Annotated in this window: 39 protein-coding genes, 1 pseudogene and 1 riboswitch (1 of these 41 only partly in view); of the genes and pseudogenes, 25 read left to right on the top strand and 15 right to left on the bottom strand. The window is 59.9% G+C overall.

Translation table 11 applies throughout. From position 1 onward, the window contains the following. Nucleotides 1-258: 258 nt before the first annotated feature. Nucleotides 259-528 (top strand): antitoxin, encoded by a 270-nt coding sequence (locus tag FHT92_RS27485; protein WP_183831168.1) that lies wholly within the window; start codon nucleotides 259-261, stop codon nucleotides 526-528. Beyond that, nucleotides 525-928, top strand: a pseudogene (locus tag FHT92_RS27480) (type II toxin-antitoxin system VapC family toxin). Before FHT92_RS27485 ends, FHT92_RS27480 begins: the two are co-directional and overlap by 4 nt. A gap of 294 nt (nucleotides 929-1,222) precedes the next feature. Here FHT92_RS27480 and FHT92_RS27475 read toward each other — a convergent pair. The 5 genes from FHT92_RS27475 to FHT92_RS27455 are packed head-to-tail and all read right to left on the bottom strand — an operon-like array spanning nucleotide 1,223 to nucleotide 7,548. After that, a complete protein-coding gene (locus FHT92_RS27475; RefSeq protein ID WP_183743168.1) occupies nucleotides 1,223-2,452 on the bottom strand; it encodes an amidohydrolase family protein in 1,230 nt (409 codons plus the stop codon). Between the two features lie 9 nt (nucleotides 2,453-2,461). Then, entirely contained in the window at nucleotides 2,462-3,811 is a 1,350-nt protein-coding gene (locus tag FHT92_RS27470) for an 8-oxoguanine deaminase (protein ID WP_183831166.1), read from the bottom strand. A 37-nt stretch (nucleotides 3,812-3,848) separates the two neighbouring features. Beyond that, nucleotides 3,849-5,045 carry an amidohydrolase gene (locus FHT92_RS27465; protein WP_183831164.1) on the bottom strand — a complete coding sequence of 399 codons (1,197 nt, stop codon included), beginning with the start codon at nucleotides 5,043-5,045 and terminating at the stop codon, nucleotides 3,849-3,851. A gap of 17 nt (nucleotides 5,046-5,062) precedes the next feature. Continuing rightward, entirely contained in the window at nucleotides 5,063-6,100 is a 1,038-nt protein-coding gene (locus FHT92_RS27460; RefSeq protein WP_183831162.1) for a questin oxidase family protein, read from the bottom strand. Beyond that, nucleotides 6,097-7,548 (bottom strand): NAD(P)/FAD-dependent oxidoreductase, encoded by a 1,452-nt coding sequence (locus FHT92_RS27455; protein WP_183831160.1) that lies wholly within the window; start codon nucleotides 7,546-7,548, stop codon nucleotides 6,097-6,099. The genes FHT92_RS27460 and FHT92_RS27455 overlap by 4 nt, the downstream gene beginning before the upstream one ends. Nucleotides 7,549-7,768: 220 nt before the next feature. Here FHT92_RS27455 and FHT92_RS27450 point away from each other — a divergent pair, with 220 nt between their 5' ends. The 3 genes from FHT92_RS27450 to FHT92_RS27440 all read left to right on the top strand — a co-directional run bounded on the left by FHT92_RS27450 (nucleotide 7,769) and on the right by FHT92_RS27440 (nucleotide 11,079). Further along, the gene (locus tag FHT92_RS27450; protein ID WP_183831158.1) at nucleotides 7,769-9,055 is read left to right on the top strand and encodes a sugar ABC transporter substrate-binding protein; all 1,287 of its coding nucleotides are present in this window, start codon (nucleotides 7,769-7,771) and stop codon (nucleotides 9,053-9,055) included. A gap of 267 nt (nucleotides 9,056-9,322) precedes the next feature. After that, nucleotides 9,323-10,264 (top strand): sugar ABC transporter permease, encoded by a 942-nt coding sequence (locus tag FHT92_RS27445; RefSeq protein WP_312858795.1) that lies wholly within the window; start codon nucleotides 9,323-9,325, stop codon nucleotides 10,262-10,264. Then, nucleotides 10,261-11,079 (top strand): carbohydrate ABC transporter permease, encoded by an 819-nt coding sequence (locus tag FHT92_RS27440; protein ID WP_183831156.1) that lies wholly within the window; start codon nucleotides 10,261-10,263, stop codon nucleotides 11,077-11,079. The genes FHT92_RS27445 and FHT92_RS27440 overlap by 4 nt, the downstream gene beginning before the upstream one ends. 13 nt (nucleotides 11,080-11,092) lie before the next feature. Here FHT92_RS27440 and FHT92_RS27435 read toward each other — a convergent pair whose 3' ends face one another. Further along, the gene (locus FHT92_RS27435; protein WP_183831154.1) at nucleotides 11,093-12,241 is read right to left on the bottom strand and encodes an ABC transporter ATP-binding protein; all 1,149 of its coding nucleotides are present in this window, start codon (nucleotides 12,239-12,241) and stop codon (nucleotides 11,093-11,095) included. Between the two features lie 44 nt (nucleotides 12,242-12,285). Further along, nucleotides 12,286-13,071, bottom strand: coding sequence for an SDR family NAD(P)-dependent oxidoreductase (locus FHT92_RS27430; protein ID WP_183831152.1), 786 nt, complete (start codon nucleotides 13,069-13,071; stop codon nucleotides 12,286-12,288). A 160-nt stretch (nucleotides 13,072-13,231) separates the two neighbouring features. On the opposite strand from FHT92_RS27430, the gene FHT92_RS27425 reads away from it, so the two are divergent. From FHT92_RS27425 to atzF, 13 genes are all read left to right on the top strand, one after another. After that, on the top strand, nucleotides 13,232-14,083 hold the full coding sequence (locus tag FHT92_RS27425) for a DeoR/GlpR family DNA-binding transcription regulator (protein WP_183743151.1): 852 nt from the start codon (nucleotides 13,232-13,234) through the stop codon (nucleotides 14,081-14,083). 69 nt (nucleotides 14,084-14,152) lie between these two features. Then, nucleotides 14,153-14,953, top strand: coding sequence for a BtpA/SgcQ family protein (locus FHT92_RS27420; RefSeq protein WP_183831150.1), 801 nt, complete (start codon nucleotides 14,153-14,155; stop codon nucleotides 14,951-14,953). Nucleotides 14,954-14,968: 15 nt separating this feature from the next. Next, nucleotides 14,969-16,465 (top strand): FGGY-family carbohydrate kinase, encoded by a 1,497-nt coding sequence (locus FHT92_RS27415; RefSeq protein ID WP_183831148.1) that lies wholly within the window; start codon nucleotides 14,969-14,971, stop codon nucleotides 16,463-16,465. 56 nt (nucleotides 16,466-16,521) lie between these two features. Next, nucleotides 16,522-18,087 carry a gamma-glutamyltransferase family protein gene (locus FHT92_RS27410; RefSeq protein ID WP_183831184.1) on the top strand — a complete coding sequence of 522 codons (1,566 nt, stop codon included), beginning with the start codon at nucleotides 16,522-16,524 and terminating at the stop codon, nucleotides 18,085-18,087. Between the two features lie 193 nt (nucleotides 18,088-18,280). Continuing rightward, a complete protein-coding gene (locus FHT92_RS27405; RefSeq protein WP_183743144.1) occupies nucleotides 18,281-18,685 on the top strand; it encodes a GFA family protein in 405 nt (134 codons plus the stop codon). A gap of 245 nt (nucleotides 18,686-18,930) precedes the next feature. Then, nucleotides 18,931-19,248, top strand: coding sequence for a hypothetical protein (locus tag FHT92_RS27400; RefSeq protein WP_183831146.1), 318 nt, complete (start codon nucleotides 18,931-18,933; stop codon nucleotides 19,246-19,248). A 281-nt stretch (nucleotides 19,249-19,529) separates the two neighbouring features. Next, nucleotides 19,530-19,641, top strand: a riboswitch (guanidine-I (ykkC/yxkD leader). Nucleotides 19,642-19,715: 74 nt separating this feature from the next. Further along, complete coding sequence (locus tag FHT92_RS27395) at nucleotides 19,716-20,789, top strand: putative urea ABC transporter substrate-binding protein (protein WP_183831144.1); 1,074 nt, start codon at nucleotides 19,716-19,718, stop codon at nucleotides 20,787-20,789. 58 nt (nucleotides 20,790-20,847) lie between these two features. After that, on the top strand, nucleotides 20,848-21,666 hold the full coding sequence (locus FHT92_RS27390) for an ABC transporter permease (RefSeq protein ID WP_183831142.1): 819 nt from the start codon (nucleotides 20,848-20,850) through the stop codon (nucleotides 21,664-21,666). Further along, nucleotides 21,663-22,487, top strand: coding sequence for an ABC transporter ATP-binding protein (locus FHT92_RS27385; RefSeq protein WP_183831140.1), 825 nt, complete (start codon nucleotides 21,663-21,665; stop codon nucleotides 22,485-22,487). The genes FHT92_RS27390 and FHT92_RS27385 overlap by 4 nt, the downstream gene beginning before the upstream one ends. Then, nucleotides 22,484-23,305 (top strand): urea amidolyase associated protein UAAP1, encoded by an 822-nt coding sequence (locus tag FHT92_RS27380; RefSeq protein WP_183831138.1) that lies wholly within the window; start codon nucleotides 22,484-22,486, stop codon nucleotides 23,303-23,305. Before FHT92_RS27385 ends, FHT92_RS27380 begins: the two co-directional genes overlap by 4 nt. Nucleotides 23,306-23,315: 10 nt before the next feature. Beyond that, entirely contained in the window at nucleotides 23,316-23,966 is a 651-nt protein-coding gene (locus FHT92_RS27375; RefSeq protein WP_183831136.1) for an urea amidolyase associated protein UAAP2, read from the top strand. Nucleotides 23,967-23,968: 2 nt separating this feature from the next. Further along, nucleotides 23,969-27,508, top strand: coding sequence for an urea carboxylase (gene uca, locus FHT92_RS27370; protein WP_183831134.1), 3,540 nt, complete (start codon nucleotides 23,969-23,971; stop codon nucleotides 27,506-27,508). 3 nt (nucleotides 27,509-27,511) lie between these two features. Beyond that, on the top strand, nucleotides 27,512-29,317 hold the full coding sequence (gene atzF, locus FHT92_RS27365; protein ID WP_183831132.1) for an allophanate hydrolase: 1,806 nt from the start codon (nucleotides 27,512-27,514) through the stop codon (nucleotides 29,315-29,317). Between the two features lie 157 nt (nucleotides 29,318-29,474). Here the strand turns inward: atzF and FHT92_RS27360 are convergent, their stop codons facing one another. Beyond that, entirely contained in the window at nucleotides 29,475-30,650 is a 1,176-nt protein-coding gene (locus FHT92_RS27360; protein ID WP_183743126.1) for an adenylate/guanylate cyclase domain-containing protein, read from the bottom strand. Nucleotides 30,651-30,881: 231 nt separating this feature from the next. Between FHT92_RS27360 and FHT92_RS27355 the strand changes: the two genes are divergently transcribed. Next, nucleotides 30,882-31,079 (top strand): hypothetical protein, encoded by a 198-nt coding sequence (locus FHT92_RS27355; RefSeq protein ID WP_112545346.1) that lies wholly within the window; start codon nucleotides 30,882-30,884, stop codon nucleotides 31,077-31,079. Nucleotides 31,080-31,147: 68 nt separating this feature from the next. Here the strand turns inward: FHT92_RS27355 and FHT92_RS27350 are convergent, their stop codons facing one another. From FHT92_RS27350 to FHT92_RS27320, 7 genes are all read right to left on the bottom strand, one after another. Then, nucleotides 31,148-32,983 carry an ABC transporter ATP-binding protein gene (locus FHT92_RS27350; RefSeq protein WP_183831130.1) on the bottom strand — a complete coding sequence of 612 codons (1,836 nt, stop codon included), beginning with the start codon at nucleotides 32,981-32,983 and terminating at the stop codon, nucleotides 31,148-31,150. A gap of 33 nt (nucleotides 32,984-33,016) precedes the next feature. Beyond that, entirely contained in the window at nucleotides 33,017-34,213 is a 1,197-nt protein-coding gene (locus tag FHT92_RS27345) for an aminotransferase class V-fold PLP-dependent enzyme (RefSeq protein ID WP_183831128.1), read from the bottom strand. A gap of 51 nt (nucleotides 34,214-34,264) precedes the next feature. Then, nucleotides 34,265-34,798 (bottom strand): RidA family protein, encoded by a 534-nt coding sequence (locus FHT92_RS27340; RefSeq protein WP_183831126.1) that lies wholly within the window; start codon nucleotides 34,796-34,798, stop codon nucleotides 34,265-34,267. A 22-nt stretch (nucleotides 34,799-34,820) separates the two neighbouring features. After that, on the bottom strand, nucleotides 34,821-36,029 hold the full coding sequence (locus tag FHT92_RS27335; RefSeq protein ID WP_183831124.1) for an amidohydrolase/deacetylase family metallohydrolase: 1,209 nt from the start codon (nucleotides 36,027-36,029) through the stop codon (nucleotides 34,821-34,823). Beyond that, nucleotides 36,030-36,899 carry an ABC transporter permease gene (locus FHT92_RS27330; protein WP_183743116.1) on the bottom strand — a complete coding sequence of 290 codons (870 nt, stop codon included), beginning with the start codon at nucleotides 36,897-36,899 and terminating at the stop codon, nucleotides 36,030-36,032. Then, a complete protein-coding gene (locus FHT92_RS27325) occupies nucleotides 36,899-37,840 on the bottom strand; it encodes an ABC transporter permease (protein WP_183743114.1) in 942 nt (313 codons plus the stop codon). The genes FHT92_RS27330 and FHT92_RS27325 overlap by 1 nt, the downstream gene beginning before the upstream one ends. 78 nt (nucleotides 37,841-37,918) lie before the next feature. Further along, nucleotides 37,919-39,445, bottom strand: coding sequence for an ABC transporter substrate-binding protein (locus FHT92_RS27320; RefSeq protein WP_183831122.1), 1,527 nt, complete (start codon nucleotides 39,443-39,445; stop codon nucleotides 37,919-37,921). Nucleotides 39,446-40,119: 674 nt separating this feature from the next. On the opposite strand from FHT92_RS27320, the gene FHT92_RS27315 reads away from it, so the two are divergent. The 6 genes in view from FHT92_RS27315 to FHT92_RS27290 are tightly spaced (at most 39 nt apart) and all read left to right on the top strand, a layout consistent with a single transcriptional unit that may run on beyond the window. Further along, on the top strand, nucleotides 40,120-41,109 hold the full coding sequence (locus tag FHT92_RS27315) for an NAD-dependent epimerase/dehydratase family protein (protein WP_183831120.1): 990 nt from the start codon (nucleotides 40,120-40,122) through the stop codon (nucleotides 41,107-41,109). A 39-nt stretch (nucleotides 41,110-41,148) separates the two neighbouring features. Next, complete coding sequence (locus tag FHT92_RS27310) at nucleotides 41,149-42,327, top strand: glycosyltransferase family 2 protein (protein WP_183831118.1); 1,179 nt, start codon at nucleotides 41,149-41,151, stop codon at nucleotides 42,325-42,327. Further along, nucleotides 42,321-45,332, top strand: coding sequence for a trifunctional glycosyltransferase/class I SAM-dependent methyltransferase/polysaccharide deacetylase (locus FHT92_RS27305; RefSeq protein WP_183831182.1), 3,012 nt, complete (start codon nucleotides 42,321-42,323; stop codon nucleotides 45,330-45,332). The genes FHT92_RS27310 and FHT92_RS27305 overlap by 7 nt, the downstream gene beginning before the upstream one ends. 6 nt (nucleotides 45,333-45,338) lie before the next feature. Beyond that, nucleotides 45,339-46,424, top strand: coding sequence for a glycosyltransferase family 2 protein (locus FHT92_RS27300; protein ID WP_183831116.1), 1,086 nt, complete (start codon nucleotides 45,339-45,341; stop codon nucleotides 46,422-46,424). Then, on the top strand, nucleotides 46,421-48,163 hold the full coding sequence (locus tag FHT92_RS27295) for an ABC transporter ATP-binding protein (RefSeq protein ID WP_183831114.1): 1,743 nt from the start codon (nucleotides 46,421-46,423) through the stop codon (nucleotides 48,161-48,163). The genes FHT92_RS27300 and FHT92_RS27295 overlap by 4 nt, the downstream gene beginning before the upstream one ends. A gap of 10 nt (nucleotides 48,164-48,173) precedes the next feature. After that, on the top strand, nucleotides 48,174-49,280 hold the 5' portion of the coding sequence (locus tag FHT92_RS27290; RefSeq protein ID WP_183831112.1) for a glycosyltransferase family 2 protein. It continues 42 nt past the right edge of the window; 1,107 of the gene's 1,149 nt are visible here — the first part of the coding sequence; its start codon is at nucleotides 48,174-48,176; its stop codon lies beyond the right edge, outside the window.

Genomic DNA, 49,280 nt, shown 5'->3' with positions numbered 1-49,280 from the left:
CTTGCTCCCAACGTTGACGTTGACTAGCGCGTCGAGAGGCGAGAGTGTCGCATCTCTAACTGGCCCAACTGTCGCATTACTAAATAGCCCCTACACAACTTTGCGGCATAAGATAGGTTATGGAACATTTGGGCGGTTTTGCTGCTGTTGGTTCATTTACCGCGAATGCTTCCAATGCACCCCCACCTTATGCCGTAGTAAACGATAAGCCGCTGGACTTGAAAGAGCAGGCCACGGCATATACAAAGGAGGTTTACTATGCCTGTTTCAATGCCCTCAAGACCCAAAGAAGTGAAGCTGTTCCGCAACAATCGTAGCCAGGCGGTGCGCATCCCTGCGGAATTTGAGTTGCCAGGGGATCGGGTGTTGATTCACCGCGAAGGCGATAAGCTCATCATCGAGCCCGTTACCAAGCCGTCCAACATCGTCGAGCTCATCGCCGCATGGAAAACGGAATCCCCGCTCGGGCTGAAAGACGAATTCCCGGAGATCGAGGATATGCCTGCTAAGCCGGAGAACATTTTTTGAACGGGTACTTGCTTGATACGAACATTATTAGTGACATCATACGCAATCCCTTCGGACCGGTGGCACGCCGTATCGAAGATATAGGTCCCAAAGAGATTTGCACTAGCATCATCGTCGCATCGGAGTTGCGATACGGCTGCGAAAAAAAAGATCGGCCAAGCTGCTGGCTAAGGTCGAGAGCATACTTAGAACGCTTCCCATACTGCCGCTGGATGTCCCCGCCGATATAAAGTACTGTGACATTCGTGCGGAGTTAGAAGCTGCCGGCCAGACGATTGGCCTCAACGATCTGCTCATTGCCGCGCATGCTCGTGCGCTGGATCTGACACTGGTGACGGACAATATACGCGAGTTCCGGCGCATTCGTGGCCTCAACCTCCAGAACTGGCTTGAGAGATAGCAAAGGACATCATGGGCGCCGGTACCCTACCCCTTTGAGAAGTTCGCCGACACCAGCGGCATCCAACTCTCTGCGTAGCTTGCTCATATGGACGTCTACGGTCCGATCGACCGCGTCGCCCTCGGGAGGGCATCAACACTTTCGCTCCTTTCGAAAGCCCGGTTCGGGAATACCGGTCCACTGCCTCCCCACTCACTGCAACTGGTAGCCAGTTCGAAATTAAACTTGCTCGACCGATGTAGCTGTCGAAGGGACAACGGTTTGCGATAGGCCCAGGCGACACCATGCTCCCCTTTACACCAAGAAAAGCTGCGGCTGGGGTCGGAAGAAGCTTCGGCGGCCTTTTTTCCAGCCGATGAACGCGGGCGCGATGGTCGCAACGGCGTCGGCGGCCGACGGAGCGTCGAGGACGACGACATCTGCAGCGTTTCCGATCGCGATGCCGTAGCTGCTCTCTATTCCGAGGAGGATGGCCGCTTGCGTCGTGATCATGGCGAAGATCTCGTCAAGGCCATTGGGGGTGCCGATCTGGGAGATATTGGCGTAGAGATTGGCCATGCGCATCAGGTTAACGTCGCCGAAAGGGGTGAACGGGTTCAGAACGTTGTTGGTCGAGATGGTTGTGATGACGCCGAGTGTTGCCAGGCGGTGAGCGGGTGTAACGCCGCGCGGAACGAGATGGGTGGAATTGCGGCCGGTCAGAAACAGATCGGTGGCAGGCAGGACGGTCAACGCCACGCCAGCCTCGGCGAGTGCGCGGCCGATTGGCTCCAGCTCTTCCGGGCGCAAAGCCGAGAGCTTGGTCACATGGCCGACCGACACGCGCCCTTGATAGCGGCGAGCGACGGTCTCGGCCATAACGGCCGGAAGATCAGAGCCCGAGGGGTCGAGGTCGAAATCGAGATGAAAATCGACGGCGACGTCATGGCGCATGGCGAGGTCGAAGATCCGGCGGATGTGTTCGGCCGGTTCGGGATCGGTATAGGGGCACCCCCCCACCAGATCGGCCCCCGCTTTCAACGCCTGTTCCAGCATCTCCTCCGTGCCGGGATCGTTCGTCAGGCCCTCCTGTGCAAAGGCGCAGATTTCGATATCGATGAGATCGCGATAATCGGCTTTCAGATGCCGGATCGCCTCAAATGAGCGGAAGCCGGCGCGCGGATCGATCTCGACGAAGGTGCGCAGGCGGCTGGTGCCGTTGAGGATCGCCTTTTCGACGACCGCGGCGGCACGTGCATAAACATCTTCCTCGGTGAAGGCGGCCTTGGCCCGGGAGGTTTCGCTGACAGCCTCCGCGAGTGTCCCGGTGCAGAGGTTGCAACGGCTGATGATACCAGCCTTGTCGAGATGGATATGGGTCTCGATGAGACCGCCGCAGGCGAATTTCCCTCTGGCATCATAATGCGGAGCATCGCAGACGATGCGAGGCGCGATTGCCGCGATGCGATTGGCCTCGAAGGCAATATCGGTCGGTTCGGTCAAACCTGCCAGCCGGGCGTTGCGGATGACGAAGTCGATCGCCATGGGACCTCCTCAGACCGACAAAAGAAAATTGCGGGCGGCGCGGTTGTGATCGGCGATCAGTGCCTCGATGTCGACACCCGTAGGCATACCGTCGGTGACGCGCCATTCGCCTGCGATCATGACGCGGTCGGCCGTTGTGGCGCCGCAGAGAACCAGGGCGGCCAGCGGATCACCGGCGCCGGAGAAACGCAGTTCGTCAAGCTTGTAAAAGGCGAGATCGGCCTGGCGGCCCGGCGTGATGGCGCCGATGTCATCGCGGCCGAGCAGTTTTGCCGAGCCGGCGGTTCCCCAGCGCAGCGCGTCGAAATGGGTGACGGCCTCCGCACCGTAGGTCAGCCGGTTCAGCATCAGCGCATGGCGCACGGCTTCCATCAAATTGGAATTGTCGTTAGAAGCCGAGCCATCGACGCCGAGCCCGACTGGCACGCCTGCGGCTTCCAGCTCGCTGGTGCGGCACATACCAGATGCAAGCACCATGTTCGAGGTCGGGCAATGACAGACGCCGACGCCGTGTCGGCTAAGCTCGGCGATTTCGGCATCATCGAAATGGATGCCGTGGGCAAGCCAGGTGCGCGAATTCAGCCAGTTGCAGCGGTCGAGATATTCCACCGGCGTGCAGGCAAATTTGCTGCGGCAAAATTCCGCTTCCGCGCGTGTCTCGACCAGATGGGTATGGAGCCGGCAATCATAGCGCCCCGCCAGTTCCGCGGTTTTTTGCATCAGGTCCAACGTGACGTCGAAAGGTGCACAGGGCGCGAGCGCCACCTGCGTCATCGCCCCCTCCGAGCGGTCGTGATAGCGCCATAGCACACGCTCGCTATCGGCAAGGATCACGTCATCGTCCTGTACAACATTGCCGGGCGAAATGACTCCCTGCTGATCCTTGATGTTAAGGCTGCCGCGCGTCAGCGTGATGCGCATGCCGAGGCTGGCCGCCTCCTCGGCCTCGACATCCATCGCGTCTTCGAGGCCGGCGGCATAGAGATAGTGGTGGTCGGAGGTCGTGGTGCACCCGGAAAGCAGGAGTTCCGTCAGGCCGAGACGGACGGCAAGACGGAAGGCTTCAGGGGTCATATGCTTTGCCCAGATAGGGTAGAGCGCGCGGATCCACGGCCAGAGCGACTTGTTGATCGCGGCCGGATGAGCGCGCGTCAGGGTCTGGAACATATGATGATGGGCGTTGACGAGGCCGGGAATGACGACGTGCCGGCCGGCATCAAAGCGGTCATCGACGGGCAGCGTCGGCCGCCGTCCAGCTGCGACCAGCTCGACGATACGACCATTTTCGATGACGACGCCACCCCCAGCGCCCTCGGCCATGATGGCAAGTGGCGATTGTATCCAGAGCCGGCCCTTCATCAGCGATGCTCCTATGCGCTGCGCATTGACGGAAAATTCAGGCGACCAACCGGCCGCCACGGGCGATGATGACACCACGGCGGAAGACGGTTCGATCAAGAGGACGAACGGCGACGGCCTCTGCCAACGACGCGGCAGGCAGGATGACAAAATCGGCAGGCGAGCCGGCTTGGAGCGGGCCGACGAGGCGGCCGAGGATTTCGGCCGGCGCCTGCGTCGCCAAACGAAAGGCCGCAACCAAGTCCGCATCCGAACGGAAATCCTGGCGATCACAGAGGATGCCGACGCGCTCCAGCATGTCGCCATTGCCGAAAGGCGACCAGGCATCGCGGATGTTGTCATTGGCACAGAAGAGGCGAACGCCGGCGGCAGCGAGCCGCTTGACGGGCGGCATGGGGACGGGTCCCGGCGCGCTGGTCATGATCGCCACACCCGATCTGGCGAGTGCCGCAGCCGTGTGGCCGAAATCGACATCTTCTAACGCGCCAAGGCAGAACGCATGGCTGACGACCACCTTGCCTTCGAGGCCGAGGGCTGCCGTGCGGTCGGCAATCTGCCGAAGCTCAAACGCGCCGAGCGCGCCGCCGTCATGCAGGTGGATATCCAGCCCGACACCGTATTTACCGGCGACGGCGAAGATCGCGTCGAGATGCCCGGTCACATCGTTGTCGATGCCGGCGGGATCGAGGCCACCGACGAGGTCGGCGCCTGCGGCGATGGCCGCGTCGAGCAGCGCCGCGGTGCCGGGATTGCGCAGCACACCGGATTGCGGAAAGGCGACGGTCTGGATATCGACGAGATGACCATGGCTCTGCTTCAGCGAGAGCACGGCCTCGAGGCCTTTCAAGCCGACGTCGGTATCGATATCGACGTGGCTGCGAACGGAGAGCGTGCCGTAGGCTGCGAGCCTCTCCAGCAGGGCGCCGCCGCGGGCTTCGACCGGCAGAGCCACCGTGCGCAGCAGAGATTTTTCCGCCTCGATACGCTTGGCGACCGTATCGCCCGGGATATGGGGAATGAAAGGTAAGCCAATCAGTGTCTTATCTAGGTGAACGTGACCGTCGACGAAGGGAGGGCAGAGCAGGCCGCCTGCCGCATCGAAACGCGGCACTGCGGGACCGATGCCGGCCGTTACATTCTGGCCGATCGCGGCGATCCGGTCATTGTCGAGAACGAGCGAGACGATCTCGCCGGCTTCGGTTCTGGCGTTTTCGATTACGAGGCTCGGCGTCATCTACTTTCCATCATCCGCTATGCAATCAGCCCAACCCTGCGCGCCGCCACGACGCGATAGAGCGGATCCTTCCAAACCTCCTCCTCCTGCAAGGCGGAGAAGACCAGGCTGATATCGTGTTCGTCATCCGAAGCAATCGCGGCTTGTTTGATCTCCTGCCAGACGGGCGCTTGCCGATCGCGCATGTCTTCCAGCGCCTCGGCGGTAGGGAGTGCTGGAAAACCGATCTTCGGTACCAGCGCGGCGATCACCTGCCAAAAAGCTCGGTAGAAAGGCTCGGCGTCTTGGAGGTGCGGGGAAACGAGGCGCAGCCAGTGCAAGCCGGTGACGGAATGGAGTGCGGAGAAATCCATAGTTCCGGCGAAGAGTGCGAGCGAGGTCGCGGCCATGCGGCGTGGCGTATCGGCCTTGAAAGCAAGGCGGTCGATAACAGGACGGAAGCCCGGAAGTGCGGCGACGGCGCGGATGTTATGCCAAAGCAGATCCGTTTCAGGCTCGTAGCTGCGAATACCTTCGATATTGCCGACGTCGGCAAGGACGCGTCCTGGATCATCCGTATCGGAAGCACGGCCGGTCGCGGGCGGCAGCGGCAGATAACAGGCCGCCCAATAACCGAGCGCGGTGCCGACCTCGTCGTCATCCTTCTTGAGGACACCGTAGGCAAGGCGCATCAGCGGATGCGTGGCGCTGCCGGCAAGGCCGTTCACCATCGCAGGGAGATAGGTGCGGATAACGGCATTGATGCCGAGCCTGCGGGTTTCGGCGATGAAGAAGGCGCGATAATCCGCCTCGCGCGTGCGATCGCCAAGCGCGTCGATCCAGGCTGCCCGGGCAATTGGAGCAACCGGTGGCGGCATAGGCGGAAGGCCATTGCTCGCGCGATACTGCTCGTACCATTGCTCCAGCCGTTCCGGCGAGGCGCCGAGGCGATCGAGCGCGATCAGCACCATCGGCGCGTGGTTGGCGAGGAGATAGGGAAATTCGACGCTGTCTTCGCGTGCCCGCGAAAGGACGGTCTCCAATCCCGAAACTTGAACGGCGGCAGCCTGCCTCATGTCAAAACCTCCCTTGGTGTCGTGACGGTCTCGTCTATGCCAGGATCGAAATGTGGTTCACCATAGGCGGCCAATGATTCAAGATACCGGTTGGAGTCTTCGATGAACAGCGCTTTCACCAGGGCGCCGACGATGCGCGGCACGCCGTATTTGAGGCCGGTGACGCCGTTGCTGATCGGCCCGAGACTGACCAGAGCGCCGGCATTGAACATGTGGATGCGCGAGACCCAGCCGGCTTCGGCCTGCCTTGGAATGAGCTCGAAACCAGGACCAAGATAGGGATGGCACGCGAGCAGAGCGCTTTCCTCTCCCTGCGGCGGTTGAAAGCGATGCTTCCAGAAAGCAGCGGAATCAACGAGGCCGGCAAGCTCGGGCCTGAGCGCGAAATCAATCTCGTAGCCGGTGCCCAGCAGAAGGTGATCTGCCCGGAAGATGCCGCCCGTGGTCGTCAGCCGGATGCTGCCGCCGTCCATCGAGAGTTCGCGGACATCGCAGCCGAGGCGCAGGGTGAAACCGGGGTGGCTGCAGGCCCGGTCATATTGCTCCTGTGTCGGCGGTACCTTGAAATTGAAGTAGAGATTAGCGAACCGCCAACGTTCAAGATCCGGCAGGTCGGCGAAATGGCCGAGAAAACCGGGGAAGTTGGTCCAGGCGAGAACCTCCGTGCGCGGCAGATCGGCGCTTCGCGCAAACATCGTGACCTCTCGGGCTCCGGCCTCCAAGGCCGCCACCGCCCAGTCGAAGCTCGACGTGCCGCCGCCAAGGATTGCGACATCCTTGCCCTCGAGAAAATCGATGGGTATCGGCTCGCTGCTATGCGTCCATGCGGATTTCGGAAGCGTCTTGACCATCGCGGGTATGCGTGGGCCGCCGCAGCCATCGATACCGGTGGCCATCACCAAATGGCGACAGGTGAGCGTGCGGCTGGTGCCGTCGCTTTTTGCCAGAGCGAGAGCAAGTCCGCCCTCAGCCGGATCTATCGAAGAAAGAGTTGTCCCGTTTTCTACGTCGATGCCGACAGTCCTGCGGAACCAGGTGAGATATGCCATCCAATCCTGGCGGCTAACCTTGTCGAGCGCTTCCCAGGCGTCGTTGCCATGCATCGCCTCGTACCAGGAGCGCAGCGTCAGGCTCGGAATGCCAAGGTCTGGGCCTGACAGATATTTCGGTGAACGCAGGGTCCGCATGCGGGCGCACGTCATCCAGGGGCCTTCCCTGCCCTCTTCGCTCTGATCTATCACATGGACCGACCTGATGCCGCGCCGCTTCAAGGCGAAGGCGATCGACAGGCCGGAGAGGCCGGCACCGCAGATGACGACGGAATGGAAGTTGTCGCGGTCTTCATCGCCGAGCTTCGGCCAGTCGGCGCAGAACGCCTCTATGCGCGCCATCTCATCATCGGCGCGACGTTCCAGCTCTTTAAGGCGCTCGTCCGGCGTGGTCTTCATGGATGTACAGCTCGTGAGCGTTGGACGGGATAGTATAGACGCGCAGAAAACGGTCAGTTCACTTCTATTTTTTATGCAACGCGCACAAAATATGGACATTTATGCGCGAATATGTTCTAATTTGTGATTTTTAATGTTTAGTGTTTTTTGTCAAGTGCGCTTGAGTGCGATTTTGTTTGATGTATATTGCCTCTGGTCAACCAAAAAAAGGGGAGCAAACATGACATCGCTCAGCAGTATTGCAGGGAAATTTGCGATCGCAGGCCTCGTCTCGGTCGCATTCGTGGGCTCCGCCATCGGCGCCGACAGGAAATACGAAGGTATCGCTCTGACGCTTGCCTCGCAAAACGACCAGTTCGCAGCTGTTCTGGCTGCCATCGCGCCGAAATTCACCGAGGAGACAGGCGCCACCGTCAAGGTCGACATTCTCGACTACGGCTCGCTTCTGACGAAGACGACGACCGATTTCGTCGGCGGCACCGGCGGCTACGACCTGGTGACGATGGATATCGTCTGGGCCGGCCAGTATGCCGAAAACAAATACACTGTCGACCTCACCGAATGGATGAAACGCGACGCCGCCGAATTGAAGCTCGATGACATTTATCCGACGCTTCTCAATGCGCTTGGCCATTGGGGCGACAAACAGGTTGCCTTCCCCTTTGCAGGTTATGCCAACGTGCTTGCTTATCGCAAGGATCTGTTCGATGCCGCCGGACTGAAGGCGCCGGCGACGATGGAAGAAATGATTGCGGCAGCCTACAAGCTGACCGATCCCGGCAAGAAGATTTACGGATTCGTTGCCAACGGCCAGAAAGGCCCTGCGGTCGCCCAGGACTGGATGCAGTATAATACCGAGATGGGCGGTTCGATCCTCGGCTCAGATGGCAAGCCGGCACTCAATTCCGAAGCCAATATCAAGAGCCTGACCGTCTATAAGGACCTCTTCATGAAGGCCGCTCCTCCCGGGGCCGTTAACTATGACTGGGGCGGGCGCGAGGAAAGCTTCCGCCAGGGCATCGCCGCGACCATGCAGACATGGTCGGTCGGCGCTCCCGGCTACTACGATCCTGCAATTTCCAAGATCGTCGACAAGGTAGCGATCACGACCGCCCCGCGCGGCGCCGGCCTGCCGAAGCTTTACGGGATCGGCGGCTGGGGCATGGCGATCAACGCCGGCATCAAGGACACGCAGAAGGAAGCGGCCTGGGCCTTCATCAAATGGCTGGTCAGCCCGTCGGTGCACAAGGAATTCAACATGATGGGCGCCGGCAGCTTCCTGCGCAAGAGCGAGATGACCGATCCCGATCTGCTGAAGAAGTTCCCCTTCCTGCCGGTGATCGCCGAGACATTCGAGCATGGTGACGGCGAATATCGTCCGCGCATCCCGCAATATCCGGAGATTCAGGACCTGCTCGGCACCGCCGTCAACGACGTACTCGTCGGCAACGCCGATCCAAAGAAGGCACTTGATGCCGCCCAGGAAGCGGCTGCGAAGCTCTTTTGACGACGGTTGACGCTGCACAGTTCCCTCCCCTGGGCCGCGCCTGAAGCACTCTGCCGAAAACAGAAGTGGTTTTCGGCAGAAGCTCTTCCTCTTCGATTTGGATGCAGCTTCGGATCTTGGTCAACGCGACCGAAGTCATCCGGATCCTGGGCGCGCTTCCCACTGTTTCCAGCCCATTGATCCAACGCGCCACAGGCTTCATGATCGGTTGAACTCCGGGCTCGATCCCCATGCCGCGCATCGGACCAGGAACCTGATGGATGTAACGTGACCCTATCTCTCGTTTTCGCGCTGAAGCCCTCTCCCGCCTTGAGCGTTTCTTATCTCGAGCGCAGGCGCCTGTTCTTCATCCTGATGACCCTGCCGGCCATCATTTACGTGCTTGTCATCGGTGTCTGGCCGCTGGCGCAGGGCATCTGGTTCAGTCTCTACGAATACAATCTGTTGAAACCGGCGCGGACGCATTTCGTCGGGCTCGGCAATTATGTCGATCTTCTTTCGGATACCGTGACGCGCGGTGCGTTCGTCAACACCGTCATTTTCACCGTCGGTGCCGTGAGCGTCGAATTGCTGCTCGGTTTTGCCATTGCGCTGGCGCTCTGGCGCGACGACCGCTTCAACCGGATCTGCCTGGCGCTGATCCTAATTCCAGTCACGATCACGCCGCTCGTCGTCGGGCTGATCTTCAGGGCGCTGCTGCTCGCCGACTACGGTCTCATCGGCTATTATCTCGCCGAGTTGGGGATTTCCGACCCGCGCGGGCTTTTCGCCAATCCGAACTCGGCGTTGGCGACCCTTATCTTCGTCGACATCTGGGAATGGACGCCGCTGGTGGCACTGATCCTGCTTGCGGGCCTGAAAGCGCTGCCGGGCGATATTCTCGAGGCCTCTGAAGTGGATGGAGCAACAGCGCTGCAGCGGCTGAGGATCATCGTCATCCCCTTGATGCTGCCTTCGATCTTGCTGGCGTTGACGCTGCGCACCATCGATGCCTTCCGGGTTTTCGACAGCGTCTATGTGACGACTGGCGGCGGGCCGGGCAACGCGACCAACACATTGATGCTGCATGCGGTAAAGCAGGGGCTGGAATTCTTCAATATCGGCCGCGCCTCGGCGATCGCCAACCTGACGCTGATTTGCATTGCCGTGATCGCGGCAGGCTTCATTCTGTTGATCCGCAAGGCGGACAGAAAGGCAAACGGGCGATGAGCAAACGCAGTCTCAGCCGCATCGGCGAGCGCGGCTTCATTCTGGTCATGCTAGCCTTTTTCCTGCTGCCTTTCCTGTGGCTGGCCTCGACCGCCTACAAGCCGTCGCGTGACATCTTTTCGATCCCCCCGAAACTGACCTTCATGCCGACCTTCGAGCAATTTGCGACGGTCTTCCGTCTCTTCGACGTGTGGAGCCTGCTATCATCGAGCCTCCTGATCGCCGGCGGCTCCGTCATCCTCTCATTGGTGCTCGGCGTACCGGCCGGTTATGCGCTGGCGCGCTCGACGAGCCGCTATGCCGTTGCCGTTGCCTATTTCTTCATGGCGATCCGCATGGTGCCGGCCGTCGCTGCGCTGATCCCCTTCTATCTTATGATGCGCAATATCGGGCTGCTCGGCAGCTGGATCGCCGTCGTCCTCATCAACGCGATGCTGAACTCGGCCTTCGTCTCCTGGATGATGTTTTCCTATTTCCGCAGTCTGCCGAAGGAACTGGAGGAAGCTGCGCTGACGGATGGATGCACGCTGTTCGGCTCCTTCCGGCGCGTGGCTCTGCCAGCGGTGCGCTCGGGCGTCGTTGCCTCTGCGCTCTTCTGTCTGATGTTCTCCTGGAACGACTTCCTCTACCCGATGTTCCTGACCCGGCTGGATTCCAAACCAATCTCGGTCGCGCTGCTTTCAGCGTACGGGACGAAAGACATCACCTGGGGCACGCTCGGCGCGCTGGCGCATTTCTCGACGATCCCAATCGTGCTGATCGTGCTCTTCCTCAACCGCTATTTCGTGCAGGGCTTAACGAAGGGTATTCACTAAAAAGGCGACGCGCTCAGGCGCGGATCGCCGCCTCAGTCGCGGCATCAAAGACATGGATGCGGGCGGGATCGGCGGCAAGCGACAGGCGCTCGCCGATTTCCACACGGCTGGTCCCGTCAATGATGACACGCAGGCGTGGAGCCGATAGCGGCACGTCATCCTCTTCGGCCGAGAGCGATTTGAGCCGGTCGGCGGCTTCGACCTCGACATGGACGAGAAGACTGGCGCCGAGATCCTCAACGAACGTGACGGTTCCGGCCAGACCGCCTGCGTCGACCGGCTGAAACGCTTCCGGGCGGATGCCAAGCACGACGGGGCGGCCGGCAGCAGCGGCGATGGCCGGCCGTTCCGCAAGCGCCTCGCCGGAAAACAGGATGGAAGCCCTGCCGAAGCGGGCTTCAGGCCCGTCATCCGTCGTAAAGAGATCGACGGCCAACAGATTTATCGCCGGCGAGCCCATGAAGCTTGCGACAAAGAGATTGGCCGGTTGATCATAAAGACTGCGCGGCGTGCCAAGCTGCTGCAGCACACCACTCTTCATGACGGCGACGCGGTCGCCCATGGTCATGGCCTCGACCTGGTCATGGGTGACATAGACCGTCGTGATGCCCGATATTTTCTGCATGCGGGCAATTTCGGCACGCATCTGGCCGCGTAGGCGAGCATCGAGATTGGAAAGCGGCTCATCCATCAGGAAGGCCTGGGGGCTGCGGGCGAGCGCCCGACCCATGGCGACGCGCTGGCGCTGGCCGCCGGAGAGTTGAGCAGGTTTGCGGGCGAGATAGTCCTCGAGCTCCAGAAGCTTCGCTGTCTCCTGCACCTTGCGGGCGATTTCGGCCTTGTCGAGGCCGCGCACGCGAAGGCCGAAGCCGATATTGTCGGCCACGGTCAGATGTGGGTAGAGTGCATAGGACTGGAAGACCATAGCGATATCGCGGTCGCGCGGGGCAAGGTCGTTGACGACGGCGCCGTTGATCGTCAGGCGGCCATCGGTAATCTCTTCGAGGCCGGCGATCATGCGCAACGCCGTCGACTTGCCGCAGCCGGAGGGGCCGACCAGGACCAGGAATTCGCCGTTGCGGATGGTCATGTTGAGGTTGCGGATTGCCGCATAACCATCGCCGTAGCTCTTGCCGACCTGGTCGAAGACGATTTCAGCCATGCTCTTTCCCTGATGAACGAAGGCCTGTTGGGATCCTGGAAGGCTCAGGTCGTATAGACGCCGCCGGTGACATTTATGCCCTGCCCGGTCATGAAGCGAGCCGAATTCGAGCAGAGGAAAACGACGACATCGGCCACATCCTCCGGCGTTTCCAGCCGGCCAAGCGGCGTCTGCGCGATATAATCCGCAACGACGCGTTCGGGCGTGACGCCGCGCAGGCTCGCCTCCCAGGCGATCTCGCGCTCCTGCATGCCCGTCTTGACGAAACCGGGACAGACGGCGTTGACGCGGATGCCCGAAGCCGCAAGCTCACGGGCGAGCGCCTGCGTCCAGCCGAGCACGGCAAATTTGCTGGCAGAATAATGGGCCAGCAGCGGAGCGCCGATCTTTGCGGCAAGCGAGGCCGTATTGACGATGACGCCAATGCCGGTACGCGTGAAACGGCGGGCGGCAATCTGGTTGGTCAGGAAGATGCCGCGAATGTTGACGTCGAAATTATAGTCCCACTCCTCGTCCGTCAGTTCCAGCGCATGCTGCATCGTGGAGACGCCGGCATTGGCGCAGAGGATATCGTAACCACCCACCTTCTCGACCACTTCGGAAAAAGTCGCCTCGACGGAGGCGCGCTTACGAACGTCGATCGCATGCGCGGTCGCGCCGTTGCCGATCTCGGCCGCCGTCTGTTCGGCGGCAGCCAGATTGATGTCGCAGATTGCGACCTGGATTGCCTGGCGGGATAGGGCAGTCGCGATCGCGCGCCCTATCCCCGTCGCTCCGCCGGTGACGATGGCACGCTTGCCGGAGAGTTCTGGATAGCTCGGAGACTGCATGCCGCCCTCGTGGAATGGAAACATCGTCGATCATATATCAACAAAATCGTACACGACAAGAGAAATTTGTGTTTGAATTTGTTCGAATTATTCGGTACACAGGAGGCAACAATCAGACAGGTGCAGCCGCGAACTGCGGCGGGAGGATGAGAAGCGTATCATGGACGCGGAACAGCAGATGGTCGCCGCAGCGGAGAAGCCTAAGGTTCTGGCCCATGTGCGGCATGCGCGCATCCTGGAGACGCTGGCACGCAAAGGCGCGGTCTCCGTCAGTGATATCGCCTCGCAGCTTGCCGTTTCCGAAATGACCGTGCGCCGTGACCTGATTGAACTCGAAAAAGATGGGAGGCTGGTGCGCACGCATGGCGGCGCGGTGCGCAGCGGCAAGGCCTTTGAGCCAGTTGCCGGTGAAGTTGTCGATCGCGAGGAGCCGACCTTCGAATCCCGGCTGACACGCAATGCCGCCGCCAAGCGGGCTATCGCGATGGCGGCGGCAGGCATTGCTGCCGGCGCGCGCACGCTGGCGCTTGACGTCGGCACCACGACCTATCTGTTGTCCGGTCTGCTGCTCAACCAGCCGCATATGAAGATATTCACCAACAGCGTGCGCAACGCCATGCAGCTCGGCACGGGCATCGGCGAGGTCTACTTGCCCGGTGGACGCATGCGCGGCGAAGAAATGGCGATCAGCAGCCAATCGGCCGTCGCGCAATTCGAGGAGCTTTGGTTCGACATTGCCTTCGTCGGCGTATCCGGAATCACGGCGCAGGGAATTTATGACTATTCCTTCGAGGACACCGATATGAAGCGGGTCTATCTGCGTCGCGCGACGCAGAAGGTGGTGCTTTGCGATTCCACCAAGTTCAAGCGCATGTCGCTGGTGCATATTGCGCCACTGCAGCAATTCGACGTGCTGATCACCGATGCCATGCCGCCGGCCGAACTTGCCGATGCGCTCGCTGCTGCCGGCGTCCAGGTGCGCATCGCGCCCGAGGAGCAGCCGCTGCTTTGATGTGCCCTCTCCCGCATCCGTCCCCCCGCGGATGCCCGTCCATCCGATTGCGCTTCAAGGAGTTCTCGCATGATCTTTGATTTTTTTGGCGTCAAGAAGAAAGCGGTCATCGCGATGGCGCATATCGGCGCCTTGCCCGGCTCGCCGGCCTATGACGCTGCCGGTGGGCTGAACAGGCTCGTCGACGACGTGCTTTCCGATGTCGAGAAACTGCAGGCGGGCGGTGTCGACGCCATCATGTTCGGGAACGAGAACGACAGGCCCTACGTCTTCCAGGCGCCGCCCGAGGGATTGGCGGCGATGACCTCTATCGTCGAGCGGGTGAAGCCGCATCTGGCCGTGCCATTCGGCGTGAACTATCTCTGGGATCCTTCGGCAAGCGTTGCGATCGGCGCGGTAACCGGCGCGAGCTTCGTTCGCGAGATATTCACTGGGGTGTTCGCCTCTGACATGGGTGTCTGGCAGCCCGATTGCGCCAAGGCAGCGCGGCTGCGGCACAGTCTCGGCCGCGCAAATATGAAGATGCTCTTCAACATCAACGCCGAATTTGCCCACTCGTTGGACCAGCGCCCGATTGAGCTCAGGGCAAAAAGCGCCGTATTCTCGTCGCTCGCCGATGCCATCCTGGTTTCAGGACCGCTGACAGGGCAGGCCGTCGATCAATCGGACCTGAGGCGCGTCTGCGAGACGGTCCGGGACGTTCCGGTCTTCGCTAATACGGGCGTCAACAAAGACAATGTGCGCGACATATTGAGCGTTGCCAGCGGCGTCGTCATCGGCACCCATTTCAAGGTGGACGGCAATACATGGAACCCCGTCGACGGCGACCGGGTGAGGCGTTTCATGGAGATCGTCGAAAAGCTGCGCTAAACGACCGGAACCTTTATGTCCATTACGCTTGGCCTCGATATCGGCACCACCTCCACCATCGGCATCTTGATCGAACTGCCAAACCGCGTGCTGGGGCTTGCCTCGCGGCCTTCGACGCTTCATTCGCCGCAGCACGGCTGGGCCGAGGAAGACCCGGCGGAATGGTGGGCGAATATCTGCGAAATTACCAGGGAATTGATCGCGACGAGCGGGATCGAGGCACGGCAAATAGCGGCCGTCGGTGTGACCGGCATGTTGCCGGCCGTTGTGCTCCTTGATGACGCCGGCAGGGTGCTGAGGCCCAGCATCCAGCAGAGCGACGGGCGCTGCGCCGAGGAGGTCGAGGAGCTCAGGGCCGAATGGAATGAGGTGGATTTTCTCCGCAGAGCTGGAAACGGCATCAACCAGCAGCTGGTGACGGCTAAGCTGCGCTGGATCGCCCGGCATGAGTCCGAGGTCTTCGCGCGCATTGCAACCGTTATGGGTTCCTATGATTTCGTCAATTGGAGGCTGACTGGCGAGAAGGCAATCGAGCAGAACTGGGCATTGGAAGCAGGTTTCATCGATATCAGTACCGGCAGGCTCGACGACGAATTGATCGCCTTTGCCAGAATTCGACGGGATGCCATTCCTCGGAAGATCTTATCGCACGAAGTGCTTGGCCATGTCAGCCGCGAGGCCGCCAGGGCGACGGGACTTTCACCTGGAACGCCTGTTATCGGCGGGGCAGCCGACATGATCGCCTCGGCCTTCGGCGCGGGGATCAATAAGGCGGGCGACGTGCTGCTGAAATTCGGCGGCGCGGTGGATATCCTGACAGCGACGGATGTCGCCCGGCCCGATCCGCGCATGTTCCTCGATTATCATCTGGTGCCGGGACTCTATATGCCGAACGGCTGCATGTCGACCGGCGGCGCGGGACTTAACTGGTTCGTCCGCACCTTCGCCGGACGCGAGGAGATCGCGGCAAAGGCGGAGGGAATATCGGTACACCGCTATCTCGACCGGCTGGCCGCGGAATGCGCGGCCGGCGCGGACGGGCTGACGATCCTGCCCTACTTCCTCGGCGAGAAGACGCCGATCCACGATGCCAGCGCGCGCGGCTTGATTGACGGGCTGACGCTCTCGCACCATATCGGCCATCTCTGGCGGGCGCTGCTGGAGGCCTATGCATATGCGCTACGCCATCATATCGACGTCTTGAACGATATCGGTCATCCGACGACGCGTTTCACCGTCTCGGACGGGGGATCGCAGAGCCCTATCTGGATGCAGATTGTGTCCGACGTGCTGCAGCAGCCACTGCAGGGTCTCACCGGCCATCCCGGCTCCTGTCTCGGCGTCGCCTGGGCAGCAGCGATCGGCGCGGGGCTCACCGAGGATTGGTCCGGCGTGACCGCGTTTGTCGGCCAGGGCAAATGGATCACCCCCAATCCCGACAATGCTGCCGTTTATGATCGGGGCTACCGGACCTATCGCGCGCTTTACAGACCTGGATCCAACGGGATTTGAACATGGCGATACCGGCAGGCCGGGACTTCGGAAAACAGGCGGCCGGACGCAGCGGCATGGTGACGTCTCCGCATGCGCTGGCGAGCGAGGCAGGTGCGGCGATCCTGCAGGCTGGCGGCAACGCGCTGGAGGCAGCGATCGCCATCGGCAGCACGATTGCCGTTGTCTATCCGCATTTCTGCGGGCTTGGCGGCGATTCCGTCTGGATCGTTGCTGATCGCAGCGGACGGAGGACATGTTTTCTCGGCATCGGCCAGGCGGCGCGGGAACTGCCGAATTTCGACGGCAGCATTCCACTGCGGGGACCGCTTTCTGCGCTGACTTCGGCCTGCGCCGTCGACGCCTGGCGCCACGCGTACGACTATTCCACGCGGCACTGGCGCGGAAAGATCGGTTTCCCCGTCTTGCTTGCCGATGCGATCCGCCACGCCGAAGAGGGATTTCCGGTCACGCGCTCGCAAAGCTTCTGGCTCACATTCCGACAGGCGGAAGTGGCCGGCTGGTCGGGTTTTTCAACGCTCTTCATGCCGGATGGCGCAGCACCTGAAACCGGCAGTCTGTTTCGGCAGAGGAATTTGGCGCACTCGCTTTCGCTGATCGCTCGCGACGGGCCGCGCTCCTTCTACGAGGGCGAACTCGGCGCGAGGATCGCGGCAGGGCTTCAGGCGGCGGGCTCCCCCTTAACCGCCGCCGATCTCATGGCGACCGGAACGCGCGAAGTAGCGCCACTCAGCCTCCCCTACCGCGGCTTCGAGCTGCTTGCTCCGCCGCCGCCGACACAGGGTCTGTCGACGCTGGCGATCATGGGCATTCTCGCCCATTTCGATCTCGCCGCCCAAAAAGCCGGCAGCGCCGACCATCTGCACCTCTGTATCGAAGCCGTCAAACGCGCCTTTCTCGACCGTGGCGGCATTGCCGATCCCGATGCCGCACCGCAGCCGGTGGGGGACTGGCTGAGCACGCAACATCTCGCGCAGGCGGCAGCTTCGATCGATCCCCTAAGAGCCCTCGAATGGCCAGCCCCCTTTCGTAGCGGCGATACCGTGTTCTTCGCCGCAACCGATGCAGCGGGGGGCAGCGTCAGCGTTTTGCAGAGCACCTATTTCGATTGGGGCAGCGGCGTGGTCGTCGGCGATACCGGAATTCTCTGGCAGAACCGCGGTGCCGCTTTCTCGCCCGATCCCAAACATGTAAATGGTATCGCTCCAGGCAAACGGCCATTCTACACCTTGAATCCCGGCCTCGGCCTGCGAAACGGCAGACCCGCTCTGCTCTACGGCACGCAGGGTGCCGATGGCCAGCCACAGACGCTGGCGATGCTGCTGACGCGGCTGATCGACTTCGAGGAGGAACCGGCAGCCGCACTGGCCGGTCCGCGCTTTCTGCTCGGCAAAACCTTTTCCGACAGCCGCGACAGCCTGAAGCTGGAAAGCGATGCCGGTGAAGCGGTGCTTGCCGAACTGCTGACACGAGGCCACGCGCTATCACCGATCGAGGCGCAGAGCCCGCTTGCAGGACAGGCAGGCGTGATTGCCATCGACGCGGAAGGCTTGGCACTTGGCGCCCATGATCCACGTGGCGACGGACTGGCGATTGGGATCTCTTCCGACGGCAGGAGTTAAGTGGCCACGCGTCCGCGAGACGCCTTCAAAGCGCCGAGGCGGGCAAAACCAAAATTTGACTGCGTATGTTCGTAACCGCCGGACGATCTGCAAGCTGGAGACCTGGCTTGTCACGGGTCGCGAGCCGCACGTTGACGCCGGGCAGCGAGCCGCTACCTTCAGCCATGTTCGTGCGGTGAGAGGAGCAGCCTTCATGAATATCGACGGGCAATGTCATTGCGGCTTCGTTACCTATGAGGCCGACATCGATCCCGACGCGATCTCCATCTGCCATTGCACGGATTGCCAGCGGCTAACCGGCTCACCCTATCGCGTCACCGCAAGTGTGCCGCGCGAGGCCGTGCGCCTGACCGGCAATCCACCGAAGCTCTATACCAAGACCGCCGATAACGGCCGCAAACGCCTGCAATACTTTTGCCCGGAATGTGGCTCGCCGCTCTTCACCACGGGCGTCGACGAGGACGCCCGCAGCTGGGGCATCCGCTGGGGCAGCATCAACCAGCGTGTCACGCTGAAGCCGAAGAGCCAGATCTGGTGCAGTTCCGCACTCGACTGGTTCGGCGAAACGGCAGCACTTCCCGGCGTGCCGGGAGATTGAAAACGGCGGTTCTTTCAGATCTTAAGAAGCGGATCAGCGGCATCGAACTCATCGCCGACTGCTGGCACGGCTTTGCGGCACAGGCACGAACCTGAACCCAGGGAGGCATCTCCCATCGATCATGAGCGTGATCGTTCACCATTCCCTGAAAAGTCAAAGCTGGTCGGCGCGCCATCGGATGATCTGGCAGGCAATTTCAGATAATAGCAGCGGCATCGATAGCTGAATTGTCTGGGAGTACCGTCGTGAAATCTCGATTGCCGCTCAAACTTTTACTGTCAGCATTTGCCCTGCTCGTTAGTTCGGCGCTTGTTTCCGCCGCCGGCTGGCAAACCGATACGCAAGGCACGTCTAATTGGCATGTGTCGCCGCCGATCGGGCAATGCAACGTCAGCCGGGCGAAGAACAGAGCGATACGCGCCGGTATTTACCGAAGCGAGATCGTCTATCGCGACGAGAACGTGCTGATCTTCAGGGGACTGACACTTGACGGAGATCGCAAGGAGATCACTTTCGGAAACGAGGAAAGCTGCCCGGAACTGGAGTCGAGAGACATTCCGTAGATCGTCAGACCGCAGTTGGGCGCGCACTACGCTTCCAGCGGGCAATCTGAATTTCTAGCAGTGCAGGCACCAAGAACCATTTTCTTGGCGCGAATATACGGCCCTCTGGTTCAGTCGCGGAGGCGCGCCAATTTTATGCACTCCGCTTACGCATAGCCATGTTTTGCCTGTAAATTAAGCATCAGTATGCACTTTTATCTGCTAAATGGAGCGGTGCATCTGCCGATCTTTGAAAATCAAGGACATTTATAAACTGGCACAGTGCTTGCTTCGATAAAAGTAGAGTTGGTGGCTAGGGTTCCGGCGTTTTCAAAAAGCGCGGCTGGTCCGAGAGCTACTACCGGCGGGGGAGAAATCCTGTCGGGTGCACGGCGGGACAAAAGCCCGGGAGACCTCGTAAGCCAAGGGATTGGCGGCACGATGGTCATTGCCGATCCCTTTTGAAGAAAAGCAAAAGGGGAATTTCAATGCAGACTTTTTCGAAGATCCTTTCCATCACCGCGCTTTCCGCTTCGCTGGCAATGGGCTTCAGCTCCTTCGCCAAGGCCGAACAGAAGACCGAATTCAAGGTCGCTTGGTCCATCTATGTCGGTTGGATGCCCTGGGGCTATGCGGCTGACCACGGCATCGTCAAGAAATGGGCCGACAAATACGGCATCAAGATCGATGTCACCCAGTTCAACGACTACGTGGAATCGATGAACCAGTACACGGCAGGCGCCTTCGACGCAGTAACGCTGACCAACATGGATGGCTTGTCGATTCCGGCTGCCGGCGGCGTCGACACGACGGCTGTGATCGTGGGTGACTTCTCGAACGGCAATGACGCCGTCATGCTGAAGGACAAGGCGAGCCTTGCCGATATCAAGGGCCAGAACGTCAATCTCGTCGAATTCTCCGTCTCGCACTATCTGCTGGCCCGCGCGCTCGAAAGCATCAAACTGGCCGAGCGTGACGTGAAGGTAGTCAACACGTCGGACGCCGATATGGTTGCGGCCTACAAGACATCAGATGTCACCGCCGTCGTCACCTGGAACCCGCTGGTCTCCACCATCCTCGAAGATCCCACGGCAAAGAAAGTTTTCGACAGTTCGCAGGTGCCGGGCGAAATCATCGACCTGATGGTCGCCAATAGCGGCGTACTCAAGGACAATCCGAACTTCGGCAAGGCGCTGGCCGGCATCTGGTACGAGACAGCCGCTCTTCTGCGTGCCGATACTGCCGAGGGTAAGGCAGCCCGCGAAGCAATGGGGTCGGCCTCCGGTACCGATCTCGCCGGTTTCGAAGCCCAGCTTGCCGCCACAAAGCTCTTCGACAAGCCGGCCGATGCCGTTGCCTTCACCGCGTCGCCGAACCTGCTGAAGACCATGGATCTGGTCCGTAACTTCCTCTTCGAGAAGGGCCTGCTCGGCAATGGTGCACCGTCTGCCGATGTCATCGGTATCGAAATGCCTGACGGCAAGGTGCTGGGCGATACCGGCAATGTGAAGCTGCGTTTCACCGAGACCTACATGAAGGCAGCCGCAGACGGTTCGCTCTGATCGCAACGGAGGCGCAGCCTACCCGCGCCTCCCCTTCTTCACCAGCGGAGCATTTCCCATGCGTTGGATCAACACGAGGCCGAGCCGGGGCGCACAGTTCGCCTTGATGATGCTGCCCTTCGTGCTGCTCGCCCTTGCCTATGCCTTCGGCTCGGCTGCGCGACTGGCTGAGAACGCCAATGACAAGCTTCTGCCGAGCCTTGCGGGATTTGCCGATGCGATTAACCGTTTGGCCTTCGTCGCCGATCAGCGTACAGGCGAATTCCTGCTCTGGTCGGATACGGGTGCGAGCCTGATCCGCCTGCTCTCAGGACTCGGCATCTCCACGGCAATCGCACTCATCGTCGGCATGCTGATCGGCATGCTGCCCTATCTCAGGGCGCTGCTCGCTCCTTTCGTCGCCGTGATCTCCATGGTGCCGCCGCTGGCGCTGCTGCCGATCCTTTTCATCGTCATGGGGCTTGGCGAAACCTCGAAGATCGCCCTCATCGTCATCGGCGTGGCGCCGACGATGATCCGTGATCTGGCACTGAAGGCGCTGGAACTGCCGCGTGAGCAGATCGTCAAGGCCGAAACGCTCGGCGGCTCCTCCTGGCAGATCGGCCTGCGGGTCGTGCTGCCGCAGATCCTGCCGCGTCTGATCACCTGCCTCAGACTGCAGCTCGGCCCGGCCTGGCTGTTCCTGATAGCCGCCGAGGCAATCTCCTCGGATTCCGGCCTCGGCTACCGCATCTTCCTTGTCCGCCGCTATCTTTCGATGGATATCATCTTCCCCTACGTCGTCTGGATTACCCTGCTTGCCGTGGTCATGAACGCCCTGCTCGACCGCCTGCGCATCGCCCTCTTCCCCTGGTCGGAACTGGAGAAGCAGGCATGAGCGAGTTGAAGATCGAAAAGGTCTGGAAGGAATATGGCGACCAGATCGTACTCGAGGACGTGTCGCTGACCGTCGCCTCCCGCGCCTTCGTCGCCCTCGTCGGCCCGTCCGGCTGCGGCAAGACCACCTTTCTGCGCATGCTGCTCGGCCAGGAGCAGCCGACGAAAGGCAAGATCCTGCTCGGCGGCGAGCCGCTGCCGCCGGAACCGGGACCGGATCGCGGTGTCGTCTTTCAGCGCTATTCCGTCTTTCCGCACCTGACGGTGCTCGGCAATGTGCTGCTCGGCAAGGAATTGTCTGCGGCGCGCTACAAGGCCAAGCTCTTCGGCGCAGCTCGCCGCAACGCCATCGAGGAAGCACGCCAGCTCATCGCCGAGGTCGGGCTTGCCGGTTCGGAGAGCAAATATCCAGCACAGCTTTCCGGCGGCATGCAGCAGCGCCTGGCACTCGCCCAAGCACTCATCATGAAGCCGAAGGTGCTGCTGCTCGACGAACCTTTCGGTGCACTCGACCCCGGCATCCGCGCCGAAATCCACACGTTGATGAAGCGGCTCTGGCATGAAACGCAGATGACCGTCGTCATGGTCACGCATGACATGCGCGAGGCCTTCACGCTCGCAAGCCGCGTCGTCGCCTTCGAGCGTCGCCGTGACCGGCCCGAAGAAAAGGAGCGCTACGGCGCCACCATCACCAAGGATATTTCCATCTGGCCGCCGCGCCTTGCCGGCCAGTCATCGATTTTCAGCCCCGACCGGGACGGCCCGGTCGCTTCCCTGGGGCATGGCCGGGACGACCTGGCACCATCAGGAGAGATGCTATGATGCATGTGAGACGCTCGCCCGAAGAGATCGCCGCCAATCGCGCGCGCTACGAAGAGCATCAGAAGAAGGGTCTGGAATTCGCGCCCAAGGCCTTGCCCGGCCCAAGCGCGCTGCCGGCGCCGGCGATCGAAGCCGCCGCGGTCATCCATCAGGAAACCATTCCCGGCGGCTGGTACTGGTCCACCAAACTTCAGCGCGGCGAGGCGATCCGGGTCGATCAGGCCGAGGGCAATTCAACGGTGGCGCTCGTCGCCTGGAATGCCACCGATACGAGCGAGCGGATCAACCTTGTCGATACGGCCAAGGTTCAGTGGACGACGGCGCTCGGCAAGGGACGTGTGATTTTTTCCGACATGGGCCGCGTTATGTTCTCGATGATTGAGGATAGTTCCGGCGCACACGACTGCCTGACGGGAGGCTCGACGGCAGCCTCGAACGCGGCGAAATATCCCGACGAAAAGACCCGCAACACCCGGGGCAACCTTATCCTCGTTGCCGTCAAGCTCGGCCTCGACCGTCGCGATATTCCTGCTATCCTCAACCTCTTTGCGCCGGTGCGCCTTGCCGAGGCCGGCGGTTTCGCCTGGCAGGGGAAACGTTCCAATAGTGGCGATTATGTGGAACTGCGCGCCGAGATGGACATGCTGGTCGGCTTCTCCAATTGCCCGCATCCGCTCGATCCTGATCCCGCCTACCAGCCCAAGCCCGTTGTCATCACCCGCTACAAGGCGGCGGCTCCGACCAAGGATGATCTTTGCCGCACGGCAACCGCCGAAGCTGTGCGCGGTTTCGAAAACAACGCCCTGATGCAGGCCTGAGGAGAGACCGATGTCCGATTTCATCCAGACCTCCCCTGCTCGCAGCCTGCAGAATGCCGCCCAGGATCATCTCATTGCAGCAGAAGCCCCGTGGTCCGGCATCGTGCGCAAGGGCCAGACGATCCGCATCGAGGACAGCTATGGCCAGCAGGCGATCGACACGCTGTTTTACCGTGCCGATGACTTCTCCGAGCGCTATTCCAATCAGGATACAATGCGCATGCAGGGCGCCGCCTATATCGGCATCGGCACGAAGATTATGTCGAACGAGGGCAATGTCATGCTGACCATGACGGCCGACAGCTGCGGCCGCCATGATACGTCCGCCGGCGCCTGCTCCTGCGAGAGCAATACTGTGCGCTTCGGTCATGGCACCAAATATCTCCACGCCTGCCGCGACAATTTCGTGCTCGAAGTCAGCAAGCACGGCATGAGCAAGCGCGATATCGTGCCGAACATCAACTTCTTCATGAACGTGCCGATCAAGCCGAATGGCGAGATGACCATCGTGGACGGCATTTCCGCACCGGGCGACTATGTCGAACTTGTCGCTGAGATGGACGTCCTCTGCGTCATCTCCAACTGCCCGCAGATCAACAACCCTTGTAATGGCTTCGACCCGACGCCGATCCGGGTGCTGATCTGGGATGGCGAGGCCTGATCATGTTCAAGAAAGTCCTGATTGCCAACCGGGGCGAAATCGCCATTCGGGTCATCAAGACACTGCGACGAATGGGGATTGCGTCCGTCGCCGTCTATTCCGACGCCGACCGTTTCTCCAAACCCGCCCTGATGGCCGATGAAGCCGTCCGTCTTGGGCCGGCGCCGGCGAGCGAAAGCTATCTCAATGCCGAGGCCGTCATCGCCGCCTGCAAGGCGACTGGAGCCGAGGCGGTTCATCCCGGCTACGGCTTCCTGTCGGAAAATATCGGTTTTGCCGAACGGCTTGCCGCCGAAGGCATCGCCTTCATCGGCCCTCGGCCCGAACACCTCTCGGCCTTCGGCCTGAAACATACGGCGCGCGAATTGGCCAAAGCGAGTGGCGTGCCATTGCTCCCCGGCACCACCTTACTTTCAAGCGCCGATGAAGCGCTCGCTGCCGCCGAAACGATCGGCTATCCTGTCATGCTTAAAAGCACAGCCGGCGGTGGCGGCATCGGCATGCAGCTCTGCGCCGACGCCGAAAGCCTGAAGGCATCGTTCGAAAGCGTGCAGCGGACCGCGCGGGCAAGCTTTGGCGATGCGCGCGTCTATATCGAGCGTTTCGTAGCTGAAGCCCGCCATGTCGAAGTGCAGATCTTCGGCAATGGCAAAGGCAAGGTGATCGCGCTCGGCGAGCGCGATTGCTCTCTGCAGCGGCGGAACCAGAAGGTCGTCGAGGAAACCCCTGCCCCCGGTCTTTCGGCTGCAACCCGCGCCCGCCTGCACAAGGCGGCCTCGGATCTAGGCTCGGCCGTTTCCTACGAATCCGCCGGTACCGTCGAATTCATCTATGATCCCGGACGTGAGGAATTCTATTTCCTTGAGGTGAACACCCGCCTGCAGGTCGAACATCCTGTTACGGAAGCCGTGTTCGGCATCGACCTGGTCGAATGGATGATCCGCCAGGCCGCCGGCGAGGACGTGCTTTCGGGCACAGGGGCGCTGCGGCCGGAGGGGGCGGCGATCGAAGTGCGCGTCTATGCCGAGATGCCGCATGCAGACTTCCGCCCGAGCGCCGGTCTACTGACGGAGGTTGTCTTTCCCGAAGATGTACGCGTCGACGGCTGGATCGAGACCGGTACAGAGGTGACGCCTTTCTATGATCCAATGCTCGCCAAGCTGATCGTGTCGGCCGAGGATCGTCCGGCGGCAATCGAGAAGCTAAAGGCAGCACTCTCGGGAACGTCGATATCAGGCATCGAGACCAATCTGGATTATCTTCGCGCCATCGCCGGCTCAGACCTTCTCGCCAGCGGCAAGATGGTGACGACGGCGTTGCGGGACTTTTCCTTCGTGCCCGATGTGATCGAGGTGATCGCACCCGGCGCGCAATCGACCATTCAGGAACTGCCAGGCCGGCTTGGCCTCTGGCATGTCGGCGTACCACCGAGCGGTCCGATGGACGAACGCTCCTTTCGCCACGCCAATCGTCTCGTCGGCAATGATGATACAGTCACGGCGCTGGAGCTGACGGTGTCCGGCCCGGTGCTGAAATTCTATACGGACACGGTGGTCGCACTTGCCGGCGCCAGAATGGCGATGAGTGTCGATGGCGTAAAACTGCGCCATGATGCGCCGGCCACCATTCGTGCAGGCCAGACCCTTTCGATCGGCAGCATCGATGGTCCGGGGCAGCGGGCCTACCTCGCCGTAGCAGGCGGTTTGGCCGCCCCTGTCGTGCTCGGCTCACGCGCCACCTTCGGGCTTGGCCAGTTCGGCGGCAACGCTACCGGTGCGCTGAGGACAGGCCATGTGTTGCATCTTGCCCGTCAGGCCGCAGCCCAGCCGCCGAAGCCGGCGACAGAGCCGGCGCATCTGACGCGCGATTGGGACGTCGGTGTCGTCTATGGTCCGCATGGCGCACCTGATTTCTTCCAAGACGGCGATATCGAGACGCTGTTTTCCACGAATTACGAGATACATTTCAACAGTGCCCGCACGGGAGTGCGCCTGATCGGTCCCGCACCGAAATGGGCGCGCAGCGATGGTGGCGAGGCCGGCCTTCATCCGTCTAACCTGCATGACAATGCCTATGCGATCGGTGCGATCGATTTTACGGGCGACATGCCGATCATCCTCGGGCCAGACGGACCGAGCCTCGGCGGCTTCGTCTGCCCGGCAGTGATCGCTCGCGACGAGCAATGGAAAATGGGTCAGTTCAAGCCGGGTGATCGCATCCGATTCCATCCGGTCGCACGTCCTGAAGACCCGATTGCCGGTCCAGCGGTGCATCGGGCAAAGGAGGAAGCGGGCTCGCCTGTTATCGGCAAGAGCAATGACGGACCAGTCTCGGTCGTCTACCGCCGCCAGGGTGATGACAATCTGCTGGTGGAATATGGGCCGATGACGCTCGATATCGCCTTGCGGCTCAGGGTGCATCTCTTGATGCAGGCCGTCTCGCAGGCGCGCCTGCCCGGAATCATCGATCTCACACCCGGCATCCGCTCGCTGCAGATACACTATGACGGTAAGGCATTGACCCGTAGACGCCTGCTTGGCCTACTGGCCGAGATCGAGGCGAGCCTGCCGGCGGTCCAGGACGTCAAAGTACCGAGCCGCATCGTGCATCTGCCGCTTTCCTGGAACGATCCGGATGCGGAACTTGCCATGCGCAAGTATCAGGAACTCGTGCGGCCGAATGCGCCCTGGTGCCCGTCCAATATCGAATTCATTCGCCGTATCAACGGGCTGGCGGATGAGCAGGCCGTGCGCGACGTCGTCTTCGATGCGAGCTATCTCGTGCTCGGCCTCGGTGACGTCTATCTCGGCGCTCCGGTCGCGACCCCGATCGATCCGCGCCATAGGCTGGTGACGACGAAATATAACCCGGCTCGCACATGGACGCCGGAAAACGCCGTCGGCATCGGTGGCGCCTATATGTGCATCTACGGCATGGAAGGTCCCGGCGGTTATCAGCTTTTCGGCCGCACCATCCAGGTGTGGAACACCTGGCGGCAGACACCGGTCTTTGCCAGGGGCAAGCCCTGGCTGCTGAACTTCTTCGATCAGATCCGCTTCTTTCCCGTCAGCCACCAGGAGCTCACGGAGGCGCGCAGTGCCTTCCCGCATGGCGGCTATCCGGTGAGGATCGAGGAAACGGAATTCTCCTATGCCGCTTATGAGAGGGAGTTGCAGGTCAGTGCCGCCTCGATCGGAACCTTCAAGGCAAGCCAACAGGCGGCCTTCGACGCCGAGCGCCAGCGCTGGAAGGAGGCAGGACTCGATAGCTTCGTCACCGACGAAGGCACCGGTGAAAGCCCTGACGGAGATATTCCTGAAGGCTGCTTCGGCGTTGCCAGCGCCGTGCCCGGCAATATCTGGAAACTGCTGGTCGAGCCGGGCGCACCGGTTGCGGCCGGCGACACACTTGCCATCATCGAATCCATGAAAATGGAAATCAACGTCACTGCACATGCGCCGGGCCGCGTTCGTGACCTGCGTGCCGGCCCCGGACGAAATGTCAAAGCGGGCGATATCATTGTTGTTCTGGAGGAATGCTGAACCATGCTGCCGACCATTCTTGATCTGACAGGCCTTCGCGCAGTCTATGAGGCCGGCCTAAGCCCGCTCGATGTCGTCGAGACCGTCATTGCGCGTCGTGCCGCCTCGAAGGATCCGGCAATCTTCATCACGCCGACGCCCGAGGATACATTGCGGGCTGAAGCACGATCTCTGATGGAACGTGCCCCCGAGCCGAACAGCCTGCCGCTCTGGGGTATTCCTTTCGCGGTGAAAGACAATATCGACGTGGCGGGACTACCGACGACAGCCGCCTGCCCGGCTTTCGCTTATAATCCCGGGAAGGACGCAACTGTCGTTGCACGGCTGCGGGCGGCAGGTGCGATCGTGATCGGCAAGACCAATCTCGACCAGTTCGCGACCGGCCTCAACGGTACCCGCTCACCCTACGGGGCGCCGCGCTCGGTCTTCGATGCCGACTATATTTCGGGCGGCTCAAGCTCCGGTTCTGCGGTGACGGTGGCCTCCGGCCTCGCCACCTTCGCCCTCGGCACGGATACGGCCGGTTCGGGCCGCGTGCCGGCTGCTTTCAACAATCTCGTCGGCATCAAGCCTACACCAGGACTGCTGTCAAATACCGGCGCCGTACCGGCCTGCAAGAGCGTCGACTGCATCACCATCTTTGCCGCGACTGTCGGCGACGGCGTCTCAATCCGCAGGGTTGCCGAGGGCTTCGATGCGGCCGACGCGTTTTCCAGGCGTGGCAAGCCGGCTTCCCTCCCGGTCGCGGGCCTGCGCGTCGGCGTTCTCGCGGGTGCGGAACGCGAGTTCTTCGGCGATGCCAATGTCGAAGCGCTCTACGATCAGGCAATCGAGCGGGCCGAAGAGCTCGGCGCGACGATCGTTCCCTTCGATTATGCGCCCTTCCGTGAGGCGGCTTCTCTCCTCTATGACGGCCCATGGGTTGCCGAGCGTCTGGCAGCCGTCGAAGATTTCCTGTCGAGTAATGCCGCCGATTTCGATCCCACGGTTCGCAAGATAATCGAAGACGCGAAAGGCAAGACTGCCGTCGAAGCCTTCAATGGCCGTTACAAGCTCGAAGATCTCAGGCGCAAAACCGAAGGCGAATGGGCAAAGGCCGATCTGCTGCTGCTGCCGACAGCACCGACGACTTATAAGGTTACAGATATGCTCGCCGACCCGATCGTGCTCAACGGCCGGCTTGGTCGCTACACGAACTTCGTCAATCTGCTCGATTGCGCGGCCATCGCCGTTCCCGCCGGCTTCGGTACTAATGGTCTGCCCGGTGGCGTGACGCTGATTGCGCCGGCTTTCACCGACGATGCGCTGGCCCCTCTTGCCGATGCGCTGCATCGCGCAGCCGCAGCCGGCATGGGCATCGACCGCGCTGCGGCTATCCCCGAGCAGAGCCGTGTCGCTTCGCTCTCAGACGATACTGTCGCCATCGCCGTGGTCGGCGCGCATCTGACTGGCATGCCGCTCAATCACGAGCTGACGACATTGGGCGGCAAGTTGGTAAGGACGTGCCGCACTGCAGGCGATTATCGCCTCTTCCTGCTCCCGAATACCATCCCGCAGAAGCCCGGTCTCCTCCGTGAACCGGGGCATGACGGGCATGGAGTGGAGATTGAGGTCTGGGCGCTGCCACCTGATGGATTCGGCCGTTTCGTTGCCAAGATCCCTGCCCCGCTCGGCATCGGCAAGGTCACGCTGGAGGATGGCTCCAGCGTATCGTGCTTCCTCTGCGAAGCCCATGCTGTAAACGGCGCAGAAGAGATCACGGCACTTGGCGGCTGGCGAGGCTATATGCGCAGCATATCTGTTGTCTGAACCGGAGGCGGCGGTGAGATTCATACTTCGGCTGCTGATGAATGGACTGGTGGCGCGCGCGAGCGCGCGACATGCACAACCGATTCATTTCACCGATCGCGATAATGATGGACCGCCGGCCGGCGGCCGCGCAGAACCGGATGGCCTGGCCCAATGATCAATTCGGCCAGGCGTAAATTGCGGCAGGACGAGCAACACCTTTGAGCGGAAATATGCCGGCTTTCTCGAAACGGCCTGGCGCCTGCAAGACGAAATCGGCGGATGCCAGCAGGCTGTGGCCGATATCGTCGGCCAGCTTCTCCATGCGTGCCGCCTCGTTGACCGCTCTGCCGATGGCAGTGAAATCAAGGCGGCGGGCCGCTCCGACGTTCCCATAGAACACTTCGCCGACATGCAGGACGATGTCAACGAGAAGCTCCGGCTCTCCCGCTTCCGCTCGCCCGCGGTTGACATCAGCATTGGCATCCACGGCAGTTCGCGCGGCCGATAGCGCGCGCCAGCACGCCTCAGCCGGGTTGTCGATGTCGGTAGGGAAGATGGCAAGCAGACTGTCGCCCATGAACTTCAGGATCTCGCCGCCTTCCTGTTCGACCGGAGCGCCAATCGCTTCGAAGTGCTCGTTGAGCCAAGCGACGATGCGTTCGGGCTGATGCTTTTCATTGAGCGACGTGAAGTTCTTGAGATCGGCAAGAAGGATCGCGGCATAAACCGCCGTACCGTCGCCGCGCCTGATATGACCGCTGAGGATATGTTCGCTGGTCCTTGTGCCCGTATAGACAGCCAGGACATCCCTCGCAATCCGCGTGGTCGCGATGCGGCAACAGGCGAGTGAGAGCGCCGGCACCAACCTCTCCAGATCGGCAATCAGACTGTTCGAAAAGCCGTCGGGATCATCAACGGCGATTGAGAAACTAACGCCCGCCAACCTCGTATCGCCGGGGAACGGAACAAGCCTCATCAGATAATCGGTAGCTCCGAGTTCCGCCAGCTCGGTCAGGAGTGGAATCGGCGGAGCATCCGGTCCCGGCGGCAATCGCCAACGCGCATATTGCTGATTGTTTTCCAGGAGGTAGGAGATGGGAGAGCGCCGGAACAATTCCTGACCCGCTTCATCATGCCCTTGAACCTCTGTCGAGAAACCGGAAGAACGATACCAGGCAACCGAAATCCCCCGCTGCAGAGGATCGATCGACGGCATCGCGATCGATGCACGAAGGATTGGACATCCGAGTTCCGTCAGTCGTTCCGCGACGCCCAGCAAAAGCGTCTCAATGGTATCCGCCGATAGTCCTTCGGCAATGATCCAGTCTATCAGGTCTTGCAATCGCGGCATTGTCACGGTCCCTCCGGCCTCCGGATTTGATGGAGGTCTGTCGTTCTACCGCAATTTCGTCCGCGGTCCATCGCAGCAGCAGATAAGCGCCGTTGCAAATCTTCAACGCTCGCAATGGTCGATGGAACAAAACCGGCGCTGCTGCGTATCTTCCCTCTGGGACGCACAAAAACCTGTTATCGCTCTAACAAGAAGCACAACCCCACTTCGAGGAAGAAAAGGAATGTGTCTATGACCGCACGGATTGCTGAAGTTGTGCCGCATGACGATCACGTGGTTACGGCCAAAGAGGCCCTTGAGGGACTGTATCTAAGGCTTGAAATGGAGGCGGAGGTTCGGCTCGTTGCTGCGGCATTGCGCGCCGGTTGGACGGCAGACGAAGCGCTTGACGCGATCGACCAGCTTCGAGCCGACGATACGAAGCACTGAGTGTTCCTAGCGCCGACAGTTTGCAGATCGTGGCAGCGAAAGCCAACAGCCACGGGTGGCCGGCGTCATCAGACTGCGACCAGATGGCCCGGCGATACCTCGCGATACTCAAGGGGCTTGATCTTGTAATCGACGGGGCGGATTGGGCTCTTGATCTCGTCGTTGGCGACAGCCCGCTTCTCGCGGCGTCGCTCGGGATCGGGAACCGGGACGGCTGACATCAGCTTCCTGGTGTAGTCGTGCTGCGGGTTGCCGAAGACGGCAGCGCGCGGGCCGATTTCGACGATTTCGCCTAGATACATGACAGCAACGCGATGGCTGACACGCTCGACGACGGCCATGTCGTGAGAAATAAACAAGAACGCAAGGTTGAGGCTCTGCTGCAAGTCCAGCATCAGATTGATGACCTGCGCCTTGATCGACACGTCGAGAGCCGACACGCTTTCATCTGCTACGATGACCTTGGGTTCCAATGCAAGCGCACGCGCAATACAGATGCGCTGGCGCTGACCGCCGGAAAATTCATGCGGGAAGCGTGAGGCCATGTCGGGCGTCAGGCCGACTTTGATGAGGAGGTCGGAGACGCGTTCCTTTGCCTGCTTTGCCGTTCCCATTCTATGTTCCAGATAAGGCTCGGCAATGGCGTCGCCGACGCGAATGCGCGGATTGAGGCTGGCAAATGGATCCTGGAAGATCATCTGCACGGTCTTGCGCACCTCGCGCATGCCCGCCTTATCGAGCGCCAGCACATCCTTGCCGTCGGCGATGACGGAACCGCTCTGAGCATCGATCAAGCGCATGATCGCACGCCCGGTCGTTGATTTGCCGCAGCCGGACTCGCCGACGAGCGACAGTGTCTCGCCGGCATGAAGGTCGAAGGAGACGTTTTCAACCGCATGGACGCGGCCGGTCAACTTGCCGAACATGCCGGAATGAATGTCGAAGCGTTTGGTGAGGTTCTTCACCTCGAGCACCGGGCGGGCAGCCGCGGCGACCGTATCGGCGGTCTCGACCGGAATGTCTGATTCTCCCGTTGCCGTATTGACGACAGGAAATCGCAGCGGCCGCTCGTAACCCTGCATGGAACCGAGCACCGGCACCGCCGACAGAAGCGCTCTGGTATAGGGATGTTTGCCGCGATGGAAGATATCGGCGGTCGCTCCCGTCTCCACCTGTTCGCCGCGATACATGACGACGGTTCGGTCGGCGATCTCGGCCACGACACCCATGTCATGTGTGATAAAGAGAACCGAGGTCCCCTCTTCCTCCTGCAGCATTTTGATCAGATCGAGGATCTGGCCCTGGATCGTCACGTCGAGCGCCGTCGTCGGCTCATCGGCGATCAAAAGCTTCGGTCGCGAGGCAAGAGCCATGGCGATCATCACGCGCTGGCGCATGCCGCCGGAAAAGCGATGGGGATATTCGTTAAAACGCGAGGTTGCCGAGGGAATGCGCACCTTTTCGAGCAAGCGGATCGTCTCGGCACGGGCTTCGGCCTTCGACATCGACCGATGGCAGAGCAACGCCTCGGAAATCTGGTCACCGATCGTGAAGAGCGGATTGAGGCTCGTCATCGGCTCCTGGAAGATCATCGCAACGTCATTGCCTCGGACCTTGCGCATCTCGCCCTCCGGCAGGGCCAGAAGATCGCGCCCGCCGAGTATGATCCTGCCTTCGATACGGCTTGAATCCGCCTGCAGCAGCCGCATAATCGACAGCGAAGTCACGCTCTTGCCGGAGCCGCTTTCGCCGACGATCGCGACCGTTTCGCCCGGATCGACATCGAAGGAGACATTGCGAACAACGGGCTTCCAGGCGCCATCGACCAGAAATGATGTCGTCAGCTTCTGGACGGAGAGAACGGGCTCTGCCCTGGCGATGGATTGTGCCTGGATGCCTGTCATGATCGCTTCCTTAGTTTATCCTGATATTTCTGATCAGTCCGGCCACTTCAGAACGCCCTCGAAGCGACGCTTGCTGCGGTTTTCGATCGGGGTCGCGATGATTTCGTTGGAAGCACGTGCCTTGTCGAGTTCCTCGGCCAGACGACTGGCAACGATCTTCTCCTGGCCCGGATGCAGATTGCACGGATCAAGATAGAAGTAGCGGTGCTCGACTTCGTGGTCGCGCACGATGATCGGCGGAGAACCGCGGCCGAGCGCGTCGGCGAGATCCCAGGCGGTGATATGCGCTTCTTCGGTATCGATGATCACGCGCATGCGATCGAGCGGGTTGTTGGTCGGATCCGGCTCGATCAATGCAGTTACGCCGGGGCGGCCATCGAGTGTCTGTTTCCAGAGCTTGAGATAGCTTGTTTCGCGCTCACGGATGCCGGCGTGGTCGCGCTTTTCCCAGGCCTCAAGTGCTGCCATGACGCCGAAGATGCTTTCCTTGCCGACCTTCATGCCACGGCCGATGCCCATATTCTGCAGGAAGGCGTTGCGCACCAGCTCCTTCTCGCCGGCGACGATGCCCGAGGTCGGGCCGCCCAGGAACTTGTGACCGGAATAGAGCACCACATCGGCCCCCTGCTGCAGGAATATCCTCAGATCATATTCCGAGGCCGCATCGACGATGACAGGAACGCCCTTGGCATGGGCGATCTCGACGAATTCCTTGAGATTCAGCAGACCATAATCGACGACATGGTGCGAAACGACATAGACGGCAGCCGCGGTCTTTTCGGTAATCGCATGTTCCATGTGGAAGCGATGCGTGGAGGTTGCCTGACCGACCAGCACGACCTTGCCGCCGGCAAGACGGATCGCCTGATCGACCGGCGCGCCGTAACTGACGACATGACCCATCTGGACGAGAACTTCATTCTTCTCCGAAACCACATCCGGCAGCTTCTCAATGGCGAGAAGATTATTGCCAGTGATCGCGCCCGCGACAGCGAGCGATATTCCGGCCGAGCAGGAGGCGGTGACGAAACCGGCCTCGCCGCCGGTCAACCGCGCAATGACGGCGCTCGCCTTGCGGTGCAGATCGTTGATTTCGACGAACTGCGGCAGGATCGACGACATGGCGGCAATCGCCTCGGGAACGACGATCGAGGCGCCGAGGCTGGTCATCGTGCCGGAAACGTTGATGACCGGGCGAAGGCCGATCGATGTGCGGATGTCCTCAGACATGGGTGTCTCCAATTTCAATCTGTTGGGCTGGAACAATCATGCGCATCCTCATTAATCCCTGAGCGCGACGATCGCCTCGATTTCAACGGTGATATTGCCCGGCAGCGATCCGAAGCCGACGGCCGAGCGGGCATGTTGTCCAACCTCTTCGCCGAAGACATTGATAAGGAGATCCGAGCAGCCGTTGATGACCGAGGGATGGTCGACGAAATACGGCACGGCATTGACCATGCCGAGCAGTTTGACGACACGCTTGACGCGGCCGAGATCGCCGAGCGCCTCATGCATGACGGAAAGCAGATTGATGCCGGTGAGTTTTGCATGTGCATAGGCGGCTTCGACGCCGACCTCGGCGCCGACTTTGCCGACATGCATGAATCCATCAGCCTCGCGCGGCCCCTGCCCCGACAGGTAAAGCATGTTGCCCTCCTGCACATGGGTGACGAAATTGGCGATTGGCGGCGGTGGGGCAGGAAGTTCTATGCCAAGCGCTGATAGTCGCTCATACGGCGATGCGCTGGGTTGAACTGCGGTAACGGGGGGGCCGGCGGTGGCGGGAGACTGGTTCACGCAAACTCCTATCATGCGATTCTTTTATGCTCTGGTCTTATCGGTAGGAATATCCGTGGCTGTGGCGCACCAGCTTGCGAGCACGCGGCACGTAACGGCTGGAGGTGAAGGCCTCGTTGCCCAGCACTGCATAGCGCGGCTCAAAGAGCTTCTTCAAAACCGAGACGTCACCATTGGAATCGGTGGCTTCGAGGTCGGAATCGATGAGATCGAAGATCGTGAACTCGGCGGCAGCACCAACACTCAGGCGGTTTTCCATCGATAGCTTGATGACGGACGCCGGCGCATGGGTGACGGCATCGATCACCTTGTCGAAGGGCATGCCGACCGAGAGCAGCTTCGACATGGTCGTCGCCAAGTCCCAGACCGGGAAGTTCATCGAATGACCATGCAGGTCGGTGGAAATCGAGAAGGGAAGAAGGCCACGGGCGATTGCCGCTTCCGCCACCTTGAAGGAGAAAGAAGCGCCGCCATGGCCGATGTCGAGGCGGATGCCTTCTGACGCACAGCGTTCGGCAAGGTTGAAGAGGTCCTCGTCCTCCATGATGCTCGAACCGGCCTTGCCGTTAAAGCAGTGGGTGACGACATCACCGGGGCCGAGGATTTCCAGCACCTCATCATAGAGCGCCGGCGGTTCGCCGACATGCACCATCATCGGCACCTTGAGGATTTTGGCGATCTTCTTGCCGAGCTTGACGGGGGTGACACCCCAGGAGCCGGTGATCACATGACTGGCGCGCACCTTGATGCCGACGATGTGCTCGCTGTTTTCGGCATAGCATTCGAGGATACGGTCAAGGTCGATATCCCTGATATCGCGCAGTTCCGCAACACGATTGCAGGCGACCAGGCCGATGGAGCCGAGGTTCAGGAAGGCCTTGATCCGTTCCTTCGACGGCTCGATGATATATTCGCGGAAGCCATGAAAATTGGCTTCACCGGCAGAGCCGGCATCGACGAGCGTTGTCACGCCACGCTCGACGCCGCATTCGGACGGGCGGATCGAGATGTCGGTGCCGCCATGCCAGATATGAACATGAAGGTCGACCCAGCCGGGCGAAACGAAGGCGCCCTTGCCGTCGACGCGCATCACGTCATCGCTCGCAGCCAGGGATGGGCCGAGCTTGGCGATCCTGCCATTGGCATCGACCAGAATGTCGATTGCTCCATCGGGCGTGCCAGGGCCGAAGCCGACGGGTTTTACGTTGGTGAGGAGAAGCGGCTTGCCCGCTATTTCACCGGTCATTTAGAGGTCCTTTCGAAGTTTGGGATCGAGCATATCGCGCAGACCGTCACCGACCATCTGGAGCGAAAGCACGGAGAGAATGATGGCGACGCCGGGGAATAGCGTCATCCAGTCGGCCTGGCCGATATATTGCCGGCCGGCAGCAATCATCGTGCCCCAGGTCGGGATTTCCGGACTGACGCCGAGGCCGAGGAAAGACAGACCCGCCTCGGCGAGCATGGCGCTCGCAAAGAGGAACGTCGCCTGAACCAGGATTGGCGAAAGCAGGTTCTTCAGCACATGGCGCGTCATGATATGGAAGGTCGAAATCCCTAGCGCCTGCGCCGCCTCGACATAGGGCAACTCGCGGATGACCAGCGTCGAGGCGCGGACAATGCGGGCAAGACGCGGTGCATAGACGATCGAGAGCGCAATGATGACCGTCGTCAGCGACGGGCCGAGAGCCGCGACAAGCGCAATCGCCAGCAGGATATCCGGGAAGGCCATCATCGCATCGATCAGGCGGGCGATCGGCGTGTCGAGTTTCTTGAAGAAGCCCGCAAGCAGGCCGAGCGTGACCCCAATCGCCGCCGACAAGGCAACGACCGCGACGCCGACGAGCAGCGACAAGCGACCGGCGAAGATGGTGCGCGACAGCACATCCCGGCCGAACTCGTCCGTGCCGAAGAAATATGTCCCGCTCGGCGGCTTCAGACGGTTGATGATCGAGAGCTTCGACGGCGAATAGGGTGCAACCCATGGAGCCAGGATCGCCAGCAGCACGAAAATTGTGAGAATGAGCAAGCCAAGGGCGACTGTCTTGCGCTTTAGAAACTGGCGGATGAATTTGCGGCCTTCGCTTTCGGCCGGCTTGATCGCAATATCCGTCATCAGTAGCGCACCCTAGGGTCGACGAGCAGATAGAGCATGTCGATCGCAAAATTGATCAGGACGTAGAGCGCGGCGATCACCAGCAGCGCACCCTGGATAACAGGATAGTCGCGACGCAGGACGGCCGAGACGACGAGATTGCCGACGCCCGGAAGACCAAAGACGGTCTCGGTCACGACGGCGCCAGAGATCAGGACGGCGGCGGTAAGACCCAGGACGGTCAGGATCGGGATCAGCGCATTCTTCAGGGCGTGCTTGAGGACAACCCTGCGCTCGATCAGCCCCTTGGCCCGTGCCGTGCGGATATAGTCGTCACCGAGCACGTCGAGCATCGACGCCCGGGTGAAGCGCAGGATGAGCGCCGAGGAGACGATACCGAGCGCGAATGCAGGCAAGGTCAGGTGATACATGCGGTCGAGGAATGTCGAGCCCGGTCCGCCATATCCGGAAACGGGGAACAGGCCGAAGCGAACGGCAAAGACCTGTATCAGGATGAGGCCGAGCCAGAAGCTCGGAATGCTGGCGGCAAACATCGCCAGCGTCGTTGCCGCCTGATCGACGAAGGAGCCGCGGCGGTAGGCGGCGTAGATGCCGATCGGGAGCGCGATGAGGCTGGCGATAGCAAGCGAGAAGATCGTCAGGAAAAAGGTCGGTTCGGCGCGATCGAGCAGCGCAGACGTCACGGGCATGCTGAGGAAGATCGACTGTCCGAGATCGCCCTTCAGTAACTGGCCGATATAATAGAGGTATTGCGCGCCGATCGATCGATCGAGACCAAGGCTGGCCCTGAGATCGGCGATGTCCTGCGGCGTCGCATCGGGGCCGAGCATGACGGCAGCCGGATCGCCAGGGGTGACGCGCACGATGATGAAGACGATCGTAACGACGAGGAACATCACCACGATCATGCCAAGCAGGCGCTGAAAAATGTAACGTATCATGAAGTCTGTCCCGGTGCCGAGCGGGCACAATGGAAGAAGGATATCGGCGCAGGCGCGCCGATATCCTGCGATTGAGCGCTACTTCTTGACGGAGGCGTTCCAGAAATATGGCCACGGAGCCGGATCGACGCCTTCAAGCTTGGTCGATTTGGCCGAGACGGCGTTGAAATCGCCGATCTTCATGTAGGGCAATTCGTCATACATGGCCTTCTGGACATCGGCCCAGAGTGCAATGCGCTTCTGCGGATCGACCTCTGACGTGAAGGCATCGACGACGGCCTTGCGCGCCGGCGTATCCCACCAGCCGGGCGAGCTCGGAGACAGCGACCCGATCAGTGCCGGTTCCGGCAGGAAGGGGCTGTGGGTGATGTAGATATCCCAGAGCTTCGGATCTGTGCGGCGCTGCGTCAGCGTTGCCCAGTCGACGACCTGCAGGTCAACCGCGAAGCCCGCAGCCTTCAGATATTCGGCTGCGACCTGCGCCATCTTGTAGTGGAATTCATACTGGCGGCTGGTTAGAATGCGGATCGGCTCGCCATTATAGCCGGCCTTTTTCGCCGCTTCGGCGGCTCCTTCGGGATCGGCGACATTGTAATTGCCCTCGACACCGGCATCCGTATTCCAGACATACGACTTTGGATAGATGTCACCATCGAGCGTATAGAAATCCGTGCTGCCGAAGGCGGCGGCGAGCATGTCTTCCATACTGAGTGCCTGGCGGATTGCCTTGCGGACCTCGACATTCTTGGCAAGGCCTTCCTTCGTGTTGAAGACGAAGACCGGATAGCCGAATGGCTTCAGGACGACCGGCTGCGACGCGGTCGATGTCTTCAGCTTGTCGAAGGATTCGACCGGGATCGAGTCGACATAATCATACTGGCCGGAAACGGCGGCCTCGACGCGGGTGTTCGGATCCGGAACCGGTACGAAGCGGATTTCGTCGAGATACTGGTGACGGGCACCGCCATAACCGTCACTCTCGCCGTCACGCGATTTATAACCGTCGAAACGGACGAGCTGGATATACTGGTCCGCCTTGCGCTCCTTCAGCATGTAGGGACCGGTGCCGATGAATTCCTTCATCGGTTCATCCTGTTTTTCAGCGGGGATGATGATGGCGGCGGAGTTGTTGAAGGCCAGCAGCGAGGTCAACGGCGCATAGGGCTGCTTCAGGGCGATCTTGACAGTCGCCGGATCGGCGGCGGTGATGGAGTCGATGAAGCCTGCGACCTGCTTGCCGCGCGAGGCGATCTTCATCCAGCGGTTCAGCGAGGCAACGACATCTTCCGAGGTCATATCGGAGTTATCGTGGAACTTGATGCCGGTGCGAAGCTTGATCGTATAGGTCTTACCGTCGGTACTGATTTCTGGCAGGCTTTCGGCCAGAAGCGGCGTGACATTCCACTTCTTGTCGAACGTGTAGAGTGTTTCGAAAATATGCTGCGTGACGATGCCGACGAGGTCGGCAGTCGAGGACATCGGGTCAAGCGTCGGCGGTTCGCCGATCGTCGCGACGTTGATAACGCCACCCTTTTCCTGAGCCATCAAGGTTGTCGGCAAGGCGACCAGCGCAGTGCCGAGAAGGAATGCGACAAAAGTCTTCATTTCATGCTCCCGGTTTAGTGTTCCACAATTATGTTATGTTGATTTTTATAATAGAATAGCGGCGAGAACGGTTCTGTCAAGAGAACGAGGTTCCGCCTGTTGAGACGAGTTCCGACCTATCGTCGGAACAGGAGAGCCACGTCTTTATTTCGGGTGCAGCGAACTGGATCGGGTGAAACTTGTTGTTCAAGTCGAACACTCCTCCCGAAAGATTCAACCATGAATTACGCGCAGTATGGAAAGCATATCTCAGGTTCGTTGATCGCCTCTGTCTACTTCGGATGAAGTAGATCATATCAGACTAAAGTCCGTGTTCTGCAGCGCACAAAAAAGCTAAACACCCCTGTTGCTTGCAATCGAGGACAGCGTATGTGCGTCGAAAGCGATCCTCTAAGACGGCTGCTAGATGGAGTTTAAGCTTGGCGAGCGCTGTTATCACGGATCGGGGTGCGGCAACATCGAAGGCAGCCTTTCTCATTTCAGCCGTTGATCATTGCGCCACGCGCGATGAAGGGTCGGAAATTCGACGGAGGTATTCCCGATACCGATTTACTATAATTACTTTCGTTAACGAGGGATCTTAAGGTTAAGTTCTTGAAAAACGTCGCAGTTATTGACGAGCTTTCTCAGTTCTAACTGCTCTAATAGGCAACACGCGATCCGCAGGAGAAGTCATGAAGAAAGTGCTTGTAGCAGGCGGCGCCGGTTTTCTCGGATCACATTTGTGCGACAGGCTTTTAAATCGGACCGACATCGAAAAGCTCGTCGTCGTCGATAATCTTTGGACCGGCCATGCGGCAAATATTTCCCACATTCGAGATCCCCGCTTCCATTTCGTTCGATCCGACGTGGAAGACCTTCAAACTTCGGACAAGTTTGACGAAGTTTATCACCTCGCTTCTCCGGCTTCGCCGCCGTGGTATATGAGGGACCCCAAGAGGACCATTTCGGCAAATCTCATTGGAGCATTCCGTCTGCTGGACCTTCTGAAGAAAGGCGGCCGCTTCTGCTTCACCTCGTCCTCAGAAGTCTATGGCGATCCGCTCGTCTCGCCGCAGCCGGAATCCTATAAAGGCCAGGTTGATTGCACCGGGCCACGCTCTTCCTACGACGAAAGCAAACGCTGCACCGAGTCCTTGCTGTTCGAGATGCAGCGCACGCAGGGGCTGGACGTTAAAATCGTTCGGCCCTTCAACGTATACGGACCGAGAACGCGGCCGGAAGACGGACGAGCCGTCTCCAATTTCATTGCCCAGGCCCTGACCGGCAGGCCCATTACGGTGTTCGGGGATGGCCTCCAATCTCGCAGCTGGGGCTATGTCGACGACATCATTGACGGCTTCGCGCGTTATTTCTGGATGAACGAAACGGATTACAGGGGCCCGCTTAACGTCGGGAACGACAGGGAGATCGCGGTCCTGGAAGTGGCACAATACGTCTCACGCCTGATGGGCGGTGTTCCGATCGTCTTTGAGCCATCACCTCCGGACGATCCCACAAACCGGCGGCCAGACCTGACAAATGCAAATCATGTCATGCCCGAATGGTCATGCAAAATCAGCTATGAGGAGGGTGTTGCAAAGACTCTGAACTGGTTCAGGGAGGACATGAAAATTGCGGCAGGGCCGGCCGAGGCGAACTTCCGACAGCAGGCCGAGGCATGACGCTAAACGGTTCACCGGCCTCTGGCGCAGAGAGTAGCAATGAGGGACCTCATACCGAGTGACATGAAAGACAACGTCTTTCCTGTGCCTATCCGATACGTCGATCATTTGTCAGATGATGTTGGTGCCAGTGCTCCCGTGATCGGCGCAGGCCTCGTCGTCTTCGTCTCCGACGGCCTTCCCGTCGGCCAGGCTTATATCGAGGGATCAGAAAACCTGGGCGCTCTGGCTGCGCGCGCCGTGTTGCCGGAGACCATACAACACGCTCGGAATGTGATGCAGGCGCCGATTAGGAACCGCGACGTCAGCCTCCTGATCTGCACCAAAGATCGGCCGGATGAACTGGCCAGATGCCTCGCGTCAATCCCCAGGCAGTCTCTGCCTCCGGTTGAGGTCATCGTCGTCGACAACGCCTCAGCCGGTGATGACACGCGCCGCATCGTGGAGGCGTCCGGCGCGACCTATGTACGCGAGAACAGGGTCGGGCTGGATTACGCCCGCAATGCCGCGGTACGCGCGGCAAAGACCGAGTTCCTGGCGTTCACAGATGACGACGTTGTCCTGCACGAACGTTGGCTGGAGAACCTGATGAAGGCCTTTGACCGGCCTGAGGTTGGATGCGTTACCGGCCTTGTCCTTCCCGGAGAGCTTTCCACGCCCGCGCAGCTGATATTCGAAACCCATTGGGGATTTGGCAGAGGCTATAAGCGTCGGGACTTCGGTCCGGACTTCTATCGCCAGAGCGCGCCATTCGTGGCGCCTGCCTGGCTGATCGGCGCGGGTGCAAGCCAGGCATTCCGGCGACAGGTATTCGACGATATAGGATTGTTCGACGTGCGACTGGACATGGGTGCGGCAGGGTGTTCGGGAGATTCCGAGTTCTGGAATCGCCTTCTCCATCACGGCGGCACTTGCCGCTACGAGCCGACGGCGGTTTCCTGGCATTTCCATCGCAAGGAGATGAAGGGTCTCGCCAAACAGATACGTCAATATATGAGCGGTCACGTGGCGGCCTTGCTGGTCCAGTATCAGAACACCGGAAACCTGGGTAATCTGTGGCGCATCCTTGTCTCGTTGCCTAAACACTATCTTCAAAAGTTCGGGAAATGGCTGCGCAAGGAAGCAACGTCGGACAACATCTTTCTCAGGGACGAAATACTGGGGTGCCTGAACGGCGCGTGGTATGTCCTTCGCCGCTGGAAGACGCCGGCATGGTAACCGCATCGAAGCCGGACATATCGTTCCTCATCCCCGCCTATAACGCTGCGGATACGCTGTCCGACTGCCTAGTCAGTCTGCAAAAACAGTCGGTGTCGAACTGGCAGGCCGTGGTCATCGATGACGGATCGAAAGACAAGACTTGGGATCTCCTCCAAGGCTTTGCAAAAGCGGACAGCCGAATACTGATCCATCGTCAGGCGAATGCCGGCGCGGCTGCGGCGCGCAACGCGGCAGCCGGGTTTGCTGCCGCTCCTCTTCTCTGCATGCTCGATGCGGACGACTGGCTGGATCCGGCTTTCATCGAAAGCATGTTGCCTGTTGCCGTGAAAGGCCCTCAGCCGGTGATCGCCTTCTGCAGCTATCGGCGTGTGACGCCGGATGGTCGGATGCTGGAGATCGAGACGCCCCCCAATCTGGTGGGCGATCGGGCTAAGCGGGAATTCTCGCTATTTTGCGCCCTGGCCATTCATGCAGCGGTTTTTCCCAAGGACCTTTTCGTCCGGCTTGGCGGTATGGATACCGAGCTGCAAACCTGCGAGGACTGGGATCTCTGGCTTCGCATCGCGTTTGCAGGAGCTGAATTCAGGCAGGTCGACCAATGCCTTGCCTTCTATCGTATGAAGGCTGGTTCGCTCTCGGGCGATCCCTATAAATTGGTAAGGGATACGATCCGGGTTACAAGCAGGGCCCAGGTCCTGCGCATGAATGGAAATCCGTCGGCGAACGATGAGCATGCACCGTGGACGGTACCGGCTGTCGCGCAATTGCGAATGCTCGCTTGGGCCGCTTCAGCAAACCTGTGCGTGGGAGCCGATCTAGCCGCGCTAGCAGAGCTTCTTCCGGAATTTCCTAACGCCGCGGGTTATGAAGGCTTACTCGCCGCAGTGATATTGCATGGATTGCAAACAGGTCTGGCAGTTGCGCATGCCGCCGATATTCTCGATCTGCAGGAGCAATGGAAACCAGCGTTTTTCGAAATTGTTCGACTGATTGAGCAGCACTCGCTGCCCGGGACCGGGCGGCGGCTGAAAGAACTCTTTGTCTGGTCGGTCTCGGCAGCGGATATGTCACGCTCCTTCATACTTGAGCATCTGCAGGTGGCTGTCGTCGATACCGGCAAACTAATGCCTGTCGCCAAGGTGGACGACGCCGACACGCTGTTGCTGCAGGTCTTTTCCGCAGGGCGACATGTGGGGTCCTATGTCGGCCCCCTGTGGGGAGACCTCTCTGTTCGCGCTCAACTCAGGCTCATCATCGATGAACTGTGGGCCGGAGATCACGTGCCTGCGCCGTTGACCTTTTCCTATGCGCGCTCCTGGGCAGTCGAAGCCGTTCGCAACATCAGGGTGCTGGGCAAAATCGCCCGGCGGCGACGGGGGCGCCGGCGGCAGCTCAATCAGCTCTCCTATGCAATACGCAGGAACGTGCTCATCAACTCTGCGGCGAAGGTGTCTGGGGACAATGACGCGCGCTTGTTGGAGGTGCTTTCATTCTCCGAGCAGAAATTCGCCGGGCCGATTGCCGAGACGAGCGAGGCGCCTCGCGAAAAGGGAAACATGCTGGCGGTTCTGCCGGAGGTTGCAACGAAAGAGGAGTATTGGGAACGCGTTTTTGAGCGTCCGGACCCGTGGAACTACCTCTCTGTCTACGAGCAGGTTAAATATGAGCAGACACTGAGCCTTATTCCCGAGGGGGTTGATAGAGCGCTCGAGCTCGCCTGCGCGGAAGGGATATTCACAGCAAAACTTGCACAGAAGGTCGGTTTCCTGACGGCAACGGATATTTCCCGTCGCGCCATCGAGAGGGCATCCGAGAGATGTCGGAACTCTAAGAACACCGAGTTTCGCGTCCTGGATTTCGTTGAGAGCGAACTTCCGCCCGGGCAGGATCTGATCGTCTGCTCGGAGGTCCTATACTACATGGACGATGAGAAGATCCTGGAACAGGTATGCCGGAAGATCGCGGCGGCCCTGAGACCGGGCGGCTGCCTTGTCACAGCACATGCGCATATCCGTCGCGATGAACCCGATAGAACCGGTTTCGACTGGGACAACCCGTTTGGCGTTGGCACGATCAAGAAGGTTCTGGCGAACCTGCCTGATCTGGTGCTGGAAGAAACGATCGAGACCGAACTTTACGCGGTCCATCGGTTCGCAAGGCGCAAGGCTGCAACACCGAGCGTGCGGATCGAAACCCATGGCGTCCCTCTCGATGCCGATGTGGCCAAGCACATCATCTGGGGACCGGCCGGTGTTGATCGCGGGGCGGCATGGATGAACGAGGTCACGACTTCGGTTCCTGTACTCATGTATCATAGAATTGCGCTCGACGGGCCGAACGCCCTCCGTCGATTTCGGGTTGCGCCGGAGGTCTTCCGCAAGCAGATGCAGTTTCTCCGGCGGGAGGGCTATTATACTCTAACGGCTCAGGGCCTGGCCGCTCTATTGCGCGACGGCAAACCCATCCAAGGACGTCCCGTCGTCCTGACCTTTGACGACGCCTATCTCGATTTTCTCACCGACGCCTTCCCTATTCTGGCTGAGAACGGGTTCGGCGCGGAGGTTTTCGTGGTGACAGACAAGGTCGGCGGCCGGTCGGATTGGGATGCCGCCTATGGGGAGCCAGCCCCGCTGATGTCCTGGGCCGATATTCAGATGCTGCACCGGCAAGGAATTTGCTTCGGATCTCATCTGGCGTCGCACAGGCCGGCAAGCTCCCTCGACAATGCCACGTTGCTCGGCGAAGCGGCTTTATCGCGTAATGCGCTTGAAAGCCAGCTAGGGGAGGCTGTCAAGTCAATCGCCCTTCCCTTCGGCTGCACCGATTTCCGCGTCCCCAGCATTCTCGCTCACACCGGTTACGAGATCGGCTTTTCGACAAAGGCCTCAAGGGTGAGCTCTTCCGACCCTGCACTTTTCCTGCCGCGCCTCGAAGTTCGCGGCGACCTTCCGCTTACGGCTTTTGCGGAACTGATGGGCCAACCCGATGCGTTCATTGGATAGCAAGTGATGAACGCGTCCTTTCTCCCTTTGGTCACGGTGGTCATTCCGGCTTACAATGCCGAGAAAACGCTTATCGACACGCTTGAGAGCGTATCGAACCAGACCTATGAACGCCTCGAAATCATCGTGGTCGACGATGGTTCGCAGGACGGAACATACGAACTGGCAACCGAATATCGCCTTCAAGATTCCCGCGTCAGGGTCCTGAGACAAGAAAACGGCGGCGTGGCTCGCGCCCGCAACTTCGCAATCCGCGAAGCGGCCGGCAGCTATATTGCCCCAATCGATGCCGACGACCTCTGGCACCCCTGCAAGATCGAATTGCAAGTCCAAGCATTGGGGAATTTTCCCGAAGGACGAGCGGTCGCCTACAACTGGTATGCGGCAATCGACGCTGATGATGTGATATTCAATCATTCGAAGCCGGTGCTGTACAAAGGCGACGTGTTCGAAATCATGGTTTTGGAAAACTTTATCGGCAACGGCAGCACGCCGCTCATGCCTCGTGCGGATGTCCTGGCATGCGGTGGCTATGATCCGGCACTGCGTGATCAAAAGGCGGAGGGATGCGAAGATCTGAAGCTTTATCTCGCACTCGCCGAGAAGCTCCCCTTCGCTGTGGTTCCTGACTTTCTGACCGGATACCGGTTCAGTCAGGGGAACATGTCGAGCAATGCGTACCGCATGTTGAAATCCCATGCCTTGGTGATGGCAGAGGTGAAGACACGCTACCCACACCTTGCCGCAATCGCCAGCGCTGCGGAATTCGACACGGCGCGATGGTATTTCAACAGGACAATTGCTAGCGGAGACCAAGATCAGGTCAGAAAACTGGCGCCGATGATTGCCAGACGATTCCCTCTAAAACTAGCTGTCCATGCTACTAGCCTCCTCTGGCGCACGGCTAAACGTCGCGCGCGGCGACTGGCAAATCGATTGCGAAGGCATCCAACACCGTCTGCCCGCCCGACAACAGACGGGACTATGAAGATCGCACTTCCCGAAAACGGTACATCATTCCATGATCTTGCTGAAGCAGTCGCTGTCGGCAGAGCAGGTTGGTTCGCCACGCCGCGGGCGGGTGATGTATGACGACCATGCGAAGATACGTTTCCGGTAGGCCGACAGGCGCCTTCAATCTGGTCGTCGCGGCCCGTTTCCGAGAGCTTCTACAACTCGTTCCAGCGCTTCGGATGAAGACCACGATGATGATCGTAATCGGCATCCTGAGCGGCCTAATGGAAATGGTCGGAATCACCCTTCTCGTCAGCCTAGTTTTCCTTCTTGGCCAGCAGGGACCTGCTTCCGGAGCGGCAGTCAGTTTGCTTCCCGCATTTGTCGGTAAATTCGATACCGCGATCTCGAAGCCGATGCTCATCACCATCCTCGTCTGCGCCATTGTCCTCAGGATCGTGCTGGGCTTTGCCAACTCCATTATCGCGGGCACCGTCAGCCATCAGATCAGCAATCGCATCCGGCATCGTCTTTATTCAAAGATCCTGACGATCCCGTTCCAGCGCTTTCAGCATTACGAGCGCAGCGACGTGATGAATGTGATCGCCGCCGAATCGTATTCCGTCGCTTCGGCGCATGCGAGTCTTGTTCGCCTTGGGATCAATCTCGGGACCATCATTATCTTCGGCGCTGGAATGCTGGTCACGGCATGGCCGATTGCGCTGCTGGGACTCGTCTTCGGTATTGTCCACAACCTGACGCTCGGCCTGTTTGCCAATGCCTATCGACGTATCGGCGAGACCGCTCTTTCAGCAGTGGAGGATTTGGCGCAATTAACATGGACCACCCTGCAGACGTTAAAGGCGGTTAAAAGCTTCGGCCTGGAAAAACGCTACGAGCGGATTTTTGAATCCCTTTCCAAAGATGTCGGGCAAGCTATGTCCCGCTCCGACCGTTTGGACGCGGCAACGTCGCTCCTGAGCGAGGCGCTGACATTCGGCGTGATCCTGACGATCATTTTGTCCTCGCAGTTTCTTCCGGTGGATTTCCGCGCAGCATTATCGGCCACCGTTCTTCTCTACCGGCTTCAGCCGCATATCAAGGAGTTCGACTCCCAGATCCTTCGCCTTCATTCCATGGAAGCCTCCTTGCAGAACGTTCTCAAGATAATTTCCGAAGCGAACGATGCCCGACAAACTTCCGACGGGGAAGAGTTGCGACATCTGCAAGGCGAGATCGCTTTCCACGACGTTTCCTTCTTTTATGAGCCCGGTAGCGTTCCCGCTGTCAGCCATGTCAGCTTCTCGATCAGGGTCGGCGAGACGACCGCGCTGATCGGCCCAAGCGGCTCTGGCAAGACGACGATCCTCAACATGATTCTCGATCTCATCCAGCCGACGGAGGGTCGCATCACTCTCGACGGCAAGGATCTTTCGACCATCGAACGATCAAGTTGGTTGCGGCAGTTGGCCGTCTCGGGCCAGGATGTCGAACTTATGGAGGGTTCGGTCCTCGACAACATCCGCTTCCGTCGCGAGATTTCCGAAGAAGACATTCGTTGGGCAGCCGATATGGCCTGCGCGACTGAGTTTATAGAGAAATTGCCTTACGGCTTCGATGAATGGTTGGGCGATGAGGCGATAAGGCTTTCGGGCGGCCAGCGGCAGCGCATTGGCCTGGCACGTGCGCTGGCCGGACGACCGGAGATACTGCTCCTGGACGAAGCCACCAATGCGCTCGACGAGGTCACCGAGGCGCGGGTGCTTTCCCTTCTGCTTGAGGAATATCAGGGGCGAACACTTGTTATCGTCAGTCATCGATCGTCGGTCGCCAGCCTCATGAAACAACAGATCTGCCTGGTTCCGGCAGTGATATAAGGAATAATCTATGAATCGAGGAGACGCTTTTTATGCTGCTCAGCCTTTGGTTTCGGTAGTCATCCCGGCTTTTAACGCTTCCATCTATATCGAGCGCACGCTTCGATCCGCTATGCGCCAGACCTATACGGCGTTAGAGATCATTGTTGTTAATGACGGCTCCACGGACGACACGGCGAAACTGGTCGAGCAGATCGCGATAACAGATTCACGGATCCGCCTCCTGACCACCCCAAACCGCGGTGTCGCTGCTGCAAGGAATACTGGGATCGATGCATCATCAGGCCCATTCGTGGCATTTCTTGACGCCGACGATCTCTGGCACCCGACGAAAATCGAGAAGCAGGTAAACGCTCTCACTCGCTTATCCCCGCGATGGGCTGCGGTCTACGCGCTACATTATATTATCGACGAGAACGACGACATCATTCGGCCTGGTACATCCGATATCGCAAAGGGCTATATTTACGCCCGACATTTGAATTTCAAATATATCGGCAACGGAAGCGCGCTTCTCGTGCGACGGGACGTTGCGCTTGAGATAGGCGGCTTTGATAGCTCATACGCGCAAGCGGATATTGGCGGCTGCGAAGACCTTGATTTCGAACTTAAGCTTGCCGCGCGCTATTACATGGAAGCCATACCCGAACGCCTGGTGGGTTACCGGAAATATCCCGGCAATATGTCGTCCAACTACGCGCGAATGGGCCAAGGCGTTTTGGAAGTAATCAAGCGTTCGATCGCCGCAAATCCGCAGCTTCCTGGCTACGCAGCCGAAAGCGCCATCGCGCTTACTCAAAGATGGGCATTCCGGCAGTACAGAAAGGCGAGGAACCTGCGCCTTTCAATCGCGGCCGCTTGGGTGATTATTAAAAAGCCGCGTAGTTTTCTCGATTTCCTGTGGCACACTAGCCTGCGGATCATAAAGCGACTCTGTGCTGCACCCAAACCTGGAATGGTGCGTGGCAAGCAGCAATTGCATCAATCGAAATTCGACGAGAAAATCATCCTTTCGCCCATTGTTTCCCCTGAAGGGGACTCGCGTTCACCACATCTTTTAATGCGATTGACAGCGACGGATATCGAGCTCAGTTCAATCCATGAGAACGATGAAAGG

It is taken from the genome of Rhizobium sp. BK377, from assembly GCF_014193935.1.
GTDB lineage: Bacteria > Pseudomonadota > Alphaproteobacteria > Rhizobiales > Rhizobiaceae > Rhizobium.
This window is presented reverse-complemented; position numbering and strand designations above follow the sequence as displayed.

Bases quoted from the DNA above. Each gene is read 5' to 3' on its own strand.
- FHT92_RS27485 (WP_183831168.1), top strand. From the start codon at position 259: ATGCCTGTTTCAATGCCCTCAAGACCCAAAGAAGTGAAGCTGTTCCGC.
- FHT92_RS27475 (WP_183743168.1), bottom strand. From the start codon at position 2,452: ATGGCGATCGACTTCGTCATCCGCAACGCCCGGCTGGCAGGTTTGACC.
- FHT92_RS27470 (WP_183831166.1), bottom strand. From the start codon at position 3,811: ATGAAGGGCCGGCTCTGGATACAATCGCCACTTGCCATCATGGCCGAG.
- FHT92_RS27465 (WP_183831164.1), bottom strand. From the start codon at position 5,045: ATGACGCCGAGCCTCGTAATCGAAAACGCCAGAACCGAAGCCGGCGAG.
- FHT92_RS27460 (WP_183831162.1), bottom strand. From the start codon at position 6,100: ATGAGGCAGGCTGCCGCCGTTCAAGTTTCGGGATTGGAGACCGTCCTT.
- FHT92_RS27455 (WP_183831160.1), bottom strand. From the start codon at position 7,548: ATGAAGACCACGCCGGACGAGCGCCTTAAAGAGCTGGAACGTCGCGCC.
- FHT92_RS27450 (WP_183831158.1), top strand. From the start codon at position 7,769: ATGACATCGCTCAGCAGTATTGCAGGGAAATTTGCGATCGCAGGCCTC.
- FHT92_RS27440 (WP_183831156.1), top strand. From the start codon at position 10,261: ATGAGCAAACGCAGTCTCAGCCGCATCGGCGAGCGCGGCTTCATTCTG.
- FHT92_RS27435 (WP_183831154.1), bottom strand. From the start codon at position 12,241: ATGGCTGAAATCGTCTTCGACCAGGTCGGCAAGAGCTACGGCGATGGT.
- FHT92_RS27430 (WP_183831152.1), bottom strand. From the start codon at position 13,071: ATGCAGTCTCCGAGCTATCCAGAACTCTCCGGCAAGCGTGCCATCGTC.
- FHT92_RS27425 (WP_183743151.1), top strand. From the start codon at position 13,232: ATGGACGCGGAACAGCAGATGGTCGCCGCAGCGGAGAAGCCTAAGGTT.
- FHT92_RS27420 (WP_183831150.1), top strand. From the start codon at position 14,153: ATGATCTTTGATTTTTTTGGCGTCAAGAAGAAAGCGGTCATCGCGATG.
- FHT92_RS27415 (WP_183831148.1), top strand. From the start codon at position 14,969: ATGTCCATTACGCTTGGCCTCGATATCGGCACCACCTCCACCATCGGC.
- FHT92_RS27410 (WP_183831184.1), top strand. From the start codon at position 16,522: ATGGTGACGTCTCCGCATGCGCTGGCGAGCGAGGCAGGTGCGGCGATC.
- FHT92_RS27405 (WP_183743144.1), top strand. From the start codon at position 18,281: ATGAATATCGACGGGCAATGTCATTGCGGCTTCGTTACCTATGAGGCC.
- FHT92_RS27395 (WP_183831144.1), top strand. From the start codon at position 19,716: ATGCAGACTTTTTCGAAGATCCTTTCCATCACCGCGCTTTCCGCTTCG.
- FHT92_RS27390 (WP_183831142.1), top strand. From the start codon at position 20,848: ATGCGTTGGATCAACACGAGGCCGAGCCGGGGCGCACAGTTCGCCTTG.
- FHT92_RS27385 (WP_183831140.1), top strand. From the start codon at position 21,663: ATGAGCGAGTTGAAGATCGAAAAGGTCTGGAAGGAATATGGCGACCAG.
- FHT92_RS27380 (WP_183831138.1), top strand. From the start codon at position 22,484: ATGATGCATGTGAGACGCTCGCCCGAAGAGATCGCCGCCAATCGCGCG.
- FHT92_RS27375 (WP_183831136.1), top strand. From the start codon at position 23,316: ATGTCCGATTTCATCCAGACCTCCCCTGCTCGCAGCCTGCAGAATGCC.
- uca (WP_183831134.1), top strand. From the start codon at position 23,969: ATGTTCAAGAAAGTCCTGATTGCCAACCGGGGCGAAATCGCCATTCGG.
- atzF (WP_183831132.1), top strand. From the start codon at position 27,512: ATGCTGCCGACCATTCTTGATCTGACAGGCCTTCGCGCAGTCTATGAG.
- FHT92_RS27360 (WP_183743126.1), bottom strand. From the start codon at position 30,650: ATGCCGCGATTGCAAGACCTGATAGACTGGATCATTGCCGAAGGACTA.
- FHT92_RS27355 (WP_112545346.1), top strand. From the start codon at position 30,882: ATGACCGCACGGATTGCTGAAGTTGTGCCGCATGACGATCACGTGGTT.
- FHT92_RS27350 (WP_183831130.1), bottom strand. From the start codon at position 32,983: ATGACAGGCATCCAGGCACAATCCATCGCCAGGGCAGAGCCCGTTCTC.
- FHT92_RS27345 (WP_183831128.1), bottom strand. From the start codon at position 34,213: ATGTCTGAGGACATCCGCACATCGATCGGCCTTCGCCCGGTCATCAAC.
- FHT92_RS27340 (WP_183831126.1), bottom strand. From the start codon at position 34,798: ATGATAGGAGTTTGCGTGAACCAGTCTCCCGCCACCGCCGGCCCCCCC.
- FHT92_RS27335 (WP_183831124.1), bottom strand. From the start codon at position 36,029: ATGACCGGTGAAATAGCGGGCAAGCCGCTTCTCCTCACCAACGTAAAA.
- FHT92_RS27330 (WP_183743116.1), bottom strand. From the start codon at position 36,899: ATGACGGATATTGCGATCAAGCCGGCCGAAAGCGAAGGCCGCAAATTC.
- FHT92_RS27325 (WP_183743114.1), bottom strand. From the start codon at position 37,840: ATGATACGTTACATTTTTCAGCGCCTGCTTGGCATGATCGTGGTGATG.
- FHT92_RS27320 (WP_183831122.1), bottom strand. From the start codon at position 39,445: ATGAAGACTTTTGTCGCATTCCTTCTCGGCACTGCGCTGGTCGCCTTG.
- FHT92_RS27315 (WP_183831120.1), top strand. From the start codon at position 40,120: ATGAAGAAAGTGCTTGTAGCAGGCGGCGCCGGTTTTCTCGGATCACAT.
- FHT92_RS27310 (WP_183831118.1), top strand. From the start codon at position 41,149: ATGAGGGACCTCATACCGAGTGACATGAAAGACAACGTCTTTCCTGTG.
- FHT92_RS27305 (WP_183831182.1), top strand. From the start codon at position 42,321: ATGGTAACCGCATCGAAGCCGGACATATCGTTCCTCATCCCCGCCTAT.
- FHT92_RS27300 (WP_183831116.1), top strand. From the start codon at position 45,339: ATGAACGCGTCCTTTCTCCCTTTGGTCACGGTGGTCATTCCGGCTTAC.
- FHT92_RS27295 (WP_183831114.1), top strand. From the start codon at position 46,421: ATGACGACCATGCGAAGATACGTTTCCGGTAGGCCGACAGGCGCCTTC.